General features: G+C 64.9%; 50 protein-coding genes, 1 other RNA gene and 1 pseudogene (1 of these 52 running past the window's edge). 27 read left to right on the top strand and 25 right to left on the bottom strand.

Annotated features, from left to right (window positions below):
• Positions 1-56 precede the first annotated feature (56 nt).
• Both FAS41_RS10170 and FAS41_RS10165 read right to left on the bottom strand, forming a co-directional pair.
• A complete protein-coding gene (locus FAS41_RS10170; protein WP_138521805.1) occupies positions 57-1,376 on the bottom strand; it encodes a heavy metal sensor histidine kinase in 1,320 nt (439 codons plus the stop codon).
• On the bottom strand, positions 1,373-2,053 hold the full coding sequence (locus tag FAS41_RS10165; protein ID WP_138521803.1) for a heavy metal response regulator transcription factor: 681 nt from the start codon (positions 2,051-2,053) through the stop codon (positions 1,373-1,375). The genes FAS41_RS10170 and FAS41_RS10165 overlap by 4 nt, the downstream gene beginning before the upstream one ends.
• A 126-nt stretch (positions 2,054-2,179) precedes the next feature.
• On the opposite strand from FAS41_RS10165, the gene FAS41_RS31320 reads away from it, so the two are divergent.
• The 5 genes from FAS41_RS31320 to queF all read left to right on the top strand — a co-directional run bounded on the left by FAS41_RS31320 (position 2,180) and on the right by queF (position 6,505).
• A complete protein-coding gene (locus FAS41_RS31320) occupies positions 2,180-2,311 on the top strand; it encodes a co-regulatory protein PtrA N-terminal domain-containing protein (RefSeq protein WP_017517502.1) in 132 nt (43 codons plus the stop codon).
• Positions 2,312-2,483: 172 nt separating this feature from the next.
• Positions 2,484-3,035, top strand: a complete 552-nt coding sequence (gene copI / locus FAS41_RS10160) for a copper-resistant cuproprotein CopI (RefSeq protein WP_138521801.1) — start codon at positions 2,484-2,486, stop codon at positions 3,033-3,035.
• Positions 3,036-3,049: 14 nt separating this feature from the next.
• Entirely contained in the window at positions 3,050-4,741 is a 1,692-nt protein-coding gene (locus tag FAS41_RS10155) for a copper resistance system multicopper oxidase (RefSeq protein ID WP_138521799.1), read from the top strand.
• 9 nt (positions 4,742-4,750) lie between these two features.
• Complete coding sequence (locus tag FAS41_RS10150; protein ID WP_138521797.1) at positions 4,751-5,458, top strand: copper resistance protein B; 708 nt, start codon at positions 4,751-4,753, stop codon at positions 5,456-5,458.
• A gap of 216 nt (positions 5,459-5,674) precedes the next feature.
• Positions 5,675-6,505, top strand: coding sequence for an NADPH-dependent 7-cyano-7-deazaguanine reductase QueF (gene queF, locus FAS41_RS10145; protein ID WP_138521795.1), 831 nt, complete (start codon positions 5,675-5,677; stop codon positions 6,503-6,505).
• Between the two features lie 71 nt (positions 6,506-6,576).
• Here the strand turns inward: queF and FAS41_RS10140 are convergent, their stop codons facing one another.
• The 3 genes from FAS41_RS10140 to pcrP all read right to left on the bottom strand — a co-directional run bounded on the left by FAS41_RS10140 (position 6,577) and on the right by pcrP (position 8,240).
• Positions 6,577-6,840 (bottom strand): DUF4404 family protein, encoded by a 264-nt coding sequence (locus FAS41_RS10140; protein WP_138521793.1) that lies wholly within the window; start codon positions 6,838-6,840, stop codon positions 6,577-6,579.
• A gap of 78 nt (positions 6,841-6,918) precedes the next feature.
• Complete coding sequence (locus FAS41_RS10135) at positions 6,919-7,500, bottom strand: phosphonate degradation HD-domain oxygenase (RefSeq protein ID WP_138521791.1); 582 nt, start codon at positions 7,498-7,500, stop codon at positions 6,919-6,921.
• Positions 7,497-8,240 carry an HAD superfamily inactivated hydrolase PcrP gene (gene pcrP, locus FAS41_RS10130; protein WP_138521789.1) on the bottom strand — a complete coding sequence of 248 codons (744 nt, stop codon included), beginning with the start codon at positions 8,238-8,240 and terminating at the stop codon, positions 7,497-7,499. Before pcrP ends, FAS41_RS10135 begins: the two co-directional genes overlap by 4 nt.
• A 111-nt stretch (positions 8,241-8,351) precedes the next feature.
• On the opposite strand from pcrP, the gene FAS41_RS10125 reads away from it, so the two are divergent.
• The 4 genes from FAS41_RS10125 (at position 8,352) to rssC (ending at position 11,787) form a co-directional block, all read left to right on the top strand.
• The gene (locus tag FAS41_RS10125) at positions 8,352-9,068 is read left to right on the top strand and encodes a UTRA domain-containing protein (protein ID WP_138521787.1); all 717 of its coding nucleotides are present in this window, start codon (positions 8,352-8,354) and stop codon (positions 9,066-9,068) included.
• A 169-nt stretch (positions 9,069-9,237) separates the two neighbouring features.
• Positions 9,238-9,942 carry an MlaA family lipoprotein gene (locus FAS41_RS10120; RefSeq protein WP_138521785.1) on the top strand — a complete coding sequence of 235 codons (705 nt, stop codon included), beginning with the start codon at positions 9,238-9,240 and terminating at the stop codon, positions 9,940-9,942.
• A 181-nt stretch (positions 9,943-10,123) separates the two neighbouring features.
• Entirely contained in the window at positions 10,124-11,308 is a 1,185-nt protein-coding gene (gene rssB / locus FAS41_RS10115; protein WP_045209020.1) for a two-component system response regulator RssB, read from the top strand.
• Positions 11,305-11,787, top strand: coding sequence for an anti-sigma factor antagonist RssC (gene rssC / locus FAS41_RS10110; RefSeq protein ID WP_138521783.1), 483 nt, complete (start codon positions 11,305-11,307; stop codon positions 11,785-11,787). The genes rssB and rssC overlap by 4 nt, the downstream gene beginning before the upstream one ends.
• Before the next feature lie 65 nt (positions 11,788-11,852).
• Here rssC and tal read toward each other — a convergent pair whose 3' ends face one another.
• Both tal and dusA read right to left on the bottom strand, forming a co-directional pair.
• The gene (tal, locus tag FAS41_RS10105) at positions 11,853-12,773 is read right to left on the bottom strand and encodes a transaldolase (RefSeq protein WP_138521781.1); all 921 of its coding nucleotides are present in this window, start codon (positions 12,771-12,773) and stop codon (positions 11,853-11,855) included.
• A 62-nt stretch (positions 12,774-12,835) separates the two neighbouring features.
• On the bottom strand, positions 12,836-13,852 hold the full coding sequence (gene dusA, locus FAS41_RS10100; RefSeq protein WP_138521779.1) for a tRNA dihydrouridine(20/20a) synthase DusA: 1,017 nt from the start codon (positions 13,850-13,852) through the stop codon (positions 12,836-12,838).
• A gap of 191 nt (positions 13,853-14,043) precedes the next feature.
• Here dusA and FAS41_RS10095 point away from each other — a divergent pair, with 191 nt between their 5' ends.
• Together FAS41_RS10095 and FAS41_RS10090 are read left to right on the top strand one after the other, a co-directional pair.
• Positions 14,044-14,385: a hypothetical protein gene (locus FAS41_RS10095; RefSeq protein ID WP_138521777.1), complete on the top strand. Its 342-nt coding sequence runs from the start codon at positions 14,044-14,046 to the stop codon at positions 14,383-14,385.
• A gap of 64 nt (positions 14,386-14,449) precedes the next feature.
• Positions 14,450-16,093: a methyl-accepting chemotaxis protein gene (locus FAS41_RS10090; protein ID WP_425049011.1), complete on the top strand. Its 1,644-nt coding sequence runs from the start codon at positions 14,450-14,452 to the stop codon at positions 16,091-16,093.
• Positions 16,094-16,199: 106 nt separating this feature from the next.
• Here FAS41_RS10090 and FAS41_RS10085 read toward each other — a convergent pair whose 3' ends face one another.
• The 5 genes from FAS41_RS10085 to puuE all read right to left on the bottom strand — a co-directional run bounded on the left by FAS41_RS10085 (position 16,200) and on the right by puuE (position 21,405).
• A complete protein-coding gene (locus tag FAS41_RS10085; RefSeq protein ID WP_138521773.1) occupies positions 16,200-17,546 on the bottom strand; it encodes a nucleobase:cation symporter-2 family protein in 1,347 nt (448 codons plus the stop codon).
• Positions 17,547-17,987: 441 nt separating this feature from the next.
• Entirely contained in the window at positions 17,988-19,328 is a 1,341-nt protein-coding gene (locus FAS41_RS10075) for a urate hydroxylase PuuD (RefSeq protein WP_138521771.1), read from the bottom strand.
• Between the two features lie 53 nt (positions 19,329-19,381).
• The gene (locus FAS41_RS10070; protein WP_138521768.1) at positions 19,382-19,888 is read right to left on the bottom strand and encodes an ureidoglycolate lyase; all 507 of its coding nucleotides are present in this window, start codon (positions 19,886-19,888) and stop codon (positions 19,382-19,384) included.
• A gap of 69 nt (positions 19,889-19,957) precedes the next feature.
• Positions 19,958-20,473: a 2-oxo-4-hydroxy-4-carboxy-5-ureidoimidazoline decarboxylase gene (gene uraD / locus FAS41_RS10065; RefSeq protein ID WP_015477806.1), complete on the bottom strand. Its 516-nt coding sequence runs from the start codon at positions 20,471-20,473 to the stop codon at positions 19,958-19,960.
• On the bottom strand, positions 20,470-21,405 hold the full coding sequence (gene puuE, locus FAS41_RS10060; protein ID WP_138521765.1) for an allantoinase PuuE: 936 nt from the start codon (positions 21,403-21,405) through the stop codon (positions 20,470-20,472). The genes uraD and puuE overlap by 4 nt, the downstream gene beginning before the upstream one ends.
• 410 nt (positions 21,406-21,815) lie before the next feature.
• Between puuE and uraH the strand changes: the two genes are divergently transcribed.
• The 3 genes and pseudogenes from uraH to FAS41_RS10050 all read left to right on the top strand — a co-directional run bounded on the left by uraH (position 21,816) and on the right by FAS41_RS10050 (position 24,117).
• Entirely contained in the window at positions 21,816-22,169 is a 354-nt protein-coding gene (gene uraH, locus FAS41_RS10055; RefSeq protein WP_045209039.1) for a hydroxyisourate hydrolase, read from the top strand.
• A gap of 151 nt (positions 22,170-22,320) precedes the next feature.
• Positions 22,321-22,941 (top strand): annotated as a pseudogene (locus FAS41_RS31370) (response regulator); the annotation flags it as partial.
• The gene (locus tag FAS41_RS10050) at positions 22,939-24,117 is read left to right on the top strand and encodes a PAS domain-containing sensor histidine kinase (protein ID WP_246084858.1); all 1,179 of its coding nucleotides are present in this window, start codon (positions 22,939-22,941) and stop codon (positions 24,115-24,117) included. The pseudogene FAS41_RS31370 and the gene FAS41_RS10050, both read left to right, overlap by 3 nt.
• Positions 24,118-24,224: 107 nt before the next feature.
• Here FAS41_RS10050 and FAS41_RS10045 read toward each other — a convergent pair whose 3' ends face one another.
• A complete protein-coding gene (locus FAS41_RS10045; RefSeq protein ID WP_138521760.1) occupies positions 24,225-25,571 on the bottom strand; it encodes an NCS2 family permease in 1,347 nt (448 codons plus the stop codon).
• 395 nt (positions 25,572-25,966) lie between these two features.
• Between FAS41_RS10045 and FAS41_RS10040 the strand changes: the two genes are divergently transcribed.
• Entirely contained in the window at positions 25,967-26,743 is a 777-nt protein-coding gene (locus tag FAS41_RS10040; protein WP_017517526.1) for a GntR family transcriptional regulator, read from the top strand.
• 167 nt (positions 26,744-26,910) lie between these two features.
• Here FAS41_RS10040 and FAS41_RS10035 read toward each other — a convergent pair whose 3' ends face one another.
• From FAS41_RS10035 to FAS41_RS10020, 4 genes are all read right to left on the bottom strand, one after another.
• On the bottom strand, positions 26,911-28,365 hold the full coding sequence (locus tag FAS41_RS10035) for an efflux transporter outer membrane subunit (protein WP_138521758.1): 1,455 nt from the start codon (positions 28,363-28,365) through the stop codon (positions 26,911-26,913).
• Positions 28,362-29,429, bottom strand: a complete 1,068-nt coding sequence (locus FAS41_RS10030; RefSeq protein ID WP_138521756.1) for an HlyD family secretion protein — start codon at positions 29,427-29,429, stop codon at positions 28,362-28,364. Before FAS41_RS10030 ends, FAS41_RS10035 begins: the two co-directional genes overlap by 4 nt.
• Before the next feature lie 26 nt (positions 29,430-29,455).
• On the bottom strand, positions 29,456-31,039 hold the full coding sequence (locus FAS41_RS10025; RefSeq protein WP_138521754.1) for an MFS transporter: 1,584 nt from the start codon (positions 31,037-31,039) through the stop codon (positions 29,456-29,458).
• Between the two features lie 163 nt (positions 31,040-31,202).
• The gene (locus FAS41_RS10020) at positions 31,203-32,126 is read right to left on the bottom strand and encodes a LysR family transcriptional regulator (RefSeq protein WP_138521752.1); all 924 of its coding nucleotides are present in this window, start codon (positions 32,124-32,126) and stop codon (positions 31,203-31,205) included.
• A gap of 165 nt (positions 32,127-32,291) precedes the next feature.
• Here FAS41_RS10020 and FAS41_RS10015 point away from each other — a divergent pair, with 165 nt between their 5' ends.
• Positions 32,292-32,714, top strand: coding sequence for a universal stress protein (locus FAS41_RS10015; protein ID WP_138521751.1), 423 nt, complete (start codon positions 32,292-32,294; stop codon positions 32,712-32,714).
• Positions 32,715-32,975: 261 nt separating this feature from the next.
• On the opposite strand, the gene guaD is transcribed toward FAS41_RS10015, so the two are convergent.
• From guaD to FAS41_RS09990, 5 genes are all read right to left on the bottom strand, one after another.
• Positions 32,976-34,280: a guanine deaminase gene (gene guaD, locus FAS41_RS10010; protein ID WP_138521749.1), complete on the bottom strand. Its 1,305-nt coding sequence runs from the start codon at positions 34,278-34,280 to the stop codon at positions 32,976-32,978.
• Between the two features lie 162 nt (positions 34,281-34,442).
• Positions 34,443-35,294 (bottom strand): xanthine dehydrogenase accessory protein XdhC, encoded by an 852-nt coding sequence (gene xdhC / locus FAS41_RS10005; RefSeq protein ID WP_138521747.1) that lies wholly within the window; start codon positions 35,292-35,294, stop codon positions 34,443-34,445.
• 208 nt (positions 35,295-35,502) lie between these two features.
• Entirely contained in the window at positions 35,503-37,893 is a 2,391-nt protein-coding gene (gene xdhB, locus FAS41_RS10000; RefSeq protein WP_138521745.1) for a xanthine dehydrogenase molybdopterin binding subunit, read from the bottom strand.
• Positions 37,886-39,349, bottom strand: coding sequence for a xanthine dehydrogenase small subunit (xdhA, locus tag FAS41_RS09995; protein WP_138521743.1), 1,464 nt, complete (start codon positions 39,347-39,349; stop codon positions 37,886-37,888). The genes xdhB and xdhA overlap by 8 nt, the downstream gene beginning before the upstream one ends.
• Positions 39,350-39,720: 371 nt before the next feature.
• Positions 39,721-40,857 carry an alkane 1-monooxygenase gene (locus tag FAS41_RS09990; protein WP_138521741.1) on the bottom strand — a complete coding sequence of 379 codons (1,137 nt, stop codon included), beginning with the start codon at positions 40,855-40,857 and terminating at the stop codon, positions 39,721-39,723.
• 183 nt (positions 40,858-41,040) lie between these two features.
• Between FAS41_RS09990 and FAS41_RS09985 the strand changes: the two genes are divergently transcribed.
• The 6 genes from FAS41_RS09985 to FAS41_RS09960 all read left to right on the top strand — a co-directional run bounded on the left by FAS41_RS09985 (position 41,041) and on the right by FAS41_RS09960 (position 49,669).
• Complete coding sequence (locus FAS41_RS09985) at positions 41,041-41,700, top strand: GntR family transcriptional regulator (protein WP_138521739.1); 660 nt, start codon at positions 41,041-41,043, stop codon at positions 41,698-41,700.
• A 35-nt stretch (positions 41,701-41,735) separates the two neighbouring features.
• On the top strand, positions 41,736-45,224 hold the full coding sequence (gene smc, locus FAS41_RS09980; protein ID WP_138521737.1) for a chromosome segregation protein SMC: 3,489 nt from the start codon (positions 41,736-41,738) through the stop codon (positions 45,222-45,224).
• A gap of 299 nt (positions 45,225-45,523) precedes the next feature.
• Complete coding sequence (gene zipA / locus FAS41_RS09975; protein ID WP_138521735.1) at positions 45,524-46,414, top strand: cell division protein ZipA; 891 nt, start codon at positions 45,524-45,526, stop codon at positions 46,412-46,414.
• Between the two features lie 87 nt (positions 46,415-46,501).
• Positions 46,502-48,889 carry an NAD-dependent DNA ligase LigA gene (gene ligA / locus FAS41_RS09970; RefSeq protein WP_138521733.1) on the top strand — a complete coding sequence of 796 codons (2,388 nt, stop codon included), beginning with the start codon at positions 46,502-46,504 and terminating at the stop codon, positions 48,887-48,889.
• Positions 48,890-48,942: 53 nt separating this feature from the next.
• The gene (locus FAS41_RS09965) at positions 48,943-49,221 is read left to right on the top strand and encodes an HU family DNA-binding protein (protein ID WP_138521731.1); all 279 of its coding nucleotides are present in this window, start codon (positions 48,943-48,945) and stop codon (positions 49,219-49,221) included.
• A gap of 70 nt (positions 49,222-49,291) precedes the next feature.
• Positions 49,292-49,669 (top strand): hypothetical protein, encoded by a 378-nt coding sequence (locus FAS41_RS09960; RefSeq protein ID WP_138521729.1) that lies wholly within the window; start codon positions 49,292-49,294, stop codon positions 49,667-49,669.
• 6 nt (positions 49,670-49,675) lie between these two features.
• Here the strand turns inward: FAS41_RS09960 and FAS41_RS09955 are convergent, their stop codons facing one another.
• Positions 49,676-50,035, bottom strand: a complete 360-nt coding sequence (locus FAS41_RS09955) for a type 1 fimbrial protein (protein ID WP_138521727.1) — start codon at positions 50,033-50,035, stop codon at positions 49,676-49,678.
• A gap of 218 nt (positions 50,036-50,253) precedes the next feature.
• Here FAS41_RS09955 and ffs point away from each other — a divergent pair.
• An RNA gene (ffs, locus tag FAS41_RS09950) (signal recognition particle sRNA small type) lies at positions 50,254-50,350 on the top strand.
• 61 nt (positions 50,351-50,411) lie between these two features.
• Here ffs and FAS41_RS09945 read toward each other — a convergent pair.
• Entirely contained in the window at positions 50,412-51,134 is a 723-nt protein-coding gene (locus FAS41_RS09945; protein WP_138521725.1) for a substrate-binding periplasmic protein, read from the bottom strand.
• 152 nt (positions 51,135-51,286) lie between these two features.
• Between FAS41_RS09945 and dnaX the strand changes: the two genes are divergently transcribed.
• The 3 genes from dnaX (at position 51,287) to recR (ending at position 54,545) form a co-directional block, all read left to right on the top strand.
• Positions 51,287-53,449, top strand: coding sequence for a DNA polymerase III subunit gamma/tau (dnaX, locus tag FAS41_RS09940; RefSeq protein WP_138521723.1), 2,163 nt, complete (start codon positions 51,287-51,289; stop codon positions 53,447-53,449).
• 37 nt (positions 53,450-53,486) lie between these two features.
• Positions 53,487-53,813 (top strand): YbaB/EbfC family nucleoid-associated protein, encoded by a 327-nt coding sequence (locus tag FAS41_RS09935; RefSeq protein ID WP_045209089.1) that lies wholly within the window; start codon positions 53,487-53,489, stop codon positions 53,811-53,813.
• Between the two features lie 132 nt (positions 53,814-53,945).
• Positions 53,946-54,545 carry a recombination mediator RecR gene (gene recR / locus FAS41_RS09930; protein ID WP_138521721.1) on the top strand — a complete coding sequence of 200 codons (600 nt, stop codon included), beginning with the start codon at positions 53,946-53,948 and terminating at the stop codon, positions 54,543-54,545.
• Between the two features lie 60 nt (positions 54,546-54,605).
• On the opposite strand, the gene FAS41_RS09925 is transcribed toward recR, so the two are convergent.
• Positions 54,606-55,049 carry a rhodanese-like domain-containing protein gene (locus FAS41_RS09925; protein ID WP_138521719.1) on the bottom strand — a complete coding sequence of 148 codons (444 nt, stop codon included), beginning with the start codon at positions 55,047-55,049 and terminating at the stop codon, positions 54,606-54,608.
• Positions 55,050-55,142: 93 nt separating this feature from the next.
• Between FAS41_RS09925 and ftrA the strand changes: the two genes are divergently transcribed.
• Positions 55,143-56,076, top strand: the 5' portion of a protein-coding gene (gene ftrA, locus FAS41_RS09920) for a transcriptional regulator FtrA (RefSeq protein ID WP_138521717.1). 35 nt of this gene lie beyond the right edge of the window; only the first 934 of its 969 coding nucleotides appear in the window; its start codon is at positions 55,143-55,145; its stop codon lies off the right edge, out of view.

The following is a 56,076-nucleotide window of genomic DNA, read 5'->3' as shown; positions in this document are numbered from 1 at the left end:
CGATGGTGCTGCCGGTGAGTCCGTTCGCGAGCAGGGACTGGGCGTCCCCCTCGCTCCTACACGTTCGGCAGTTCGATGACGAATCGCGTCCACCCCTGCGCCGACTCGCAGCGAATCTCGCCACCATGGGCGCGAACGATGGAGCGGCAGATCGCCAACCCCAGCCCGGCATGTTCACCCTGGCCTTCGCGGCGGGCCGGGTCGGCGCGGTAGAAACGGTCGAACAGGCGCGGCAGGCGGTCGGCAGGAATCTCCCGCCCCGGGTTCTCCACGCTCAGGCGGCCCGGCTCCAGGCGCACGCGAATTTGCCCACCGTCCGCAGTGAAGCGCAGGGCGTTGTCCAGCAGGTTGGCCAGCACCCGGCGCAGCAAGGCGCGATCGCCATGCACCGACAGCTCGCCATCGCGGTCCAGGCGAATGGACTTTTCCTCGGCCAGCGGCCCGTAGAATTCCAGCAGCTCGTCCACCTCGCCGGCCAGCGCCAGGAGCTGGCTGCTGGGCGTGAGCAGGCCATGGTCGGCCTTGGCCAGGAACAGCATGTCGTTGACCATCGCGGTGAGCCGCTCCAACTCCTCCAGGTTGCCGTGCAGCGCCTCGCGGTAGTCCTCCAGTCCGCGCGGGCGCGACAGCACCACCTGGGTCTGGGTCAGCAGTCCGGTGAGTGGCGTGCGCAGCTCGTGGGCGATGTCGGCGGAGAAGGCCGACAGGCGCTGGAAGGCCTCTTCCAGGCGCGCCAGCATGGCGTTCAGCTCGCCGGCCAGGCCACGCAGCTCCTGCGGCATCTGTCCGGCGTCCAGGCGGGTGGTCAGCGAGTGCGCGCTGACCTGCGCCGCCACCTCGCTCATGCGCCGCAACGGCCGCAGGCTGGCCCGGGCGGCCCAGGCGCCGAGCAGGGCAGTGGCCAGGGCGGAGAAGCCCATGGTCAGCCAGATAAGCCGCTGCATGCGTTGCAGGAAGTGCTGGTGGTGAGTGATATCGAGGATCAGGGTGAGCTGCGGACCATCGGGTCGGTCGGCCTTCAGGGGCGCTTGCAGTTCGCGGTAGGCAGGGGGCTCGTCGCTGGCCATGTTCATTGTCGGCAATTGCCAGAACCAGCGTTGCCCATCGGGGCCTTGCAGTCGCAGGCCGAGGTCGGGGTGGCGTTCCAGTTCGCGGCGCAGTTCGGCGGTGTGCGGCGCCAGTTGCTCGGCGCTGCTGACTTCGCTGAGCACGTCGCGAAAGATCGCCAGCTTGCCGCTCAACAGCTGCTGGTCCAGTTCGATGAAGTGTGCCTCGCTGGCGCGGCTGAACACGATGCCTGCCAGCAGCGACACGGCGGCGGTGCAGGCGGCGAACAGCAGGCTCAGGCGCAGGCCCAGGGAGAGGCGCGCGCTCATGCTTCGCGCTCTTCCAGCACGTAGCCCATACCACGCACGGTGTGGATCAGACGCTGCGGGAAGTCATCGTCGACCTTGGCGCGCAGACGGCGGATGGCGACTTCGATGACGTTGGTGTCGCTGTCGAAATTCATGTCCCACACCTGGGAGGCGATCAGTGACTTGGGCAGTACTTCGCCGCTGCGGCGCAGCAGCAGTTCCAGCAGGGCGAATTCCTTGGCGGTCAGGTCGATGCGTTTGCCGGCGCGTTGCACACGACGGCGCAACAGGTCCAGTTCGAGGTCCGCGAGTTGCAGGGTGGTTTCCTGCAGTTGCTGGCCGCCACGACGCAGCAGGGTACGTACACGGGCCAGCAGTTCGACGAAGGCGAAGGGCTTCACCAGGTAGTCGTCGGCGCCTAGCTCCAGGCCGCGTACGCGGTCTTCCACGGCATCGCGGGCAGTGAGGAACAGCACTGGAACGGCGCTGCCGGTCTGGCGCAGCGCCTGGAGGATCTGCCAGCCGTCGCGGCCGGGCAGCATCACGTCGAGGATCAGCAGATCGTGCTCGCCGGTCAGGGCCAGTTGCAGGCCCTCGTCGCCGTCGGCAGTCAGGTCGACGGCAAAGCCTGCCTCGCTCAGCCCCTGCTGCAGGTACTGGCCGATGCGCGGTTCGTCTTCGACGATGAGGAGTTTCATCCGGGTATCCATTCAGGCGCTCGGGGCGCGGCTGTCATCAGGGTAATGGGGCGGTCAGCGAACTGACAGCGTCCGCGTTGCACACTGGCAGTGAGTTCATTGTTCAGCGTCTTCGAGGAGCCCGCCATGCACCTGATCATCTCCACGCTGTTTGCCGTGCTGTTCTTCCCCGTCACGCCAGCCCTGGCTGACGGGGGAGGGGATATCACCTTCCAGCGCATGCAGGAACAGGCCGCCACGGTGCGCCAGGCCTGCTGAAACTGCTTCATCGTGCTGCCCCTTGCCCGCCCTTCGGCGGGCTTTTTTTCGCCCTCTTTATACCCCGTGTCGAGCGGGCGGGCGCCAAGCTGACAGAGTTGTAATCTTCCCGACAGGTAACCCTCAGCCGTCGACAGCGACCATGGCCAGCATTCCAGAAAGGAGATTCGCCATGTCCCTGCGCCATCTGCTCCAAGCTTCCGTCATCGGTCTTGCCGCCGCCATCAGCCTGCCGGCCCTGGCCGATGCCGGTCACGCCTATGACTTCGGCAAGCCGGCCAAGGCTGCCCAGGCCACACGCACCGTGGAGGTCAAGCTGGGCGAGATGTTCTTCGAGCCGGAGAGCATCGACGTGAAGCCGGGCGAAACCGTGCGTTTCGTCATCCACAACACGGGCAGTCTGTTGCATGAGTTCAACCTGGGCAGTGCCGCCATGCACGCCGGTCACCAGAAGGAAATGCAGCAGATGATGGACTCCGGGATGCTCACCCCCACCGGTATGCAGCACGACATGAGCAAGATGGACCACAGCAAGATGGGCCATGGCGATAAGCCGATGGGGCAGATGATGAAGCACGATGACCCCAACAGCGTGCTGGTGGAGCCGGGCAAGACCGCCGAGTTGACCTGGACTTTCAGCAAGGCCACCAGCCTGGAGTTCGCCTGCAACATTCCGGGGCACTACCAGGCCGGCATGGTCGGCAAACTGACCGTCAAGCCCTGAGCGGGAGCGCCGAGATGATCCGCGCAAGGGAATGGGCCCTGGGGGCGTTGCTGCTGGCACCGTTGGCGGTGCAGGCGGGCGTGTATGACCTGACGATTGGCGAGGGCGAGCTGAAACTGTCCGACGGCGCCCGCAAGGCGCTGACGGTGAATGGCCGCACGCCCGCGCCGGAGCTGCGCTTCAAGGAGGACGAGGACGTCGAGCTGCGCGTCACCAACACCCTCGACCGTGACACCTCGCTGCACTGGCACGGGCTGATCCTGCCCTATACCCAGGATGGTGTGCCGGGTATCAGCTTCCCCGGCATCAAGCCCGGCGAGACCTTCACCTACCGCTTCACCGTGAAGCAGTCCGGCACCTACTGGTACCACGCCCACAGCGACTTCCAGGAGATCGAGGGGCTCTACGGCCCGCTGGTGATCGAGCCGAAGGCGCGCGAACCGTACCGCTACGATCGCGAGTACACCCTGCTGCTGGCCGACTGGCACGACACCCGGCCGGAAACCGTGTTCGCCAACCTGAAGAAGCAGAGCGACTACTACAACCGCAACCAGCGCACGCTGGGCGACTTCATCGCCGACTCCAGCGCCAATGGCTTCATGGCAACCCTGCGCGACCGCCTGGACTGGGGCGGCATGCGCATGACGCCGACGGACATCGCCGACATTGCCGGCTTCCGTTTCCTGGTCAACGGCCAGGACAGCGAGCAGAACTGGACCGGCCTGTTCAAGCCTGGCGAGCGCGTGCGCCTGCGCATCATCAACGGCTCGGGCATGAGCTATTTCGACCTGCGCATTCCCGGCCTGAAAATGACCGTGGTGCAGGCTGACGGCAACGACGTGCAGCCGGTGACAGTCGACGAGTTGCGCATCGCCGTGGCCGAGACCTACGACGTGATCGTCCAGCCGCAGGAAGACCGCGCCTACACCTTCTTCGCCGAAGCCATGGACCGCAGCGGCTACGCCCGCGCCACCCTGACACCCCGCAAAGGCATGGTGGCCGAGGTGCCGGCGCTGCGCGAACGGCCGCTGCTGACCATGGCCGACATGGGCATGAGCCATGAAGGCATGGACCACAGTGGCATGGCGATGGATGGGCAGGGCGATGACGTGAAAGCGTCGGGCATGGCCGGGATGGATCATTCGACCATGCAGGGCATGGACCACTCGCAGATGGCCGGCATGGATCACTCGGACATGGGTGCTGCCGCGCCGAAGTCCGACTACGCACCGGGCAGCGGGCTGACGCCGCAACCGGCCGCGCCGGGCAATCGCCTGCTGGTCTACGCGGACCTCAAGGCCATGCGCCCCTACGCCGACTACCGCGCGCCGGATCGCATCATCGAGTTCCGCCTGACCGGCAACATGGAGCGCTACTTCTGGTCCATCGACGGCAAGAAGTACTCCGAGGCCGAGCCGATCCGCCTGACCTACGGCGAGCGGGTGCGCATCCGCTTCGTCAACGACACCATGATGACCCACCCCATGCACCTGCACGGTATGTGGATGCAGCTGGACAAGGGCAACGGCCGCTTCAACCCGCTCAAGCACGTGGTCAGCGTGGCGCCGGGCAGCACCCTGGACGTCGACGTGCCCGCCGATGCACTGGGCGAATGGGCCTTCCACTGCCACCTGATCTACCACATGGCCGCCGGCATGATGCGCAAGGTCATCGTCGAGCCGGCTCCCGCCAGCGCCAGCCTCTGAGGAACCGCCATGAAACGCATAGCAACGGTGGCCTGCGCGGCGACCCTGGGCCTGGCCTTGCCCGCTGAAAGTGCCGAGATGGACGACATGCCCATGGGCTCGCTGCTGATCCAGCGCCTGGAAAGCCGTTTCCATGGCAACGACCAGGCCCTGGGCTGGGAAGCCCAGGGCTGGTACGGCACCGACTACCAGAAACTGCGCCTGAAGCTGGAAGGCGAGCGCGCCGCCGGCGGCCCGACTACCGACAACGAGGTGCAACTGCTCTATCAGCGCATGGCCGCAGACTTCTGGGACTGGCAGGTGGGCGTGCGCCATGACGACCAACCGGGGCCGTCGCGCACCTATGCCGTTCTCGGTCTCCAGGGGCTGGCACCGCAGTGGTTCGAGGTGGACGCCAACCTGTTCCTCAGCGAGCGCGGCGACCCATCCCTGCGCCTGGAAACCGAATACGAGCTGCTGCTGACCCAGCGGCTGATCCTCGAACCCTCGCTGGAATACAACCTGGCGCTGGCCGATGACCGGGATCTTGGCGTGGGTGCCGGTGGCAGCGAGTTGGAGGCGGGCTTGCGGCTGCGCTACGAAGTGCGCCGGGAGTTTGCGCCGTACTTCGGCTACGTCTGGAGCAAGACCTATGGCCGCAGCGGCGATATCGCCCGTGCCGAGGGTGAGGATGACGAGCAAGGTTATTGGGTCGCAGGCGTGCGAATGTGGTTCTGACTGGCCCGACGTAGGATGGCGTGGAGCGAAGCGATACCCATCGATTCGGTGCGCACGCAGCATGGGTATCGCTCCGCTCCACCCATCCTACAAAGGCGCATGCTGGATACGTCGGAATATCCGGCTCGTCCGCCGGAGGCTGAAAGGGCCGGCGGATTTGTATACACTCGCCGCCTCGCGTTACCACCCGCATCGCCGATCCAGCAGGTCTTCCCCATGCAGCATCCCGCCGAACACTCGCCCCTGGGCAAATCCAGCGAATATGTCTCCACCTACGCGCCGGAGCTGCTGTTCCCGATCTCCCGCACCACCAAGTGGGCAGAGCTGGGCCTGACCGCGGAAACCCTGCCGTACCAGGGCGTCGACCTGTGGAACTGCTACGAGCTGTCCTGGCTGACTTCCTCGGGCAAGCCGGTGGTGGCCATCGGCGAATTCGCGATTCCGGCGCAGTCGCCGAACATCATCGAGTCCAAGTCCTTCAAGCTCTACCTCAACTCGCTGAACCAGACCGCCTTCGACAATGCCGAAGCCGTGCGTGCGGTGATGGAGCGTGACCTGTCCGCCGCCGCTGGTGCGCCGGTGAGCGTGCGCGTGCGCGGTCTGGACGAGGTGGCGGGCGAAGGCGTGGCCGTCATCGAGGGTACCTGCGTCGACGACCTGGACGTCGAGGTGGAGAGCTACGACGATCCGCGCCCGGAACTGCTGCGCTGCGACGACACCCGTCGCGTCGACGAAGTGCTCTACAGCCACCTGCTCAAATCCAACTGCCCGGTCACCGGCCAGCCGGATTGGGGCACCCTGGTCGTGGAATACACGGGGCCGGCGCTGGATGCAGCGAGCCTGCTGGCCTACGTCGTATCCTTCCGCCAGCACCAGGACTTCCACGAGCAGTGCGTCGAGCGCATCTACCTCGACCTGCAACGCCTGCTGCAGCCGACCCGCCTGACTGTCTATGCACGCTACGTGCGCCGTGGTGGGCTGGACATCAACCCCTACCGCAGCAGCGAAGCGGTGCAGCCGGACAATCGCCGGCTGGTGCGCCAGTAAGGCTCACTGCGTCAGTAAAGCGCAGATACAAAAAACCCGGCCAAGGCCGGGTTTTTTCATGACAGGCAGGTCTAGATGCCCATGTTGGCGAGGCTCTGCACAATGGAGCGGAGCGTCCCGGCCAGCGTCGGGTGGCTCGCCTCGAAGCGCTCCACGGCCAGGTTGACGTTGTCCATCAGGGTCTCGTCGGCCAGCGCCTCCTCGTTGGCCAGCTGCATCTCGATGTCCTTGATCAGGGCCTGCAGCGATTCGCGCTCTTCCGCGTTCAGCGGCGGCTGGCGCTCCAGCTGCTCGCGCAGGGCCTGGAGTTCTTCCTGGAGGCGTTGTGTCGGCATGGTGGTGTCCTTCTGCGGTACGTACCCAAAGATGGACCTCGCCCGGCAGGGAAAAGGTCCATCGCCATGCCTTTGAGCTTAACTCGCCGCGCGCACCCTTGCCTGATGCCGATCAATTCGCAGGAGACGTTCGAGCAGCGGGAAGAAGTGCTCCAGCTCCGGCGTGCGCATCGCCGGGTCCTTGCCCAGGTCGTCCAGCCGGCGCAGGGTCAGCGCGTCCTGGGAGAAGGGGGCGTTGAGGAAGGCGCTGGCGCCGCGCTCGTCGAACGGCCCGCCCTGCAGCGCCAGGCTCTGCCGCGAGGCCCAGGAAAGTCCCGCGTGGTAGGCGGGATCGACCGCGCAGAGGTAACGCTTGGCGGCCACGTGCAGGCGGATCGGCTGCCAGACGGCTTCGGGCAGCAGCTCGCGCAGCAGGTTGGCGCCGAACTCTTCGTGGCGCTGGTCGTGTTCCTCGATCAGCGTCGGGTCTTCATACAGGTGGCCGATGTCGTGGAGCAGGGCGGCGATCACCAGGCTGTCGGAACAACCGGCGCGCTCGGCCAGGGTGGCGCACTGCAATGCGTGCTCGCCTTGGCTGACGGCCTCGCCGTAAGGTTCGGCGCCGTGGCTGGCGAAGCGTTCGGCCAGCTCGTCGAGGAAGCGGTGGCGTTCGTGCTTCATGGTTTTTCTCCTTTCAGGCGGCGGCCGGCGATGTCCTGCAGGCAGGAGTCCAGCTCGCCCAGGTGATCGATGACCGAGTGCACGCCCAGGCGATACAAACCCAGAGTGGCCTGGGCGCGCAGGCGGTCGCGGTCGAGGTTGCCCAGGGCGTCCCAGTCTCCCGGTGCGTGACCGCACAGGGGGCCGCTGGCGGCCAGGCCGATGGTCCAAAGGCCGGCGTTGAGGCCCGCCTGGAGCAGGCGCGGCTGGCCGCTGACCAGCACGCAGCCGTCCAGATGTGGGCTGTCCAACTGCATCAGTGCCTGCCAGCAGGAGTCCGGCGCAGGCCATTGGCGGCCAGCAATCTCGAGGCCGGTCGCCAGGTGATCGTCCAGGGCCCCGGCCAGGTGCTGCGCGGCGGCGTTGGGCAGCTCATCGAGCCAGGCGCAGGGTACGCCGCGCTGGTGCAGCGTCTGCAGGGCGTCCAGGGCCCCTGGAGTGGCCTCGGCGTGGGCCTGGGCAGCATCGTTCAGGGCGGACTGGAAGCGGCTGCGCTCCTGGGTATCGGCACGGCGGCCCAGGGCAAGGTCCAGGGCATCCTGCGGGGGCAGGGTGAGGGCATTGGTCAGGCGTTCCGGTGGACAATCGGGGCAGGTACGTTGCAGGGCTACCGGCAGCGTCCTTGCGCCGAAATCCACCAGGTCGCCCGACAGTCCGAACAGCAGGGTAGTGAAACGCGGAAGGTCGGCAGTCGCAGGCATGGTGGGCTTTTCTGATAATTGGTCTAGGCCAGACTAGCGGGCCAATGTGACGGTCCGATGAAGTCCTCCGCATGCCGTTATAATCGCCGCGCCTTTTTGCGGAAGACGCCCATGCCGGTCGAACCCATGCCCCATTACCTGCGCATTCGCGACCAGCTGGCGCAGGACATCGCCAACACCTCCCTGAGCCAGCGACTGCCTGCCGAACGCGAGCTGGCCGAGCGCTTCTGCTGCACCCGCGTGACCCTGCGCGAAGCGTTGCAGCAGCTGGAGACCGAAGGCTTGCTGTACCGCGAGAACCGCCGCGGCTGGTTCGTCTCGCCACCGCGCATCCGCTACAACCCGACGCGCACCACCGGCTTCATGGATTACGTGGAGGCTCAGGGGCGCGTCCCGCGTACTGAGGTCCTGGCTGCTGAACGCCGCGCCGCTGGGCCGGCACTCGGACGCCGCATGGGGCTGGATGAAGAGGCCGAGGTCTTCCACATCCTGCGCCGACGCTGGGTCGATGAGCGGCCGGTGATGCTCGAGGAAATCACCCTGGATGCCAGCTGGTGCCCAGGTCTGCTCGACCACGGGCTGGATACCTCGCTCACCCGTGTATTGCGTGAGGCGCTAGGGCTGAGCCTGTCGCGCTCCGAGCTGGCTATGCATTCCACGGCGCTGGTGGCGGCGCGAGCGACTCCACTGCAACTGACGCCGGGCTCGCCTGGGCTGTATGTGGAACGCGCCAGCTATGTCGAGGACGGCCGGCTGGTGGAGTGGGACCAGGAGTTCTGGCGCTCCGATGCGCTGGAAATTGTCATCGACGCACGGTATCCCGACTGAAGTGGCACTATGCTTTCAACTGGAAGCCAGCGAAACGGCAGTGCGTGACTCCGAATCGAAATCCTGCGAGATCGTTCCGGGTCTGCAAATCCGTTGCGCCTCTATATAATCTGCCCGCATAGCGGGGCCGCCATGGCTGGCCCGATAGACATTCACTGGAGAACTCCCGATGCGCCCACTAGGCGTCCAATGGACGAAACGCTGCTTCAGCCTGCTCGCCGCCGCTGGCCTTGCCACCCTCCCTTTCGTGGCCCAGGCCGCCAGCGAAGATGATCCGTGGGAAAGCATCAACCGCCCGATCTTCACCTTCAACGACACCCTCGACACCTACGCGCTCAAACCGCTGGCCCAGGGTTACCAGTACGTCACCCCGAACGTCGTACAGGACGGCGTGCACAATTTCTTCGGCAACATCGGTGACGTGAAGAACCTGGTCAACGACCTGCTGCAGCTGAAATTCCGCGACGCTGGCGTCGACACCAGCCGCCTGCTGTTCAACACCACCTTCGGCCTGGCGGGCTTCATCGACGTGGCCACCCACATGGGGCTGCGCCGCAACGACGAAGACTTTGGCCAGACCCTCGGCCATTACGGCGTGGGCAGCGGCCCCTACGTGATGCTGCCGCTGCTGGGCCCGAGCACCCTGCGCGATGCACCTTCGCTGATCCCGGACGCCTACACCGGCCCGTATCCCTATATCGATAATGTATCGGTGCGTAACAGCCTGCGCGGTGTCAACGTGGTCGATACCCGCGCCGACCTGCTCAAGTCCGAGAAGCTGATCAGCGGCGACAAGTACACCTTCATCCGCAATGCCTACCTGCAGAACCGCGAGTTCAAGGTCAAGGATGGCGAGGTCGAAGACGACTTCTGATCCTCCTTGGCGGCAGACCTTTCCTGTCCTCCAGCCCGCGCCAATCGTGGCGCGGGCGGTGCCTGCTTGAACCCTTGAGCGGATGGGAGTAGTGTCTGCGCCTTGTCGCGACCGACCCGCGCCGCTGTTCCCTAGAATGAGCGCCAAACCACAACCCCGGCGCCGTTTGCCTGGATGACCCATGCACAAAGCCAGTGCCTCGCTGCTGATTATCGATGACGACGACGTCGTCCGCGAAAGCCTCGCCGCCTACCTGGAAGACAGCGGATTCAAGGTCACACAGGCCACCAACGGCCTGGAAGGCCTGAAAGTCTTCGAGCACGAACTCCCCGACCTGGTGATCTGCGATCTGCGCATGCCGCAGATGGACGGCCTCGAGCTGATCCGTCGGGTCAGCGAGATGGCGGTGGAAACCCCGGTGATCGTGCTGTCCGGCGCCGGCGTCATGAGCGACGCCGTCGAAGCGCTGCGCCTGGGCGCCGCCGACTACCTGATCAAGCCGCTGGAAGACCTCGCCGTCCTGGAACACTCGGTACGCCGTGCCCTGGATCGCGCCTTCCTGCGCTCGGAAAACCGCCGCTACCGCGAGAAGCTGGAAACCGCCAACCGCGAGCTGCAGGCCAGCCTCAACCTGCTCCAGGAAGATCAGAACGCCGGTCGCCAGGTACAGATGAACATGCTGCCGGAGACGCCGTGGGAGTCCGAAGGCCTGGCCTTCTCCCACCAGATCATCCCGTCGCTGTACCTGTCGGGTGACTTCGTCGACTACTTCCGCGTGGATGCTCGCCGCATCGGCTTCTACCTGGCCGACGTCTCCGGCCACGGCGCTTCGTCGGCGTTCGTCACCGTGCTGTTGAAGTTCATGACCACGCGGCTGCTGTACGAATCCAAGCGCAACGACATGTTGCCGGAATTCAAGCCGTCGGACGTTCTCGGCCACATCAACCGTGGGCTGATCAACTGCAACCTGGGCAAGCACGTGACCATGCTCGGTGGCGTGATCGACCTGGATACCGATCGTCTGACCTACAGCATCGGCGGTCACCTGCCTTTGCCTGTGCTTTATGTCGACGGCGAAGCCCGTTACCTGGAAGGCCGTGGCCTGCCGGTGGGGCTGTTCGACGAAGCGACTTACGAGGATCATGTCCTCGATCTTCCCAAGTCCTTCAGCCTTTCCCTGTTCTCGGACGGAATTCTCGACGTCCTTCCGGGAGCTACGCTGAAGGAAAAGGAGACGGCCCTGCCCGAGCAGGTCGTCGCCGCCGGCGGAACCCTGGACGGCCTGCGTCAAGTCTTCGGACTGGCCAAGTTGTCCGAGATGCCGGATGATATTGCCTTGCTGGTGTTGAGCAGGAACCTTGCATGAGTACCGGTAAAATCCAGTTCGCCGAGCAGGATGGCTCATTTGTCCTGAAGTTTGTGGGCGAAGTCCGACTGACCCTGTGTTCGGCGCTGGATGCCACCATTGAAAAAATCTTCGCCGCGTTGAATTTCTCGGCGATCATCATCGATCTCACGGAAACCCAGAGCATCGACAGCACCACGCTGGGCCTCCTGGCGAAGTTGTCGATTCTCTCGCGGCAGAAGGTCGGCCTGTTGCCCACGCTGGTTACCACTAACGCGGACATCACCCGGCTGCTGCAGTCGATGGGCTTCGACCAGGTGTTCAACATTGTTGATCGCCCGGTTCCGTGTTCGGATTGCCTGACCGATCTGCCTCCCCAGGACCAGTCCGAGGAGGTGGTGCGCGGCAAGGTGCTCGAAGCCCACCGTATCCTGATGGGCCTGAACGAGACCAACCGCGAGGCCTTCCACGATCTGGTGAGCGCGCTAGAGCGCCACTGATTCGATGAGCCCCAATGCAAACCGGCGCCCTGGGGCGCCGGTTTGCTTTTGCTCGTCCTCAGCTTTCAGCGGTCGGCGAGCAGCGCCTCGAGCTTCTCCTGGTCGCGGGCGAACAGGCGGATGCCCTCGGCCAGCTTCTCGGTGCCCATGGCGTCTTCATTCATCTGCCAGCGGAAGGCGCTCTCGTCCAACACCTGGCGCGCCTCGCCGCCACCGGGTTGCAGTGCGCGCGGCAGCTCGCCCTGGGCGTCGGCCAGCTGTTGCAGCAGGTCCGGGCTGATGGTCAGTCGATCGCAGCCGGCGAGCTGTTCGATCTGGCCGAGGTTGCGGAAGCTGGCGCCCATCACCACGGTCTCGTAGCCGTTTGCCTTGTAGTAGCGGTAGATGCGCGAAACGGACTGCACTCCCGGATCTTCCGCGCCCGTGTAATCGCGGTTGTTGGCCTTCTTGTACCAGTCGTAGATGCGCCCGACGAAGGGTGAGATCAGGAACACGCCAGCGTCGGCGCAGGCCGCAGCCTGGGCGAAGGAAAACAGCAGGGTCAGGTTGGTCTGGATGCCTTCGCGCTCCAGTTGCTCGGCGGCGCGGATGCCTTCCCAGGTGGAAGCGATCTTGATCAGCACGCGGTCGCGGCCGATGCCCTGCTGGTCGTACAGCTCGATCAGGCGGTGCGCGCGCTGCAGCGTCGCTTCGGTATCGAAGGACAGACGGGCGTCCACTTCGGTGGAGATGCGCCCCGGAATAACGCCCAGGATGTCCTTGCCCACGGCGACGGCGAAGCGGTCGCAGGCGAGACCGGCGTCGCCCTGCGCACCTTCGGTGGCGCGGGCCAGATGCTCGGTATAGCGCGGCAGTGCGGCGGCCTTCAGTAGCAGCGAGGGATTGGTGGTGGCATCCACCGGCTTCAGGCGGGCAATGGCGTCGAAATCGCCGGTATCGGCGACAACCGTGGTGTACTGCTTGAGTTGTTCCAGCTTGGAGGTCATGGCGCGTCTTCCGTAGAGAGTGCATCGACCTTACCCGAGGCCGATGCGCCACTCAACGGGACTCAGTGACCGGCGAGAAGTTCTCCGGCCTGATCGAGCAGTGCGAGGGAATCCTTGGTCTTGTGAACGTCCACCGAGAGCAGCTGGCGAAAGCGTCGTGCCCCCGGGAATCCCTGGGCCAGGCCCAGGACATGGCGGGTCACGTGGTGCATCGCGCCGCCCTCGGCGATGTGTCGCTCGATGTACGGGCGCATCCGCGCCAGGGCTTCGGCGCGGGTGATGGCCGGTTCCTGCGAACCATACAATGCGGCATCGACCTGGGCCAGCAGGTAGGGATTGTGGTACGCCTCGCGGCCGAGCATCACGCCGTCGAACACCTGCAGGTGCTCACGGCATTCTTCCAGGGTCTTGATGCCGCCGTTGAGGATGATTTCCAGCTCCGAGAAGTCGCGCTTGAGCTGCGCGGCAATGTCGTAGCGCAGCGGCGGGATCTCGCGGTTTTCCTTGGGCGACAGGCCTTCGAGGATGGCGATACGTGCATGCACGGTGAAGCTGCGGCAGCCGGCGTCGCGGACCTGGCCGACGAAGTCGCAGAGCTCTTCGTAGCTGTCGCGGCCGTTGATGCCGATGCGGTGCTTGACCGTCACCGGGATCGATACCGCGTCACGCATGGCCTTCACGCAATCCGCCACCAGTGCCGGATGGCCCATCAGGCAAGCGCCGATCATGTTGTTCTGCACACGGTCGCTGGGGCAACCGACATTCAGGTTCACTTCGTCGTAGCCAGCTGCTTCGGCCAGCTTTGCCGCCGCCGCCAGGTCGGCGGGGTTGCTTCCGCCCAGTTGCAGCGCCAGCGGGTGCTCGCATTCGTCGTGGCGTAAGAAGCGCACAGCGTCGCCGTGCAGCACGGCACCGGTAGTGACCATCTCCGTATAGAGCAGCGCGTGGCTGGAGAGCTGGCGCAGGAAGTACCGACAGTGGCGGTCAGTCCAATCCATCATCGGCGCCACGGAGAAGCGGCGGGAGGGCTCGGGGCGGGCGGTGGCGGTCGGTGCTGCAGTGGTCGCGGCTGTGCTCATGGTGACTGAATATCTGGCTTCGCAAGGGGCGCGAAATCGCTCGCGCTGACGGAAAGGGCGGTGATTTTACCGGGGTTGCCGGCGCAGCGCACGGAAACCGGCAGGCGGTCGAGGTCGGGATTGACCTGATAGGGCGGTCAGCACGAGCTGAGCTGCTACCCTCTGGATTCCTGACAGAAGGATCTCACTCGATGAAACCCCTAATGTTGACGCTGCCGCTGATCCTGCTGGCCGCCTGTTCCTCGCCGGGCAAACTGAAGGAGGAGGCGCCGGCATTGCGGCTGGAGAGCGGCAAGTCGCCCTCGGTCTACATGACCTGCCTGCTGCCGAAATGGCGGGCAATACGTCCCGCGTCGGCGGTGAAGGAAATCCGCTTTGGCTACCGGCTGCTGGTGCCGGCCGCCTCGGACGATACCACCGAGGGACTGCTGGAGGTGACGGCAGCGGACAGGGGCAGTGATGTGGTGCTCTACCGCCGCAGCGCACCGAGCCCGGACGATCCGATTACACAGGCGGCGCGCAGTTGCCTTTAGCGACTCAAGCAGCGCCTCGTCTACCACTAAGGAACGATAGCCGCCCGGTGCAGCAGGCGGCCTAATGGCTCTGACAAGAATAATCGGGCTCCCCGGCAGCGCGCCCGCGTTGCGCAGCGGCAGGGCCCGCCAGAAGAGAGCTGCCGCCATGGATATCGCGCGTCCGCGTATCGTCCTCATCCTTACCCTGCAGACTTGCGGCCTGGTGCTGCTGTTCATCGCCCAGGCGCTGGGCGGCTGGTCATTGTCGTTGTGCCTGCTGCTGACTGCCTTGCTGCTTTGGGGGCCGTGGTTCATCCCCGAGCGTGCTGTGTCGGCCGGAGCGCTGGCGGTACTGCCGGATGTCGCCGAGCTGACCCGCGAGCTGTCACAGGGCACCAGCCGCAATGCGCTGTCCGCCGCCGGGGTGTCCTTCTCGGTACAGCGTCTGGTGGAAAAGCTGGAGTCCCAGGTGGTGGCCGCTGAGCAGATCGTCGGCAGCGCCGAGGTGATGATCCACACCGAGCGCGCCACATCGAACCTGGCCCGTCAGGCGAAGGAGGCGGCGACCCTGGCTCGTGCAGGTAGCGACGCCGGGCGCAGCGAGTTGCAGACCGCCATCGATTGCATGCGCCAGTTGAGCCAGCGCGCCAGCGCCAGCCGTGCGCTGATCGAGACGCTCAGCGCGCGCAGCGAGGACATCCAGCGTGTCACCCAGGTGATCCAGTCCATCGCCAGCCAGACCAACCTGCTGGCCCTCAACGCAGCCATCGAGGCGGCGCGGGCGGGCGAGCACGGCCGTGGCTTCGCCGTGGTCGCGGAGGAAGTGCGCGGCCTGGCCGGGCGCACTGCCGAGGCCACTGACGAAGTGGGGCAGATGATCGAGGATATCCAGCGCCAGACAGGGGAGGTGGTGGAGCAGATCCGCCAGCTTACGGACGATCTGGGCCTGGGCGTCAACCAGGTAGAGAGCACCGGCCGTCAGTTGCAGGATATCGCCGGGCTGGCCGCGACCGTGGAGACCCAGATCACCGAGATCGCCGAGGGTGCGGAGATCAACCGCAACCAACTGGACAGCCTGTTCGCTGCCGTCGAGCAGGTGCGCGGCGATTTGCGCGTCAGCGATGAGCAAACGCACCGACTGGCGGATGCAGCGGTCCAGCTGGAAACCCAGGCGGAAATGATCAGCGAGCGCCTGGCCGAGGTCGCGCTGGACGATTACCACCAGCGCATCTATGACCTGGCCCGTGCTGGTGCGCAGGCTATTGGTGCTCGTTTCGAGACGGATATCGACACCGGGCGCATCGGCCAGGACGACCTGTTCGACCGCGATTACCAGCCGCTGCCCGGCACCCGCCCACAGAAGTTCCGCACGCGTTTCGACCGCTATACCGACGAGGTGCTGCCGCGCATCCAGGAAGACCTGCTGCAACGCCACGAAGGGCTGGTGTTCGCCATCGCCTGTACCGCCGAGGGTTATGTGCCGACGCACAACCAGGCGTTCAGCCATCCGCCGAGCGGCGACCTGCAGGTGGACATGCTCAAGAGCCGTAGCAAGCGGCTGTTCAACGACCGCACCGGCGTGCGCTGTGGCAGCCACAATCAGCCAATGCTGCTGCAGACCTACTGCCGTGATACCGGCGAGTTGATGCACGATCTTTCGGTGCCGATCTATGTGCGTGGACGCCAGTGGGGTGGACTGCGCCTGGGCTACCGTCCGGAAGTCTGAGCCCCAGGGGCTGGCCCGCTCCTGCTAAGAGCCGCAGGCGAAAAAAAGCCGCGAAGGAGTATACGCGGCTGGGTGCGGGCGTCCGGGAGACGCCCGCGAAAGGGTTTCAGTGATGCCCGCAGAGGGCGTCGCGGCCTTGTTCGCCAAGGATGTTGAAGAGGATGTTCAGCACCACGGCCCAGATCGCGGTCATCGCGATGCCACTGTGGGTGATCGGCTCCATCCACTGGGGCAGGGCGGCGAAGAAGTCCGGGCGCACCACCGGCACCATCCCCATGCCAATGCTCACCGCCACCAGCAGCTGGTTGCGGCGGTCGACGATGTCCGCTTCGTGGAGGATGCGGATACCGCTGGCGGCGACCATGCCGAACATGGCGATACCAGCTCCGCCCAGCACCGCTGGCGGAATCGAGGCGACCAGGAAGGCGGCCTTGGGCAGCAGCGACAGGGCAATCAGGAATAGCGCGGCGGCGGCGGTGACGTAGCGGCTGCGCACGCCGGTCATCTGCACCAGGCCGATGTTCTGGGCGAACGAGGAATGGGTGAAGGTGTTCATGAAGCCGGCGATGAACGATGCGCCGGCATCGCACAGCAAGCCGCGGCGCAGGCGGTTGGGGCAGATTTCGGTCTCGGTGATCTTACCCAGGGCGAGGAACATGCCGGTGGACTCGACGAAGATGATCACCACCACCAGGCACATGGACAGGACCGGGGCGAGATGGAACTCCGGCGTGCCGAAGTGCAGCGGGGTGACCACGTCGAACCACGGGCGCTGCTCGATGCCGTCCAGACTGACCATGCCCATGCTGGCGCCGATGATGTAGCCCAGCAGCATGCCGATCAGCACCGAGACGTTGACCCAGAAACCTTTCAGGAAACGGTTGATCAGCAGGATCACCGCCAGCACGAAGGACGACAGGGCGAGGTATTCGATGGCGCCGAAGTTGGCGGCCGCCTTGCCGCCGCCGGCCCAGTTGATCGCCACCGGGAACAGGCACATGCCGATCGAGGTGATTACGGTGCCGGTCACCAGAGGCGGGAAGAAGCGCACGATGCGGCTCATGAACGGTGCGATGAGCATGCCGAAGAAGCCCGCGGCGATGGTGGCGCCGAAGATGCCAGTCATGCCGACGCCGGGCATGCCGGCCATGGCGACCATGCTGCCCACGGCGGCGAAGCTGGCGCCCATCATCACCGGCATGCGGATGCCCACCGGGCCGATGCCGAGCGATTGCACCAGCGTGGCGATGCCGGCGACCAGCAGGTCGGCGTTGATCAGGAAGGCGATTTCTTCACGGGATAGACCGGCGGCCTGGCCGACGATCAGGGGGACGGCGACGGCGCCGCCATACATCAGTAGAACGTGCTGGAAGCCGACCAGCAGCAGCTGCAGCAAGGGCAAACGCTGGTCGACGGGCGAGCCGGTATGGGAGCGCTCAGTTACCACGGACATGCAACACCTCGGTTTTTATTGTTGTCAGTCGCTGGTTGCCGGACGGGCACGACAACCGGGAAGTACTGGCCGATCTCACCCCCGGGGCCGAGCGGGTGAAGCGGTGCGGGACTTTATAAACGCGATGTGTATTACGTTCAATCGATTTTTGTATACAACTCGCCGGTCACGTTCTGTCTCCATAGTTCTGCATAGCTCTAGGCCGCATGTTTCCTGGCTTCAGCAATTCTGTAGCCATTGGTCGAGTGGACTACATTTTTTGTTTCAGAGGGCGCTTTTCGTAGGAGCGAGCTTGCTCGCGAATGGACGCGCTCCCTGTCGCTCCGGTGCGTCGGGAGGTTCTGTTCGCGAGCAAGCTCGCTCCTACAGGGGCGGTCGGGCATTTCGAGGGCATAAAAAAACCGCACCCGAGGGTGCGGTTTCTCTGGCCGTGCCGCAGGCTCAATTAACCTGGGCGCCCTTGGAGATCCAGTCTCCAACGAGCTTGCGCTCCTCCGGGGTCATCTGGGTGATGTTGCCCAGCGGCATCACCTGCGAAGCCACGGCCTGCGCCTGGATGCGCGGGGCGAGTTGCTGGATCTGCTGCGGGGTGTCGAACATCACGCCAGCCGGCGCGGTGCTGAACAGGTTGCTGGTCGGTTTGGCCGAGTGGCACACGGCGCAGCGTTCCTGGATGACGTGGTGGACCTTGTCGAAGCCTTCGGTCGAACCCGCGCCGGTGGACGCCTGGGCCGGAGCGGCCTGAGCCTGCTGGGCAGCGGCGGCCTTGGCGGCTTCCTCGTCCTTGGCGCGTTCGGCCGGGGTCTTGCCGCCGATGGCAGTTTCCGGCAGCGGCTGGTAGTCGACCTTCGGCGCCTGCGCGGTGCTGGAGGAGGTGTCGCTGCTCGGCCAGTTCGGGCCGGTGACGAAGGCCAGGGCAATCATGCCGACGGCGCCGGCGGGCAGGGCCCAGGCCATGCCGTTGCCTTCGTGGCGGGTGTTGAAGTAGTGACGCACGATCACTGCCAGCGCCGCGATGCAGGTCAGGATCAGCCAGTTGTAGTGGCTGCCGTAGGTGCTCGGGAAGTGGTTGCTGATCATGATGAACAGCACCGGCAGGGTGAAGTAGTTGTTGTGGCGCGAGCGCAGCAGGCCCTTGGCCGGCAGCACCGGGTCGGGCTCGCGGCCTTCTTCGATGGCCTTAACCAGGGCGCGCTGGGCCGGCATGATCACACGGAACACGTTGCCCACCATGATGGTGCCGATGATGGCGCCGACGTGCAGGTAAGCACCGCGACCGCTGAACACCTGGCTGAGCAGATAGGCGGCGAGGACCAGCAGGCCGAACAGGATGGCGCCGAGCAGGGCGGGTTTCTTGCCCAGCGGGGAGTCGCACAGGGTGCTGTAGACGAACCAGCCGGCGATCAGCGAGCCGATGCCGATAGCCACGGCGGCGGCCGGAGCCAGGTCGCTGCCCGGAGCGATCAGGTACAGCGTCGGGTTCAGGTAGAACACGATGGTCAGCAGGCAGACACCCGACATCCAGGTGGAGTAGGCCTCCCATTTGAACCAGTGCAGGTTGTCCGGCATTTTCGGCGGGGCGAGCTTGTACTTCTCCAGGTGGTAGATGCCGCCACCGTGGATCGCCCAGAGGTCACCGGAAAGTCCCTCGCGCGGGTTGGCGCGGTTGAGGTTGTTTTCCAGCCAGACGAAGTAGAACGAGGCGCCGATCCACGCGATACCCACGATCATGTGGATCCAGCGGACCAGCAGGTTCAGCCATTCGATGAGATGTGCTTCCACAGTTTTTTACCTCTTGCCCGGGTGCCGCCGTCGCGGCAGGCGGGCCTCTCTTATTAGTTCGCTTGGGGGTCGAGGAGGAGCTGTTCGTCCTCGGTGAAGAAATGCTCGTCGCAGTTGTTGCCAGAACCGCTGCGATCGACCACCAGGAAGTCATCCCGCTTTTCGATCGTCAGCACCGGGTGGTGCCAGACGCCGCGGTGGTAATTGACGCCCTGCTTGCCGTTGGACAGGAAAGCGCGGGCGAGGCCCGATACAGGTACATCGCCAAGGGGCGCGACCACGATCAGAAATGGATTGCCGAGCAGCGGAATGAACGCCTGGCTGCCCTGCGGGTGACGTTCCAGCATGCGGATGCGCAACGGCATCTCCAGGGACTCGGCGCTGAAGATGCTGATGATTGCCTTGTCATCGGGCTGCGCCGTTTCGACGGTGGCGAGCTTGTGATAACGGCGGGTGGAGCCGTTGTTGATCATGAAGAAGTCACTGCCTTCGGTTTCGATGACATCACCGAACGGTGCGAAGGCTTCCTTGGTCAACGGCTCGATCTTCAGGGTACGCATGGCTGGTCTTCTTATTTCGTTGTTCGCATGGGCCCCTTCCAGTGGGAAAGGGAGTGAAGGTCCGCTCGCTCAGAGTTGCTGCAGGCGGAACATCGCGATCTTGTTGATCTCCGCCAGGGCGGTCTGGAATTCCTGCTCCGGCGTGTTGTGGATGCGCTCTTCGAACGCAGCCAGGATCTGGTGGCGGTTGCTGCCCTTCACCGCCTTGATGAAGGGGAAGCCGAACTTGGCCTTGTACGCGTCGTTGAGTTCGGTGAAGCGGGCGAACTCTTCGGCAGTGCAATCCTGGATGCCGGCGCCGGCCTGTTCGGCGGTGCTGGAAGCGGTCAGCTCACCACGGATCGCGGCCTTGCCAGCGAGGTCCGGGTGCGCGTTGATCAAGGCCAGTTGGGCTTCGTGGCTGGCGGACAGGAGGATGTCGGCCATGCGCTGCTGCAGCAGTTCGATGTCGTTGAGGCTGTCGTCGACGCCCAGGTCATACGCTTTCTCGGCAACCCACGGCGAATGCTCGTAGATGTCGGCAAAGGTGGCGACGAAGGCGGCGCGGTCGAGGCTGGCCGGGGTCAGGGTCTGGAAGCGGCTCATGCCAGGTTCTCCTGCGCTTTGAACGGGTGGTTCTCGTGCCAGTGCTTGGCGATGTCGACGCGGCGGGTGATCCACACCTTCTCGTGACCCTTAACGTACTGGATGAAACGCTCCAGCGAGGCCATGCGCGCCGGACGGCCCAGCAAGCGGCAGTGCATGCCGATGGAGAGCATCTTCGGTGCGCCCTCGGCACCCTCGGCATAGAGCACGTCGAAGGCGTCTTTCAGGTATTCGAAGAAGTCGTCGCCCTTGTTGAAGCCCTGCACCTGGGTGAAGCGCATGTCGTTGGTGTCCAGGGTGTAAGGGATCACCAGGTGCGGCTTCTCGGCAGTGCTCGCCGGGTCCCAGTAGGGCAGGTCGTCGTCGTAGGTGTCGGAGTCATAGAGGAAGTTGCCGTCCTCACGCACGATGCGGCGGGTGTTCGGGCCCAGGCGTCCGGTGTACCAGCCTTGCGGGCGCTGGCCGGTCAGTTCGGTGAGGATGCGCACGGCTTCGAACATGTGCTCGCGCTCCTGCTCCGGGTCCATGTACTGGTAGTCGATCCAGCGGTAGCCGTGGCTGCAGATCTCATGGCCGTCTGCGACCATCTGGCGAATCGCTTCCGGATGGCGCTGGGCGGCCATGGCGACGGCGAATACGGTCAGCGGCAGGTCGTACTTCCGGAACAGCTTGAGCAGGCGCCACACGCCGGCACGGCTGCCGTACTCGTACAGCGATTCCATGCACATGTTGCGCTCGCCCTTGAGCGGCTGGGCGGCCACCATTTCGGACAGGAAAGCTTCGGATTCGGCATCACCATGCAGGATGTTGCGCTCGCCGCCTTCCTCATAGTTGAGGACGAAGGACAGGGCGATGCGCGCATCGTTCGGCCAGTGCGGATGGGGGATGTTGTTGCCGTAACCGATCAGGTCGCGTGGGTAGTCAGCGCTCACTGCAGTGTTCCTTCTTGTGGTTGGCGGTCGGCGCCGGGTCGGTGGACTGTGCGCTGCCGTTGATGGGTGCATTGTATACAAAATGTTGAGCGGTCTGTAAATACAATCTGCGCAACGGTCGTTTCATTCCGTTCGTCAGCATTCGGAGGGACCAGAATGCATGGCGTGATCTGTTCCGGCGCGGGCTGCGCTGGCTTTGCGAGTGGTTTTCGGTCTCGGGGCCGGACGGTGCAGCAGAGGGTTTTTGCCGGGTTGAATTACTTTTTTGTATACAATCAAATGTGCGGATGGGTATATTCGCTTCACCCAAACACCCTGGCGAGCTGCTCCACTGGCGGCTCGCTCATTCGCATCAACAAGACAGAGGAGGAAGGTGTCGGCCGGCTCCGCCGCAGGACACCGATAAGCCCATGGGACGCCTGACCACTCACGTACTGGATTCCGCCCACGGCTGCCCTGGCCACGGCATCAAGATCGAGCTGTACCGCGTCGAAGGCCAGCAGCTGGAACTGATCACCACCCGCGTGACCAACGACGATGGCCGCTGCGACGAGCCGCTGCTGCAGGGTGAGGACTTCCGCGCCGGCGTCTACCAGTTGCTGTTCAATGCCGGCGACTACTACCGCGCCCGTGGCGTCGAGCTGCCCCAGCCGGCGTTCCTCGACCAGGTCGTGCTGCGCTTCGGTATCGCCTCGGAAAGCGACCACTACCATGTGCCGCTGCTGATTTCTCCCTACAGCTATTCGACCTATCGCGGTAGCTAGTCCCCGCCCGTAGGTCTTCCCCCCGGACTCTTCGTGGAGTCTTCCTCAGCCCGCCCACACTGCGGGCTTTTTTTTGCCTGGGATTTCTTCGGGCAGCAGGCTCGGCGGGGCTGGTCTAGAACTATCTGGAACCACCTTGTCCGAGAGCCCCATGAGTAGAATTCTGATCGTCGAAGAACAACCGGTAACGCGGCACGCCTTGCGCCTGATGATGGAGGCCGATCGTCATGAAGTCGTCGGGGAGGCGGATAACGGCCCTGACGCCCTGCACCAGGTGCGGCAGTGCAAACCTGACCTGATGATTCTCGAATTGTCGATTCCGCGCCTGGGTGGGTTGGAAGTCCTGCAGCGACTGGTGGCACAGGAGTCGCCGGTGAAGGTGCTGGTGCTTACATCGCAGGATTCCGAGTACTTCGCCGGACGTTGCCTGACCGCCGGCGCCGCCGGATTCGTCAGCAAGCAGGAGGATCCGCAGGCCGTGCGCGAGGCGGTGCGTGCGATTGCCCAGGGCCACAGCTATTTCCCCAGTCACGCCCTGGGCAGCGTCAGTGCAGCCGAGGAGGCGGGGCATGGTGATCTGCTCAAGGGCCTGTCGGTACGTGAGTTGAGCGTTCTGCAGCTGCTGGCGCGGGGCATGAGCAATATCGCGATCGCCGATCAGCTCTCGATCAGCGACAAGACCGTCAGCACCTACAAGGTGCGCCTGATGCAGAAGCTGCATGCCAAGTCGCTGGTGGAGCTGATCGACATCGGGCGCCGGCACGGCCTGGTGGAAGGTGGTGCACCGGAGCAGTCGGAGTCTGCCGAGGTACTGTTGACCCAGGAGCAGCAGCGCGAACTGGAATCCTTGCGCCATGTGATTGGTTCGCTGCCTTTTCCGACGACGATTCGTGGAACGGATGCTCGCGTGCAGTTCTGCAATCAGGCTGTACTGGATATCCTCGGGCTACCCCAGGAGGCGGTCGTGGGGAAGCGGATAGGCGAACTCGGCGTATTCGCGGATTCCGGGGAAGAAGAGCTGATTCGTAAAAGCCTGATTGATTCCATCGGCAGCGGCGAGCCTTATGACGCTGACGTCGAAATCCATACGGTGAATGGGCGCAGGGTCTATCACCACTGGGGACGGCCCTATCGGGACGTGGATGGAAACCTGCTCGGGGCGGTCTGCGGCGCGATCAATATCACCGACCAGGACGACCTGGTACGGGCCCTGCGCAACGCCAATGCGCGCATCGAAACGATCAGTCGCGGAAAAACCCAGTTCCTGGCCGGTATGGGGGGACAGATGCAGGGGCCCCTGCAGAATATCGTCGCGATGATCGATCTGGCCTTGAACCAGGAGGATCCCCAGCGTCGCCGTGAACCGCTGAACGTGGCGCGCTCCGTGGCGCAGAACCTGCTGCATATTCTCGATGACCTGAACCTGCTGAGCCGCGCCAAGACAGGCAGACTTCCCCTGGCCGAGGAGCCGGTCGACTTGCGCGCGCTGGTGGAGCGCCAGGTGTCCATGGTGCGGGAGGCAGCCGCGGCCAAGGGGCTGAAGCTGGACGTGGATCTTGACCTGGCGCTGGAGCCGAACGTCTGGGGCGACCCGCTGCGTTTGCGGCAGATCCTGCAGAACCTCCTGGATAACGCGCTGAAGTTCACCGACAACGGTTCGATACGCGTGCGGTTGTGCGCACGGGGGTGCGGCAAAGGGTTAGTCGAGGTTCAGGTGGATGTCATCGACAGCGGCTTCGGCATAGGCGAAGCCGAGTTGGCGACGCTGTTCGAACCTTTCGCGTTCAGTCTGGACGGGGAGCGCATCGAGAGTGGCGGTACCGGTCTGGGATTGGCACTGTGCCGCAGTCTGGTGGAGTTGATGGACGGCGAGATAGGTGCGGTCAGCCGACTGGGTGTCGGCACCGAGATCAGTTTCAAGGTCTTGCTGGCGAGCGCTGCGACTTGATGTGACTGATCCGCTCGTGAAAGGCGCTTTTCGCCGGATGACGTTGACCGCGAAAAGGAAAAGGCCCCGGCAATCGCCGGGGCCATTTTTTGCGCGCTTCGCCGTGATCAGAGGAAGATGAATTTCGCCACGAAGATCGCGCACAGTGCATACAGGCTGATGGTCACGTCCTTGTGGCGGCCGGTGAAGACCTTCATCGCCACGTAGGTGACGAAGCCCAGGGCGATACCGTCGGCGACCGAGAAGGTCAGCGGCATCATGATCACGGTGACAATGGCCGGGATGGTTTCGGTGTGCTCATTCCAGTCGATGTGGGCCATGCCGCCCATCATCAGCATGGCGACGTAGATCAGCGCACCGGCGGTGGCGTAGGCGGGGATCATGCCGGCCAGCGGGGCAAAGAACATTGCGGCGACGAACAGCAAGCCCACCACTACGGCGGTCAGGCCGGTGCGGCCACCGGCGGCAACACCCGCGGCACTTTCCACATAGCTGGTTACCGGCGGAACGCCCAGCACCGCGCCGAAAGCGCTGGAGGTGCTGTCGGCCTTCATCGCCTTCGACAGGTTCTCGATGCGGCCGTCTTCACGGACCAGGTGAGCACGTTGCGCGACGCCCATCAGGGTGCCGGCGGTGTCGAACATGTGTACGAAGAGGAAGGCCAGGATGACGCTGATCATGGTCACGTTGAACGCGCCGGAAATATCCATCGCCAGGAAGGTCGGCGCCAGGCTCGGTGGCATGGAGAACACGCCGCCAAACTGCACGATACCCAGGGCGATGCCGGCCACGGTGACAGTGAGGATGCTGATCAGGATACCGCCGAACACGCGGCGGTATTCCAGCACCGCGATCATCAGGAAGCAGATCGCGGCCAGCAGCGGGCCGGGGCTGGTCAGGTCACCCAGGTGGACCAGGGTGGCGGGGCTGGCGACGACGATACCAGCGGTCTTCAGGCCGATCAGCCCGAGGAACAGGCCGACGCCGGCGCCCATGGCGAAGCGCAGGCTGACCGGGATGCTGTTGAGCAGCCATTCGCGGATGCGCGAGAAGGTCAGGATCATGAAGGCGATGCCGGAGATGAACACCGCGCCCAGCGCGATCTCCCAGCTGTAGTTCATGGTCTTGACCACGGTGTAGGTGAAGAAGGCGTTGAGGCCCATGCCCGGCGCCAGGCCGACCGGCCAGTTGGCGTACAGGCCCATCAGGAAGCAGCCGAGCGCTGCGGCAAGGCAGGTCGCGACGAAGGCGGCACCATGGTCGATACCGGCGTCGGCCATGATGTTGGGGTTGACGAAGATGATGTACGCCATGGTGATGAAGGTCGTGAGACCCGCGGCGAGTTCGGTCTTCACGGTGGTGCCATGCTGGCTGAGCTTGAACAGGCGTTCGAGCAGGCCGGTGGCGGGGGGACTGGATGCAAAGGCTTGTTGTTCTTGTTTGGTGCTTTCCACAGCGGTACTCCTCAACGCTCTTGTTGTTGGTCCCTTGCCGTCGGCTGGTTCACCTGCGTCCCTTGCGCTAACGGAAAGAGTTGTGAGGGTGTGAATGTTGACCTTTGGGTCAGGAAGTCACGCCGCGATTATGCAGTTGTGTACAAAAAGTTCAAATAATGTTTAGTGTCTTGCTGAAAGATTTTTACAAGCAAAGCGTCGGAATGGTCGCACGCTGACCTTCGCCAAGCTCCTGCGCCGTGCGGCCTCGGGGTTGATGGCGAGTCGCTCGCGACGGCTGCACGATAGTGGCCACTTTGTGTACACTGTGCCCCATGCCTGGCCCGCGGCCAGCTTCACTCATGCCCCCACGGATTTCGCGCCGGTTCAACCCGGCTGAGCAGGGTTCGACTCCGATGACCGACCAGTTGCAACAGATCAGGAAGCAGCCGCGCAATGGCAAGGCGCGCAGCGGCACTCAGGACGAGATCGTCTACGCGCACATCTTCGACGCCATCCTCGAACAACGCCTGGCGCCCGGCACCAAGCTGAGCGAAGAGGCCCTCGGTGAAATCTTCGGTGTCAGTCGCACCATCATCCGTCGCGCCCTGTCGCGCCTGGCCCACGAACAGGTAGTCCTGCTGCGCCCCAACCGTGGCGCCGTGGTCGCCAGCCCGAGCATCGACGAAGCCCGGCAGATTCTCTTCGCCCGCCGCACTGTCGAGCGCGCGATCACCGAGCTGGCCGTGGACAACGCCAGCAGCGATACCCTCGCCGAACTGCGCGACATGGTGAAACAGGAGCAATCCAGCTTCGCTCGCGGTGACCGTGGCGCCGGCATCCGCCTTTCCGGCGAGTTCCACCTGAAGCTTGCCGAAATGGCGAAGAATGCCCCGCTGGTGGTGTTCCAGCGCAGCCTGGTATCGCAGACTTCGCTGATCATCGCCCAGTACGAAAGCGGTGGTCGTTCGCACTGTTCGTTCGACGAGCACAACGAGATCCTCGACGCCATCGAGAAGGGCGACAAGGAAAAGGCTGTGACCCTGATGATGCACCACATGGCGCACATCGACGACAAGCTGAACCTGGATGTGGATGGTGCCTCGGGTGACCTGCACGCGGTGTTCTCGCACCTGCTGGCCGGCAAGAAGAAGCCGCGCCGCAGCAAGGCCGACGCCGACTCGGCGGCCTGATCGCCGAGCCAGAAAAAAGCCCCGCATCTGCGGGGCTTTTTCATTTCTGCCTGGGTCGCTTTTCGTAATCGTCCTGACACTGCGCGCTTTTCGTAGGAGCGAGCTTGCTCGCGAATGCATTGCACCTTTAGGTGCCGGCGTGATGCGGTTCGCGAGCAAGCTCGCTCCTACAAGTTCTGCGCGCGCTCTTCGGCCTGCTGCCAGCCACCACCCAGGGACTTGTAGAGCAGCACCAGTGTGGTCGCCACGGCCTCGCGGCTGCGCACCTGCTGTTCCTCGGTAGCCAGCAGTTCGCGCTGGGCACTGAGCACGTTGAGGAAGTCTACGGCGCCGGCCTTGTACTGTTCGCGGGCGTTGGCGAGAGCGGTTCGGCCGTGTTCGGCGGCGGTGTCGAGGCTGGCCAGGCGGCGCTGGTCGGCAGCGTAGTCGGTGAGTGCATCGTCCACCTCGCGCCAGGCGTTGAGCACGGTACGGCGGTAGGCGATGGCCGATTCCTGTTGCTGCGCTTCGCGCAGGGCGAGCATGCCTTTCAGGCGGCCGCCCTCGAAGATCGGCAGCGACAGGCTCGGGCCGATACCGAAGGTACGGCTGTTCCAGTCGCCAAAGTTGGACAGTTGCAGGGCCTGGAAGCCGAAGCTGCCGTTGAGGCTGATGCGCGGATAGAAGTCCGCCTTGGCAACGCCAATGCTGGCGGTAGCGGCGTGCAGGGTAGCCTCGGCACGGCGGATATCCGGACGACGCTGGGCCAGCTCCGAAGGCAGTCCGACCGGCACGCCACGGGGCGGCTGCGGCACGGGTTTGGCCTGGGCGAGTTCGGTCTGCAGCGCGCCGGGAGCCTCGCCGAGCAGATAGCCCAGGGCGTTGATCAGCCGTGCCTGGCGCTTCTGGCTGTCGGGCAGACGCGCTTCGATACTGGCGACCTGGGTCAGGGCTTCGGCCACGTCCAGTTCGGTGGCGACGCCATCGGCGCGACGCAGGCGGGTCAGCTCCAGGCTGCGATGGGCGATCTCCAGATTGCTGCGAATGATGGCTTCCAGGTCCTGCTCGGCGCGCAGCTGCAGGTAGTTGCGCGCGGTTTCGGCGAGCACCGACACGAGCACGTCCCGGCGGCTTTCTTCGGTGGCCTGGACGTTCGCATCGGCAGCCTCCAGTTCGCGGCGCACACGGCCCCAGAAATCCAGTTCCCAGGACAGGTCGAAGCCGCCGTCGAGCTGGTTGAAGCTGTCCTTGCCGGATTTGCCCGACGGGTCGTTCAGGCCCACTTCGCTGTTGCGCTTGCGCTGGTAGCCCAGGTCCGCGCCGACGTTGGGCACGGCATCGCCGCCCAGCGCCTGGCGGATAGCCCGGCTCTGCTGCAGGCGCGCATCGGCTTCGCGCAGGTCCAGGTTGGCGGCGGCCACGCGGCGCTGAACGTCATCCAGCTGTGGGTCGCCGAGCAGCGTCCACCATTGCGCTTCCATGGGAGCGTTGAGCGCCTGGCTCGGTGCATCCCCGCGTTGGGCGGACCAGTTCACCGCGTCGGCGTCATCAGGACGCTTGAAGTCCGGACCTACGCTGCAGGCGCCGAGCGCGAGCAGGGCAAGGCCAGCCAGGACGAACGGGGGCGTGCGGGCGACGATCATTGCACGGCCACCTTCTGCTCGTTGCTGGCGTGCGTGCCGGTGTCGATCCGCGCGATCACCGACATGCCCACGCGCAGTTTTTCGCGCAGCGGCTGGTCGGCGTCGAGGACGATCTTCACCGGGATGCGCTGGACGATCTTGGTGAAGTTGCCGGTGGCGTTGTCCGGGGCGATGGGCGCGAAGCTCAGGCCGGTGGCCGGGGCGATGCTGTCGACGTGGCCGCGCAGTTTCTCGCCGGGGAAGGTGTCGATGCTGATCTCTACGGCCTGGCCAGGTTGTACTTCGGTCAGCTGGGTTTCCTGGAAGTTGCCAACCACGTAGGCGTTCTGCAGCGGTACTACCGCAAGCAGCGCATTGCCCGGCGTGGTGTAGGCACCGACACGCACGGCGCGGCGGCCGACCATGCCGTCGAAGGGGGCGCGGATCTCGGTGTACGACAGGTTCAGTTGCGCCTGCTGCAGCTGCGCCTGCCCCCGCTTCAGTGCGCCCAGGGCCTCGGCCTGCTGGGCCAGCAGCACGTCGAGCTGCTTGCGCGCGGCCAGCGCGGCGGCCTTGTCCTTGTCCAGGACGGCCTTCGCCGAGTCGACGCGCGAGCGCGCCTGCTGGGCATTCTGCAACGTGCCGGCGCCCTGGGTGGCGAGGTGCTGGTAGCGGTTCAGTTCCTGCGCGGCAAAGGTCAGCGCAGCCTGGTCGGCCTGCACCTGGGCGGCGCTCTGGGCAATCACCGCCTGCTGGCGTTCGAGGTCGGCGGCAACATGGTGGTGACGCGCCTCGGCGGCCAGCACGTCGGCTTCGGCGGCGTCCAGCGCGGCGCGGTAGTCGCGGGCATCGATGCGCGCCAGGACCTGCCCGGCCTTCACCGACTGGTTGTCTTCCACCAGCACTTCCTCGATGAAGCCGGCGACCTTCGGCGCCACCAGCGTGAAGTCGGCATGGATGTAGGCGTCATCGGTGCTTTGCTCGCGGGCGGGGCTCAGCAGGCGCAGCAGCAGGTAGACGACAAGGGCGAGCAGCAGCACGGCAACCAGGGCCAGACTGCCGCGACGGGAGCTTAATTTCGACATGGGCAGACCTTTCAATCAGCGGGAATTCAGTTAGCAGGAACGACGGGGCGCGGCGGATAGACCCGCAGCGGCATCAGGGGAGTCAGGACGAGCAGGGCGGCAGCCAGCCAGGACATAGCCAGCAGCGTGTCGGAGGCAGCGAGCACGCCGGCCTGGCCGCGCACCTGGCTGGCCAGGCGGCCGATGTTCTCGGCGCCGCCCAGTTGCTCCAGGCGCAGGTCCAGGGCTTGCGAGGCGCTGCCCAGATGATCGACCAGGCGGTTGGAGTGGTAGTGCTCGCGCCAGGTCATCAGGATCGACACCACGGCGCTGCCGAGCACCGCCGAGAAGCCGCGCACGCTGTTGAACCACGCCGAGGCGAACGGCCCTTCGATGGGCGCGACGACGCTGGTGGCGGACATCAGCAGCGGCACGATGGCCATCGGCTGGCCAATGATCTGCAACGCCAGCAGCCAGTAGAAGTTCTCCCGCGTCCACTCGCTGGTGAGCTGGCTCATGCCGAAAGCGGACAGGCCGCACAGGCTGATGCCGATGGCCAGCACCCAGCGGCAGTCGACCCGCGGGATGTTGCACAGCGCGGCCACCAGGGGCAGCGAAATGAGCTGCGGCAGCGCCACCAGCAGCGCCATGGGCGCCGATTGCAACGGGCGATAACCGTGGGCCGAGGCGAGGTAGGACGCCGGTACGCCGGAGCATGCGCCGAGTACCACCAGCACGCCCGCCAGGGTGATCAGTGCGTGGGTGAAGTTGCGCCGCTTGAGGATGTCCAGGCGGTAGAAGGGCAGCGGGTGTGTCCATTCGTTGATGAAGAACGCCACCAGCAGCCCGGCGCCGCCGACCACCAGCAGGGTGACCAGATCGGATTCGAACCAGTCCAGGCGTTCGCCCTGCAGCAGGCCCATCACCAGCATCAGGATGCCCGGCAGGCCGAGGGCGAGGCCCAGGGTGTCGAACTGGCGCAGACGCTCCAGGCGCAGCGGGTCCTGCGGGATACCCCAGGCGACAGCAGCCAGCGCTACGGCGCAGAGCGGGATGACCTGCCAGAACACCCACTGCCAGCCGACGAACTCGGTCCATAGCGCGGCCAGCGGCATGCCCAGGTTGGGCGCGAAGGTGGCCGTCAGCGCGTAGGCGCCCAGGCCGTAGAGCTTGATCCCCGGTGGCAGGAAGCGCAGCGCCACGGTCATCAGCATGGGTGGCATGCAGCCACCGGCGAAACCCTGCAGCAGGCGCAGCAGGTAGAGCGTCTCGACGTTAGGCGCGAACGGACAGAGCAGCGCAAGCAGGGCGAACACGGCAATGGCGCCGAGGGTGAAGCGGCGCAGCGAAACGGTGACCGAGAACCAGGGGGCGAAGGCCATGGCGGCGACCTGCGCCGCCGAGTACAGGGCGATCAGCCAGGTGCCTTCGTCGTGGCCGATGGACAGCGCGCCGCGCACATCGGTCATGGCCAGGTCGGTGACCTTCTCGTTGAGGCCGGCGCTGAGGGAGGCGATCAGTACGCCGAGCATGCCGACCACGATGCGCAGGCCGAACGGCTGCGCAACGGGTTTGGCGGTTGCTTCGGACGGTTGTGGTGCGGTGGCGGAAATCGGGGCGAGCGCGGTCATGGCCGGCCTCCATGGGGATGGCCGATGCCGCCGCCGCTGGGCGGTACGGTGCAAGGCATAGGAATCAACTCGGGTATTTGCGACCGAGTCTAGGGAAGGGCATGAGTTGTGGAAATTGAAATGATTGCAGCTAATCAGTGTGTCTGGCGCACTGATTGTGTGGTCAGCTCAGCAGGCCAGAACTTTCCCGCAACTCGATGCACACGCGCTTCACCGTCTGTCGCAGCCAGCTGTGCGCTGGGTCGTTGTCGAAGCGCGGGTGCCAGGCCTGGAGGATCACCACGGATTTCAGCGGCAGCGGGATGTCGAACTGGCGCAGGGCGAAGCCCAGGCGATCCAGGCGCCACAGCGAATGCTCGGCAATGGGCAGTACGAGGTCAGACTCCAGCAGGGCGAAGATCGAGGAATGGAAGGTCGGTGCGGTCAGGCGGATTTCCCGACGCAGGCCCAGGTTCGCCAGTTCCTCGTCGATCGGGCCGAGCGCGCGACCGCGTCGGGAAACGCTGATCTGCGGAAAGGCGGCGAAGCGCTCGGCAGTGATTTCGTCGTCGAAGATTGGATGGTCGCGCCGTGCCAGGCCGACGAAGCTGGTGGTGAACAGGGTCTGTGTGCGGATTTCCGGCTCCAGTGTCGAGGTGGCGCCGATGTACAGGTCGATGCGGTTCTGCCGCAGGGCTTCGTCGTCGAAGTCGGCTTCCGGGGCAATACGCAAGCTGCAGCGGGGCGCTTCATCTTTCATCACCGCTAGCATGCGCGAGGCGAACCCGCCGACCAGCACGTTGTTGGAGCGCAGCACGAAGCAGCGTTCGAGCTGGTCCATGCGCAGGTTTTCCTTGGCATTGAACAGACGCATGGCGTGTTCGACCAGGTCGCTGACTTCTTCGCGCAATTGCAGGGCGCGAGGTGTCGGCACCAGGTTACGCCCGGCGCGGACCATGATCGGGTCGCCCACCGCTTCGCGAATGCGCGACAGGGTGCGGCTCATGGCGGGTGCACTGAGGTGCATGCGTCGCGCGGCACCGACCACGCTGCCTTCTTCGAGCAGGATGTTGAGGGCGACCAGCAGATTGAGATCGGGCAGGGCCATGGCGACTCCGAAGACAGTGGGGCAGTGCTATTCATGTTCCATTGCGAAGGGCTCGCTGGGCAAGCGTGCGTTTCATGCAATGGTTCATTACGTTTGGCGTGCCTTTACGGTCCGGCGCGCGCCCCGAAGAATGACGGCGGATTTTGTTTCACGAAGGAGAAAGGCATGTTCAAACGGATTCTGCTGGCCATCGACGGTGCGGCGCAGTCGGCGCGCATCGTTGCCACGGCGGGAGAGCTGGCGCGTGATCACGGCGCCGAGGTGCATGTGGTCTGCGTCGTGGATCGCGCTTTCGCGATGCCGCGGGAGGATGCGCTGGAGTACCCGCCGGCGGAGCAGGAGCAACACGAGGCCCAGGCGCTGGTGGATGATGCCGTGATGCAGTTGCAACCCTGCGTTGCGTCGGGTGCCGTGGTGGCGGGCGATCCGGCGCGGGCGATCCTGCGGGAGTCAGAGCGGCTGGCGTGCGATCTGATTGTGATCGGTCACCGGCACCTGGGGCGTATCGAGCGGTTGCTGGACCCGTCGGTGGGGCAGCGGGTGATCGAGCGGGCTCCGTGTCCGGTGCTGGTCGAGGTGCGGGAGTAGGCGTCCTCATGCCCCGAATGGGTGTCGTGCGGTTCGCGAGCAAGCTCGCTCCTACAAGGGCAGCACCGGAGCAAACCTGTAGGAGCGAGCTTGCTCGCGAACCCTGGGTGGCACCGTTGCGTTGCCGAGAATCGATTGCGGACGGACTTCGCTCCTGCGCACGCCGGGGAACCTGGTGCAGCGCCGCGCATCGTGGAAAGAAAAGCGGCCCCGGCGCCGGGTTGGTCCTGAGCGAGGCCCCGGCGCCGAAGCCGTAAGGGGTCAGCCGCGGCGATGCACGTTGCGACCGTGCGCGAAGGTTTCCTTCACGGTACGGTCGTCGCCGAGGATGACCAGTGCGAAGAGTTTCTCCTCCAGGGTTTTCGCCTGCTGCAGGCGGTAGTCCAGCAGCGGGGTGGCCTTGTAGTCGAGGACCACGAAGTCGGCCTCGTTGCCCTGGGCGAAGCTGCCGACCTTGTCCTGCAGCTCCAGCGCGCAGGCGCCGCCGAGGGTGGCCAGGTACAGCGATTTGAACGGGTCGAGCTTCTTGCCTTGCAGCTGCATGACCTTGTAGGCCTCGTTCAGCGATTGCAGCTGGGAGAAGCTGGTGCCGGCGCCGACGTCAGTGCCCAGGCCGACCTTGACCTTGTGCTTTTCCAGCTTGTTCAGGTCGAACAGGCCGCTGCCCAGGAACAGGTTGGAGGTCGGGCAGAAGGCCACGGCCGAGCCGGTTTCCGACAGGCGCTGGCACTCGCCGTCGCACAGGTGCACGCCGTGGGCGAATACCGAGCGCGGGCCGAGCAGGCCGTGGTGGTCATAGACGTCCAGGTAGCCCTTGCGCTCCGGGAACAGCTCCTTGACCCACTCGATTTCCTTGAGGTTCTCCGAGAGGTGCGTGTGCATATACACGCCCGGATGCTCCTTGAGCAGACGGCCGGCAGCGTCGAGCTGTTCAGGCGTGCTGGTCGGGGCGAAGCGCGGGGTCACCGCATAGAGCAGGCGGCCCTTGCCGTGCCAACGCTCGATCAGCGCCTTGCTGTCGGTGTAGCTGCTTTCGGCGGTGTCGGTCAGGTAGTCCGGTGCGTTGCGGTCCATCATCACCTTGCCGGCGATCAGGCGCAGGTCGAGCTTCTGCGCCGCGCCGAACAGCGCGTCCACCGACTGCGGGTGCACGGTGCCGAACACCAGCGCAGTGGTGGTGCCGGCGCGCAGCAGCTCCTTGAGGAAGATGCCGGCGACATCGGCGGCGTGGGCCGGGTCGGCGAACTGCTTCTCGGTGGGGAAGGTGTAGGTATTCAGCCAGTCCAGCAGCTGCTCGCCGTAGGAGGCGATCATGCCGGTCTGCGGGTAGTGGATATGGGTGTCGATGAAGCCGGGGGTGATCAGCGCGTCGCGGTACTCGACCACTTCCACGCCGCCCAGTTGCGGCAGCAGCTCGGCGGCGTGGCCGAGGCGGGCGACCTTGCCGTCTTCCACCAGCAGGATGCCGTCTTCGAAGTACTGATACGAGGCTTCGATGCCGACTTCGGCGGGGTCGGCGATGCTGTGCAGGATGCTGGCGCGGTAGGCTTTGGCTTGAGTGCTCATCGATCTCTCGCAAATCGGAATTGACGCGTCGTTGGACGCTTTTCGATGGGTATCGCTGGCGCTCGCGGAGCGCCGCCCGACCCATCCTACGAAATTTGTCCGGCGCTCCGTAGGATGGGTGGAGCGAAGCGATACCCATCACGAAGCCCGGAATGTTGGAAATCAGGCCCCGCTTTCGGCAGTGCGTGCGCGGCGGCTTGTGGGTAACAGTTTGGCCACGGTGTTCTCGCCCTTGCTGGCCTCCTGACCGAAGGTGGCGTTGTAGGTGGCAATCACTTCGCCGGCGATGGACACGGCGATCTCCACCGGCAGCTTGCCTTTCACCTCGCTGATGCCCATGGGGCAGCGCATGCGCTGCACAGTGTCGGCGGCGAAACCACGGTCGCGCAGGCGGTGTTCGAACTTGGCGCGCTTGGTGTCCGAGCCGATCAGGCCGAAGTAGGTGAAGTCATTGCGCTCGAGGATCTTCGCCGTCAGCTCCAGGTCCAGCGCGTGGTTATGGGTCATGACGATGAAGTAGCTGCCGGCGGGCATCTCGTCGATCTCATCGATCACATCCTCGTTGATCGCGCGGGTGACGCCCTCGGGGATGTAATCGGGAAACTCGGCTTCCCGCGAGTCGATCCAGCGCACCTTGCACGGCAGGCTGGCGAGCAACGGCACCAGCGCGCGGCCGACGTGGCCGGCGCCGAACACGGCGATGTGCGCCTGGGGCTGGCCCATGGGTTCGAACAGCAGCACGGTGGCGCCGCCGCAGCACTGGCCGAGGCTGGCACCGAGGCTGAAGCGCTCAAGCTTCGGCTCGCGCTCGCGGTTCTGCAGCATCTCGCGGGCGATGGCCATGGCCTTGAATTCGAGGTGGCCACCGCCGATGGTGTCGTAGAGCTTGTCGGCGCTGACGACCATCTTCGAACCGGCGTTACGCGGAGTGGAGCCGCGTTCTTCGATGATGGTCACCAGCACGCTGGCTTCGGCGCGCTGTTGCAGGTCGGCGAGGGCACTGATCCAGTTCATCGTTTCGAACCTCGATGGTGGGCTCTATTTGTAGGAGCGAGCTTGCTCGCGAACGAGTTCCCCGGCAGCTCTATGGCTGGGCGGTTCGCGAGCAAGGACTAGGCGTCCCCCTCGCTCCTACAATTGGGAGTTAGGGTGGGGCGCCGCTGGCGGGGTGGAGGACGGAAGTGGGGACGTCTCTCCCTGCCAGCGGTGCCCCATGGTCACATCACGCCGGCTCGACCTGAGCCGGTGCCTTTTCGGCCTGGGCGGCCTTCAGCTTGCGCATTTGCTCCACGCCCCAGAGCACGCGCTCGGGAGTGGCGGGGGCGTCGATCTGCGGCTGGGCGCGGTAGTCGGCCAGGCTGGCCACGGCGTCCTTGATCGCGCAGAACACCGAGATACCCAGCATGAACGGCGGCTCGCCGACGGCCTTGGAGTGGAACACCGTCTGTTCCGGATTCTTGCGGTTTTCCACCAGCTTCACCCGCAGGTCGATGGGCATGTCGGCGATGGCCGGGATCTTGTAGCTCGCCGGGCCGTTGGTCATCAGCTTGCCCTTGGCGTTCCACACCAGCTCTTCCATGGTCAGCCAGCCCATGCCCTGGACGAAGCCGCCTTCGACCTGGCCGATGTCGATGGCGGGGTTCAGCGAGGCGCCGACGTCGTGGAGGATGTCGCTGCGCAGCATCTTGTACTCGCCGGTGAGGGTGTCGACGATCACCTCCGAGCAGGACACGCCGTAGGCGAAGTAATAGAACGGCCGGCCGCGTGCCTGGCTGCGGTCGTAGTAGATCTTCGGCGTGCGGTAGAAACCGGTGGAGGAGAGCGATACCTGGCCGAAGTAGGCCTGCTGGATCAGTTCCTCGAACGGCAGGATGAGATCACGCACGCGTACCTGGTTGTTGCGGAACTCGACGTCGTCCTCGGTGACCTTCCAGTGCCTGGCGGCGAACTCCACCAGGCGCTGCTTGATGATCTCGGCGGCATTCTGCGCGGCCTTGCCGTTCAGGTCGGCGCCCGACGAGGCGGCGGTCGGCGAGGTGTTGGGCACCTTGTCGGTGTTGGTGGCGGTGATCTGCACGCGGTCGATGTCGACCTGGAAGACCTCGGCCACCACCTGGGCGACCTTGGTGTTCAGGCCCTGGCCCATCTCGGTGCCACCGTGGTTCAGGTGGATGCTGCCGTCGGTGTAGATGTGGATGAGCGCGCCGGCCTGGTTGAGGAAGGTGGCGGTGAAGCTGATGCCGAATTTCACCGGGGTCAGCGACAGGCCTTTCTTCAGTACCGGGCTGTTGGCGTTGAAGGCGCGGATTTCGGCGCGGCGCTTGGCGTACTCAGCGCTGGCTTCCAGCTCCTCGGTCATCTCCTCCAGCAGGTTGTGTTCCACCTGCTGGTAGTAATGGGTGACGTTGCGCTCATCCTTGCCGTAGTAGTTGCGCTTGCGCACGTCCAGCGGGTCCTTGCCCAGGTGGCGCGCGACCGCGTCCATGATCTCCTCGATGGCGACCATGCCCTGCGGGCCGCCGAAGCCGCGGTAGGCGGTGTTCGACGCGGTGTTGGTCTTGCAGCGGTGACCGTTCACCGTGGCGTTGCCGAGGAAGTAGGCGTTGTCGGAGTGGAACATCGCGCGGTCGACGATGGAGCCGGAGAGGTCCGGCGAGTAGCCGCAGTTGCCGGCCAGCTCGATGTTGATGCCGTGCAGCAGGCCGTCGTCCTCGAAGCCCACGTCGTACTCGACGTAGAAGGGGTGGCGCTTGCCGGTCATCTGCATGTCTTCGACGCGCGGCAGGCGCATCTTCGCCGGGCGCCCGGTGAGGCGTGCGACGACGGCGCACAGGCAGGCAGGCGCAGCGGCCTGGGTTTCCTTGCCGCCGAAGCCGCCGCCCATGCGGCGCATGTCGATGACCACCTTGTTGAAGGAGATGCCCAGCACTTCGGCCACCAGCTTCTGTACTTCGGTGGGGTTCTGGGTGGAGGTGTAGACGATCACGCCGCCGTCTTCGGTGGGCATCACCGAGGAAATCTGCGTCTCCAGGTAGAAGTGTTCCTGGCCGCCGATGTGCAGGGTGCCCTGGATGCGGTTCGGCGCAGTGGCCAGCTTGGCCTCGGAATCGCCGATCTTGTGCTGGTGGCTGTCCAGCACGAAGTGCTTCTTGCGCAGTGCTTCGACGACGTCGAGTACCGGCTCCAGGTCTTCATACTCGATGATCGCGGCCATGGCCGCCTTGCGTGCGGTTTCCAGGCTGTCGGCGGCGACGGCGATGACCATCTGTCCGACGTACTCGACCTTGCCGTCCGCCAGCAGTGGGTCGCCGGCGACCACCGGGCCGATGTCCAGCTGGCCGGGCACGTCATCCTTGGTGATGGCGATCGCCACGCCGGGGAACTGGTAGCAGGGGCTGACGTCCAGCCTGGTGATGCGCGCGTGGGCGCGGTCGCTCATGCGGGCGTAGACGTGCAACTGGTTGGGGAATTCCAGGCGGTCGTCGATGTACTGCGCTTCGCCGCTGACGTGCTTGGGCGCGCTCTCGTGCTTGACGCTGCGGCCAACGCCGGTGGTGAGGTCGGCGCGGAACAGTGCGGTGAGTTCTTCCTGGCTTTTCTGCGGCTTATGCATAGTGGGTTACCCGGGTTACGGCCTGAGGGGCTTCCAGCTCCAGGAAGCACTTGCGCAGCAGGTTCTGCGCGGTGAGCAGGCGGTATTCCTTGCTCGCACGGAAGTCGGTGAGCGGTGCGAAGTCTTCGATCAGGGCAAGCGCTGCACGTTCGAAGGTGGCGCTGTTGAAGGTCTGGCCGAGTAGCGCGGCTTCGCAGGCCTTGGCGCGCTTCGGAATCGCGGCCATGCCGCCGAAGCCGGTGCGTACGGCGGAAATCTTGCAGTTCTCCACGGTGACGCTGAACGCGGCGCAGACGGCGGAAATGTCATCGTCCAGGCGCTTGGAGACCTTGTAGGCGCGGAACGCCTGATTGGCCTGCGGACGCGGGATGATCACCTGCTCGATGAACTCGCCTTCCTGGCGCGCGGTGACCTTGTAGTCGATGAAGTACTCGTCGATCGGCAACTCACGGCGTTCGCTGCCCTTGCGCAGCACCAGGCGCGCACCCAGGGCGATCAGCAGCGGCGGCGAGTCGCCGATGGGAGAGGCATTGCCGATGTTGCCGCCCAGGGTGCCCTGGTTGCGGATCTGCAGCGAGGCGAAGCGGTGCAGCAGCTCGCCGAAGTCCGAATAGTCGCGGGACAGCGCTTCGTAGCAGTCGGTCAGCGGGGTCGCGGCGCCGATCTCGATGCGGTCGTCGAAGACCTCGACGCGCTTCATTTCCTCGACATGGCCGACGTAGATCATCACCGGCAGTTCGCGGTGGAACTGGGTGACTTCCAGGGCCAGGTCGGTGCCGCCGGCCAGCAGGCGCGCCTGCGGGTTGGCGGTGTAGATATCAGCGAGGTCAGCGATGGTCAGCGGCAGCAGGCAGCGCTTGTCGCCGCTGTTGAGTTCGGCGGTCTCGCGTGGGGCGATGGCCTTGAGCTGGGCGATGATCTCGGGCTGCGCGACGTCGAACTGGTCGGGCTGCTTCTGGCAGCAGGATTGCTCGGCGGCGTCGAGGATCGGGCGGTAGCCGGTGCAGCGGCAGAGGTTGCCGGCCAGCGCTTCATGGGCCTCGGCCTTGCGCTCTTCGGTGGTCTCGCCGGCGGTGTTCTTCTGCAGGGCGAACAGCGACATGACGAAGCCAGGGGTGCAGAAGCCGCACTGCGAGCCGTGGCAGTCGACCATGGCCTGCTGCACGCCGTGCAGTTCGCCACGGTGCTTCAAGTCATCGACGCTGATCAGTTGTTTTCCGTGCAGCGAGGAGACGAAGGTGAGGCAGGAGTTGAGAGTGCGGTAGCGGATGCGCTCGGCGCCTTCTTCCCCGACCAGCTCGCCGACGACCACCGTGCAGGCGCCGCAGTCACCGGAGGCGCAACCCTCCTTGGTGCCGGTCTTGCCCAGGGTCTGGCGCAGGTAGTTGAGCACGGTGAGATTGGGATCGAGGCGGTCTTCGACGCGCAGCTCGCGATTGAGCAGGAACCTGATCAAGGCTTGCCTCCAGGCTGATTCTTGTTTTTGGTAGGGCACTGGAGGCGAATTTATGGAAAGCTGACTTTTGAGTCAATAAAATTTCTGTCCGAATGGTCAGAAAATTTTTCCGCAGGTGATAGACGGCGCGAGCGGGACTGTTTTTTGTAGGAACGAGCTTGCTCGTGAACTACCGATATGGCCGGTCTGCACCGTGCTAGCCCGGTAGGATGGGTGGAGCCTAAGCGATACCCATGCTGTCTTCACGCGGGAGTGATGGGTATCGTTGCGCTCCATGCCATCCTGCGAAGAGCGGCCCGGTGCCGGACAGCAGAAAGAAAAAAGGCGGCAAGCCGGGGTAGGGCTTGCCGCCAAGGCGTGGAACTCTTCGATCAGGCCTGCTGGGTAGCGCTCAGCTGGTATTCCTCGCCGGCGTAGTAGGCGCGTACGCGGCGGTCCATCACCACGCGCCAGAGTGGTGGGAATAGCGCCAGGACGATCATTCCGGCGTAGCCGTTGGGCAACTGCGGGCTCTCATCGAAGTGGCGCAGCACCTGATAGCGGCGCTTGGCATTGGCGTGGTGGTCGGAATGGCGCTGCAGGTGGAAGAGGAACAGGTTGGTCAGCAGGAAGTTGCTGTTCCAGGAGTGCTCGTGGGTGGTTCGCTCGTAGCGCCCTGTGTCCAGGCGGCGACGGTGCAGTCCGTAGTGCTCCACGTAGTTGACGATTTCCAGCAGGGTGAAGGCCATCACCGACTGGCCGATGAAGTACAGCGCGCCGATCCAGCCGAAGGCGACGCTGAAGCCGACCAGGAACAGCGCACTGATCACGTACCACCAGATCAGCTCGTTGCGCCAGTGCAGCGCCGGCAGGCCCTTGCGCTTGAGGCGCTCGCTCTCCAGCTTCCAGGCGTTGAGGAAGTTGTGCTTGTAGGCGTGGGGCAGGAAGGCGTAGAGACTCTGGCCGTAGCGCGAGGACGAGGCGTCCTCCGGCGTTGAGACATGCACGTGGTGGCCGCGTACGTGTTCTACCTTGAAGCCTGCGTAGCACACCGCTGCCAGCAGCAGGCCGCCGGCGTTCTGCTCCAGTTGCGGGTCCTTGTGGATCAGCTCGTGGGAGACGGTGATGCCGATGGCGCCCATGACGGTGCCCACGGAAAGGATCCAGCCGAGCTGGCCAACCCAGTTCCAGGCGTCATAGGTGGCCAGCACCCAGCCGCCGTAGACCAGCATGCCCAGCAACAGCGGCACGGTCAGCAGGCTGAGGAAGCGGTAGTAGCCCTCGCGCTCCATGGGCGGGACTTCCTCCACCTCGTCGGGGTTGGCCGGGTCGCGGCCGACCACGAAGTCCAGCAGCGGGATCACCCCGAACACCACGGTGATGACCAGCCAGGCCCAGGCGTTGGGATAATCGCTACCGAACGACCACCAGTAGCTGACGGGAATGCCGAAGACCGGGACCAGCCAGATCCAGTAGCCGGCTTTCTTGAGACGCAACATCCAGGCAGGGGAAAGGAACAAAGCGAACATGGACGACTCCCGATACGTCTCTTGTGTAGGATTGTCAGACAATCCTGCGCCTGTTCCTCCCGATGGATGCACCAACCTTTGTTCTGTCGTCCCTCCTGGGCGGGGGATGGCGGGGTAACACCCTGTGTTACACTTCGCGTCCGCAGTAGCCCCTCGAAAGCGCCCCGATTCTTAAGGACAACCATGACGTTCAAGGCCCCGGACAGCCTGGCTGAGCAGATCGCGCATCATCTTGCCGAACGCATCATCCGGGGCGAACTCAAGGAGCGCGAGCGCATCCAGGAACAGAAGGTCACCCAGACCCTCAACGTCAGCCGCGGCTCGGTCCGCGAGGCGCTGCTGATCCTCGAGCGCCGCCACCTGGTGGTGATCCTGCCGCGCCGGGGGGCGCAGGTGTCCGAGCTGTCCGCAGCGCACGTGGAAAGCCTCTACTCGCTGGTGATGGAGCTGTACATCATGCTCGCCAGCAGCGTGGCGCGGACCTGGCGCGAAGAAGCTGACCTGGCACCCTTCATGGCGATACAGCGGCGCCTGCTGGACGAGCTCGAGCGCGGCGACATCAATGCCTTCGTCGAATCCAGCTTCGACATCATGCGCGCTGCCTTCCCGTTCGCCGCCAATCCCTACCTGCAGGAAACCGTGGAAAATCTCCTGCCGGCCATCAGTCGCACCTATCATCTGGCCCTGGAGCGCCGCAAAGGCGAGATGAGTCAGTTCATCGGCAGCTTCGAAAACCTGCTGCGCGCGGTGGTGGGCCGCGATGAGGCGGGTATCCGCGAGGTCCTGCTCGACTACGGTCGGCACAACAGCCAGCTGGTTCTGGCTGCACTGGCAGAACGATAAGCTCTCAATAAGAGACGGACGGGGGAAGAGGGCTCATGCGGCTCAAGTGCATCAAGCTGGCAGGCTTCAAGTCCTTCGTCGACCCGACGACGGTCAATTTCCCGAGCAACATGGCGGCCGTCGTCGGCCCCAACGGTTGCGGAAAGTCCAACATCATCGACGCCGTTCGTTGGGTGATGGGTGAGAGTTCGGCGAAGAACCTCCGTGGCGAGTCGATGACCGACGTCATCTTCAATGGCTCCAACACGCGCAAGCCGGTGACCCAGGCATCCATCGAACTGGTGTTCGACAACTCCGACCAGACCCTGCTCGGCGAATACGCCAGCTATGCCGAGATTTCCATCCGCCGCCGCGTGACCCGCGACGGCCAGAACACCTATTTTCTCAACGGCACCAAGTGCCGGCGCCGTGATATCACCGACATCTTCCTCGGCACCGGCCTTGGGCCGCGCAGCTACTCGATCATCGAACAGGGCATGATCTCCAAGCTGATCGAAGCCAAGCCCGAGGATTTGCGCAACTTCATCGAGGAAGCCGCCGGCATCTCCAAGTACAAGGAGCGCCGCCGCGAGACCGAGAACCGCATCCGCCGCACCCAGGAAAACCTTGCGCGCCTGACCGACCTGCGCGAAGAACTGGAGCGCCAGCTGGAGCGCCTGCACCGCCAGGCCCAGTCGGCGGAGAAATACCAGGAATTCAAGGCCGAGGAGCGCACCCTCAAGGCACAGCTCGGCGCCTTGCGCTGGCGCGACCTGAACGAGCAGGTCGGGCAGAAGGAAAAGGTGATCGGCGACCAGGAAGTGGCCTTCGAGGCGTTGGTGGCCGAGCAGCGTAGCGCCGACGCCAGCATCGAGCGCCTGCGCGACGGCCACCATGAGCTGTCGGAAACCTTCAACCAGGTGCAGGGTCGTTTCTATTCCGTGGGGGGCGACATCGCCCGCGTCGAGCAGAGCATCCAGCATGGCCAGCAGCGCCTGCGCCAGTTGCAGGACGACCTGCGCGAGGCCGAGAAGACCCGCCAGGAAACCGAGTCCCACCTGGGCCACGACCGCACCCTGCTCGCCACCCTGGGCGAGGAGCTGGAGCGTCTCGCCCCGGAACAGGAAATCAGCGCCGCTGCCGCCGAGGAGGCTACCGTCGGGCTGGAAGACGCCGAGCAGCGCATGCACGACTGGCAACAGCGCTGGGATGCCTTCAACCAGCAGAGCGCCGAACCGCGTCGCGAGGCGGAAGTTCAGCAGTCGCGCATCCAGCACCTGGAGCAGAGCCTGGAGCGCCAGGGCGAGCGTCAGCGCCGCCTGAGCGACGAGCGCACGCAACTGGCCGCCGATCCGGAAGACGCCGCGATCCTCGAGCTGGGCGAGCAGGTCGCCGCCATCGAATTGCTGCTGGAGGAGTCGCAGATCGAAGAGCAGGAGCTGGCCGAGCGCCTGGAGCGCGTGCGCCAGTCCCTGCAGGAAAGCACCGCCGCGCAGCACCAGGCGCAGGGCGAGCTACAGCGTCTGAATGGCCGCATTGCCTCGCTGGAGGCGCTGCAGCAGGCCGCGCTCGATCCGGGCGACGGCACCGCGCAATGGCTGCGCCAGCAAGGGCTGGAACAGCGGCCGCGCCTCGCTGAAGGCCTGCGCGTACAGGCGGGCTGGGAACTGGCGGTGGAAACCGTGCTCGGTGCCGACCTGCACGGCGTGCTGCTGGACGACGTGAAAGGGCTGCCATTCGACGCGTTGGAGAAAGGCGAACTGCGCCTGCTCGACCTGGCTGCTGGTGCCGTTTCGCGGCCTGGCAGCCTGCTGGGCAAGGTCGAGACGAATGTCGACCTGAGCTACTGGCTGGGTCGCGTGCGCCCGGTCGAAACCCTGGAGCAGGCGCTGGCCCAGCGAGCTTCGCTAGGTGATGGCGAAAGCCTGATAAGCCGCGACGGCTACTGGGTGGGCCGGAACTTCCTGCGCGTGCGCCGTGGTGAGTCCGCCGATGGCGGTGTGCTGGCGCGTGGCCAGGAGCTGGAGCGCCTTTACGCCGAGCGCGAAACGCTGGAGCAGCGCCTCGCCGAGATCGACGAACAACTGGCGCGCCTGCGTGACGAGCAGCGTCAGGCTGAGGAAGGTCGTGATCAGGTGCGTCGCCGCCTGCAGGACGAAGGTCGCCGCCAGGGTGAGCTGAAGGCGCAGCTGTCCGCGCAGCAGGCCAAGGTCGAGCAGCTGACTCTGCGCCGTCGACGTCTGGACGAAGAGCTGGCAGAGCTGGCCGAACAGCATGCCGTCGAGCAGGAGCAGCTGGGCGAAGCGCGCCTGAGCCTGCAGGAAGCGCTGGACGCCATGGCCGTGGACACCGAGCGTCGCGAATCGCTGCTCGCCGAGCGCGACGGCATGCGCGAGAAGCTCGACCGCATTCGCCAGGAGTCCCGCCAGCACAAGGACCACGCCCATCAGTTGGCTGTGCGCGTGGGCTCCCTGCGCGCCCAGCACGAATCCACCCGCCAAGCGCTGGAGCGCCTGGACAGCCAGGCCGTGCGACTGGTCGAGCGTTGCGAGCAGCTCAACCTCAATCTGGAGGAGGGCGCCGCGCCGCTGGAAGAACTGCGCATGCGCCTGGAAGAGTTGCTTGACCGGCGCATGGCGGTGGAGGACGAACTCAAGCACGCGCGTCTGGCGCTGGAAGATGCCGACCGCCAACTGCGCGACGCCGAGAAGCGCCGCACCCAGGCCGAGCAGCAGTCGCAGCTGTTGCGCGGCCAACTGGAGCAGCAGCGCATGGAATGGCAGGCCCTGAGCGTGCGACGCAAGTCACTGCAGGAACAGCTCCATGAGGATGGCTATGACCTGCACGGCGTGCTGGGCACCTTGCCCGTTGACGCTGCCGAGAAGGTCTGGGAAACCCGCCTGGAAGAACTGGCCGCGCGCATCGGTCGCCTGGGGCCGATCAACCTCGCGGCCATCGAGGAATACCAGCAGCAATCCGAGCGTAAACGCTACCTGGATGACCAGAACGACGACCTGGTGGAGGCGCTGGATACCCTGGAAAACGTCATCCGCAAGATCGACAAGGAAACCCGCAACCGCTTCAAGGAAACCTTCGACCAGATCAATGCTGGCCTTCAGGCATTGTTCCCCAAGGTTTTCGGCGGCGGTCACGCCTATCTGGAACTTACCGGCGAGGATCTACTCGATACCGGGGTGGCGATCATGGCGAGGCCGCCGGGCAAGAAGAACAGCACCATCCATCTTCTGTCCGGTGGCGAGAAGGCCCTGACCGCTCTGGCGCTGGTGTTTGCGATCTTCCAGCTGAACCCGGCACCGTTCTGCATGCTCGACGAAGTCGACGCGCCGCTGGACGATGCCAACGTCGGCCGTTATGCGCGGCTGGTGAAGGAGATGTCGGAGAAAGTGCAGTTCATCTATATCACCCACAACAAGATCGCCATGGAGATGGCCGATCAATTGATGGGCGTGACCATGCACGAACCGGGATGTTCGCGTCTGGTGGCGGTGGATGTGGAAGAGGCTGTTGCGCTCGCTGAAGCGTGATCGTCCAAGCGAACTTGAGCTATGCTGGCAAGATGCTTTGTTTCAAGCCTAAGGCATTGATTTGATTGGGGTAGGATTCGGCTGAGGCACTCAAGCGGCAGCCGCTATGAAAAGTTGCAAAGAGTGCGGCGGAGTGTCGCCTCAGACAGTGTAAAGTTATGTGAGAGCGTGTTAGCTTAACGCCCACTTTTGTATCGCGTGGAAAACATCAGTCAGAACATGAAGTTGGCTCCACGTTTTCAAGGGATAGGATGTCCTTTTCTTCATCATCATTTTTTGTTCAGGGGCTACGGGATTAGATGGATATCGGTCTGCGCGAATGGCTGATCGTCATTGGGCTCATCGTCATCGCCGGCATTCTGTTCGACGGTTGGCGTCGCATGCGGGGTGGCAAGGGCAAGTTGCGTTTCAAACTGGATCGCCAGTTTGCCAACCAGCCCGATGACGGGGACGAAACCAACCCGGAATTGCTCGGGCCTTCCCGGGTAGTCGACCATCGCGAGCCGGAGCTCGACGAGGAAGACCTGCCCAAGGTCAGTGCCAAGGAGTCCCGTGGCAAGCGCCGCGGCGAGCCGCGCCAGGGCGACCTGAACCTGGACGACCCGGCGCCGAACCTGCTCGGCCCATTGGACGAAGAGGATTTCCCCAATCCGCTGGACGACGTGCCGGCAGAGAAGGACAAGGCGAAGAAGGACCGCAAGAAGGACAAGGAGCGCGCTGCTCCCGCCGCTGCGGCTCCGTCGGCGCCACAGGCACCGGTTGATGAAGTGCTGATCATCAACGTCATCAGCCGCGACGAGAACGGCTTCAAGGGCCCGGCGCTGCTGCAGAACATCCTCGAAAGCGGCCTGCGCTATGGCGAGATGGACATCTTCCACCGCCATGAAAGCATGGCCGGCAACGGTGAAGTGCTGTTCTCCATGGCCAACGCGGTCAAGCCGGGTACCTTCGATCTGGACAACATCGACCAGTTCAGCACCCGCGCAGTGAGCTTCTTCCTCGGCCTGCCGGGCCCGCGCCATCCCAAGCAGGCGTTCGACGTGATGATCGCCGCCGCCCGCAAGCTGGCCCAGGAGCTCAATGGCGAGCTGAAGGACGAGCAGCGCAGCGTGATGACCGCACAGACCATCGAGCACTACCGTCAGCGCATCATCGATTTCGAGCGACGCGCCCTGACCCAGAAGCGCTAAGCTTTCCGCACGCTGCAAATGAAGCCCCAAGCGACCCTTGGGGCTTTGCACTTCTAGCCGCAACCTATTGCCGCCCGAGATTCCCGCATGACCGATTCCCAGATCGCTGCCGAACGCATTGCCCAGCTGCGCAGCGAGCTCGACGACCACAACTACCGCTACTACGTGCTCGACGAGCCGAGCGTGCCGGATGCCGAGTACGACCGCCTGTTCCGCGAGCTGAAGGCGCTGGAAGCCGAGCATCCCGAACTGATCACTCCCGAATCGCCGACCCAGCGGGTCGGCGGTGCGGCTGCCTCCGCATTCGGCGAAGTGCGTCACGAAGTGCCGATGCTCAGCCTGGGCAACGCCTTCGAAGAGCAGGACCTCAACGATTTCGACCGCCGAGTGCGTGAGGGGCTGGCGGACCAGTTGCCGGCATCGGACCTGTTCGGTGGCGGCGCGGAGGTGGAGTACAGCTGCGAGCCCAAGCTTGATGGTCTGGCGGTCAGCCTGCTGTACGAGAACGGCGTGCTGACCCGTGGCGCTACGCGCGGCGACGGCACCACCGGAGAGGACATCAGTGTCAACGTACGCACCATCCGCAATGTGCCGCTGCGCCTGAAGGGCGAGGGCTGGCCGGCGGTGCTGGAAGTGCGCGGCGAGGTCTTCATGTCCAAGGCTGGCTTCGAGGCGCTTAACGAGCGGCAGATGGAAGCCGGCGGCAAGACCTTCGCCAACCCGCGCAATGCCGCGGCCGGCAGCCTGCGCCAGCTGGATTCGAAGATCACCGCCAGCCGCCCGCTGGAGTTCTGCTGCTACGGTTTCGGCCGTGTCGAGGGTGGTGCGCTGCCCGGCACTCAGGTCGATATCCTCGAAGCCCTCAAGGGCTGGGGCATCCCGATCAGCCGCGAGCTGAAGCTGGCCAAGGGCGTCGAAGGTTGTCGCGCTTATTACGAAGACATCGGTGCCCGCCGCGACAGCCTTGCCTACGAAATCGACGGCGTAGTGTTCAAGGTCAATCGCATCGACTTCCAGCGTGAGCTGGGCTTCCGTGCCCGCGAGCCGCGCTGGGCCATCGCTCACAAGTTCCCGGCTCGCGAAGAGTTGACCGAATTGCTGGACGTGGAATTCCAGGTCGGCCGCACCGGCGCGGTAACGCCCGTGGCGCGCCTCAAGCCGGTCCAGGTGGCTGGCGTAACGGTGTCCAACGCCACGCTGCACAACATGGACGAGGTCGCCCGCCTGGGCCTGATGATCGGCGATACCGTGATCATCCGCCGTGCCGGCGACGTGATTCCACAGGTCATGCAGGTCGTCACCGAGCGGCGCCCGGCGGATGCGCGTCCGGTGGCGATCCCCACCCAGTGCCCGGTCTGCGGCTCGCAAGTCGAGCGCACCCAGCTGGTCAAGCGAAGCAAGGGCAGGGAGTCGGTCAGCGAAGGTGCCATCTACCGCTGCGTCGGCCGGCTTTTCTGCCAGGCGCAGCTCAAGCAGGCGATCATCCACTTCGTCTCGCGCCGCGCCATGGACATCGACGGCCTGGGCGACAAGATCGTCGAGCAACTGGTGGACAAGGGGCTGGTGAAATCCCCGGCCGACCTCTACACCCTGACCTTCGAGCAAGTCATCGAGCTGGAGGGGTTCGCCGAAGTCTCCACGCGCAACCTGCTCGCCGCCATCGCGGAGAGTCGCAAGCCGGCGCTGGCGCGCTTCGTCTTCGCTCTGGGTATTCCGGATGTGGGTGAGGAAACCGCCAAGCTGCTGGCGCGCTCCCTGGGCTCCCTGGCGCGCATCCAGAAGGCGTTGCCGGAGGTGCTCACTTACCTGCCGGACGTTGGCGGCGAAGTGGCCTACGAGATCCACAACTTCTTCGATGACGAGCACAACCGCAGCGTGATCCAGCAATTGCTGGAGCGCGGTATCGAACTGCAGGACGAAGGTGGGGTGTCCGCCGAGTTCGCCGCTGTCGCGACGCTGGCGGGCTTCATTGACAAGCTGAACATCCCCTTCATCGCCGCCACGGGCGCCGAAAAGTTGGCTGATCGCACCGGCAGCCTCGACGCACTCATCACCCTCAGCCAGGACTGGCTGGACCTCAGCACCCTCAAGGGCGTGAACGAGAAGGCCAAGCAGTCGGTGCGCGAGTACTTCGCCGATGCTGCTCGTGTCGAGCGCGCCAAGGCCGTCGAAGCGCAGTTGGCGGAGTTCGGCATGCACTGGCGCAGCGAGCGCAAGGTCGTCGAAGGCCTGCCGTTGGCCGGCCAGACCTGGGTGCTCACCGGCACCCTGGAAGCCATGAGCCGCGACATCGCCAAGGAAAAACTGGAAAGCCTCGGCGCCAAGGTGGCCGGCTCCGTCTCCGCCAAGACCCACTGCGTCGTTGCCGGACCGGGAGCGGGTTCAAAGTTGGCCAAGGCCCAGGAACTTGGCGTCGCCGTGATGGACGAAGAGCAGCTGATCAAGCTGCTGGCCGATCACGGCATCGGCGCCTGACAAGCCTTTCTTCCGATCAAAGAATCAAGATCAACGCATCAAGGAGTTACTTTATGCCCATGACCAAGGACCAACTGGTTCGCGATATCGCCGAATCCCTCGACCTGACCCAAGCCGCCGTGCGCGGCGTGTTCGAGCAACTGGCGCAGATCGCCCAGGACGCCCTGGAGAATGACGGTGAGCTGACCCTGCCGGGTATCGGCAAGCTCAAGGTCACCGAACGCGCTGCCCGTACCGGCCGCAACCCGCAGACCGGCAAGACCATCGAGATCGCCGCGAAGAAGGCCGTGCGCCTGGTGCCTGCCAAGGCCCTGGTCGACAGCCTGAACTGATCGGCAGGCCTGTTCCGACCTGTGTGTTGCAAAGCAGGGCGGGGCGGGCCATCGGTTGACGGAGAGCAAGATGGACAAGGCAAGAAAGCAGCGCCTGCTCGGCGTCGGGGCACTGGTAGTGCTGTTCGGGGCTTACGTGGCCTGGACCGAGCGCCCGCAGATCGTCCTTCACTATGAAGGCGTGGGCGGGCCGGCGGTGAGCTACAGCTTCAAGGAAAACGGCGAGGAGAGTCTCGCGGGCGAAATCAAGCCAGGCGAAGCACGCGCCTTCCCGCTGCGTCTGCTGCGTTCGGGCGAGTACCGCGTGGCCTTCCAGTTCCACCAGGGGGCGGAGCGCTACTCCACCTTCAGTACCCGTCCGGGCTACAGCAAGATGGATCTGTTCATCGGGCCGAACCTGGAAGTCTCCACCCAGCCTCGGCCCGAAGGATTGCTCCAGGGACAGTGACGCCCGTTACAGGTACTCAGCCACCAGCACGAGGTGATGCGCGCCTGCCTCGTCCTTGGCGCGAATCATCCCGGCGACGTTGCCATTTGGCGCGCTGAGTATCTCCACGGCACGACCCTGGCTGTCGGTGAGGCGGTAATGCGCCGCTGGCTGATTGCCTCGGGGCTCGTTCAGTCGCAGGTCCACCGACTGTTCGCAGTGACTGGCCACTATCCGGCCGCTGGAGTTGCTGGCTTCGCTCACGCTGATCTGGCAGGTAGGCTCGACGACGGCGCCGCGAAAGGTGATGGTGCCGCTGCTGGCTGCCTGCAGCGGGCCGCAGAGGGCAATGGCAAGTAGCGCAGCAGAGCTCTCGATCATTCGCATTTGAACACTCCTTGCATGGAAGGCGCGCCTCGAACGGGCGGACTCATCCACTGCTTCGGCACGTGGCGAGGAAGCTTGAGTGGCCTGGTGGAAAAGCCCCTCAGGCTGCGATGCGGATCAAAGGAAAGAGCGTAAGTGCTTGAAGTGCTTGTAACTTGCGCTCAAGCCGCTACAATGGCGCGGCTCGCTGATCTGGCGAGCTCTCGCGATGGTGGCCCTGTCGGTCCCCCCGCAACGATTACTCGCTTACCTGGTCAGGTCCGGAAGGAAGCAGCCAAGGCGGGGACATTGTGTGCCGGGGTGTGGCTGGCGGGGCCGCCTCCATTTCGGGGTCAGTAAAAGTCGTGGCCCCCATCCTGTTGATGCATCCGCCGCCTCAGCGGTAGTGATCCAGGATCTGCTCAATCTTCCCCGACGCCTTGATTTTCGCCAGTACCGAGAGCACCTCGTCGGCACGGACTTCGGGCGCATCCAGCACCATGCACGACAGCGGCGTTTCCTCGATCACGCTGGCGATTCTCAGACGTTCCGCTTCGGGTAGTTCGCGGTTGAACCAGTTCAGCGCAAACTCGCTGCTGATCGCGTACTGATAGCGGCCGATGCGCAGCTTCTTCAGCACCAGCTCCTGGTTGCGCGCGTCGTCGCGGCTCAGCCAATGGCTGTCCAGCAGTGGCTGCAGGCGCGGGTAGTGATAGCCCAGCACAGTACCGACGGATTGGCTGGGCAGGGTTTCCAGCTTGTCGGCCGGGGCATCGCGGACGACCAGCAGGTCGCGCTGCACCATCAGCGGCGCGGTCCAGCGGTAGTCATTGAATTCATGCTCGATCCAGGTGCGCGAGACATAGCAGCGTACGTCCACTGAATGGCTGAGCAGTGCCTGTTCGATACGAGCACGGGGCACGATATGGAAGGCAGCGGGCCGGCCCAGTTCGCGCGCCGTTTCCTTGAACAGCTCGAACATGATGCCGCCGGTCAGTTCGCCGTTCTCGATCTGCGCCAGCGGCATTGCCCAGCTGTCGACCACCGCAAAGCGCAGGGGACGGTCGTCGGCCTGGGCGAGGGTGGCGGTCAGCAGCAGGGCGGTGGCGAGGAAGCGCATCAAGGCTCCGTTGATGGCAGAAGGACAACACAATGCCGTGTAGCCCGGCCCTTGCCAAGATGCGATAGCGACCGGTGCGGACATCGGGTGCAATTTACGGTCCGCTTCGCTAGGATTAGCGCACTTCTGCTTACCCGTCGCGATGGATTTCAATGAGTTATCAGGTTCTTGCTCGCAAATGGCGTCCGCGCTCGTTCCGCGAAATGGTCGGCCAGACCCATGTGCTCAAGGCCCTGATCAATGCGCTGGACAACCAGCGCCTGCACCACGCCTATCTGTTCACCGGTACCCGTGGCGTGGGCAAGACCACCATCGCGCGCATCCTCGCCAAGTGCCTGAACTGCGAGACCGGTGTCAGCTCGACTCCCTGCGGGCAGTGTTCGGTGTGCCGAGAGATCGATGAGGGGCGCTTCGTCGACCTCATCGAAGTGGACGCCGCCAGCCGCACCAAGGTCGAGGACACCCGCGAGCTGCTCGACAACGTGCAGTACTCGCCGACCCGCGGGCGCTACAAGGTCTACCTGATCGACGAAGTGCACATGCTCTCCAGCCACAGCTTCAACGCCCTGTTGAAGACCCTGGAGGAGCCGCCGCCCCACGTGAAATTCCTGCTGGCCACCACTGACCCGCAGAAACTTCCGGTGACCATTCTCTCGCGCTGCCTGCAGTTCTCGCTGAAGAACATGCCGCCGGAGCGCGTGGTAGAGCATCTCACCCACGTTCTGGACGCCGAGAACGTGCCGTTCGAGGACGATGCTCTGTGGCTGCTCGGCCGCGCCGCCGACGGTTCCATGCGTGATGCCATGAGCCTCACCGACCAGGCCATTGCCTTCGGCGAAGGCAAGGTGCTGGCCGCCGACGTGCGCGCCATGCTCGGTACCCTGGATCACGGGCAGGTCTACGGCGTGCTTCACGCACTGCTGGAAGGCGATGCACGCGCGCTGCTGGAAGCCGTCCGCCACCTGGCCGAGCAAGGCCCGGACTGGGGCGGCGTGCTGGCTGAAATGCTCAATGTGCTGCACCGTGTGGCCATCGCCCAGGCGCTGCCCGAGGCGGTGGACAACGGCCAGGGCGACCGCGACCGCGTGCTGGCATTGGCCCAGGCGCTGCCGGCCGAGGACGTACAGTTCTACTACCAGATGGGCCTGATCGGCCGCCGCGACCTGCCGTTGGCGCCCGATCCCCGTGGTGGTTTCGAGATGGTGCTGCTGCGCATGCTGGCGTTCCGCCCGGCCGATGCCGACGGCGCGCCCAGATCGCCACTAAAGGACCTGGGGATCAGCAAGGCCACGGCTGATTCCAACCCTAACCCAGTGGCCGGCGCCGCCGTTGCAGCGCCGGTTGCAGCCATTGCTCCGCCGCCTGTTACGCCCGCACCTGTAGCTCCGGTTGCCGAGGTTGCCCCGACCGTTGCCGCGCCGCAGCCTCAGGCGGCTCCGGCTCCGGCTCCGGCTCCGGCTCCGGTGGTGGAGACTGCGCCTGTTGCCGCTCCTGCCCCGGTCGTTGAAGCGGCTCCCGCGCCGGTTGAAGCGCAGCCGGAAGTGGTCGTCGCAGCAGAGCCTGTTGCTCTGGCCATCGAGCCGCAGTCGCCGGTTGCCGAAGCGCCTGTCGATCTGCCGTGGGACGAACCCTCCGCACCGGTTGCCGCCGCTCCCGCACCGCTCGAGCCTGCAGCACCTGCACCTGCACCTGCACCTGCACCTGCACCTGCGCCCGTAGCGGCAGAGCCAACTCCTGTGCCGGTGGCTGCTCCCGCACCCGTCGCGGCCGAAGCTCCGGCCGATGACGATGACCGCGACGAAGAGCCGCCACCCGCCGAGGACTACTACGAAGTCGACATGGAGTCCTACGGCTACCTCGAGAGCGAGGCGCCGCAGGAGCAGGCCGAACCGGAGCCCGAGCCCGCCGCCATGCCCGCGACCGGCCTTGCCGCCGAGTGGTTGGACCTGTTCCCGCGCCTGGGACTGGCCGGCCTGACCGCCAGCATCGGCGCCAACTGCACGCTGGTGGCGGTGGATGGCGACAACTGGCACCTGCACCTGGACCCGGGCCAGAGCGCGCTGTTCAACGCGACCCAGCAACGTCGCCTGAACGATGCGCTGAACCAGTTCCACGGGCGCACTCTGACGCTGCAGGTCACCCAGCAGAAGCCCGAGCAGGAAACCCCGGCCCAGGCCGCCGCGCGCAAGCGCGCCGAGCGTCAGCGCCAGGCCGAGGCGTCGATTGCTGCCGACCCGTATGTGCTACAGATGAAGCAACAGTTCGCCGCGGTGGTCCGCGACGGTACTATCGAACCCCTGGAGGCCAAGGCTTGAGCCTTGGCCGACGACTGAACGAATCGAGGAACTCGAGATGATGAAAGGTGGCATGGCCGGCCTGATGAAGCAGGCCCAGCAGATGCAGGAAAAGATGCAGAAGATGCAGGAAGAGCTGGCCAACGCCGAAGTGACCGGTCAATCCGGCGCCGGCCTGGTGAGCGTGGTGATGACCGGTCGCCACGACGTCAAGCGTGTCTCCCTGGATGACAGCCTGATGCAGGAAGACAAAGAAATCCTCGAAGACCTGATCGCCGCCGCGGTGAACGACGCCGTGCGCAAGATCGAGCAGAACAACCAGGACAAGATGTCCGGCATGACCGCCGGTATGCAACTCCCGCCCGGCTTCAAGATGCCTTTCTGATCCAGGCATCCTGCTGACCTGTAGGAGCGAGCTTGCTCGCGAACGCTCTTCTGGCCCTGGTGGCTGGGCGGGCTTCGCGGGCAGGCTCGCTCCTACAGTCGTTCTAACCCTCCCGAAACCCGAGACTGCTCCATGAGCTTCACGCCGCTGATCCGCCAACTGATCGATGCCCTGCGCACCCTGCCCGGAGTGGGACAGAAGAGTGCCCAGCGCATGGCGCTGCAGCTGCTGGAGCGCGACCGCAGCGGCGGTCTGCGTCTGGCCCAGGCGCTGACCCAGGCGATGGAGGGCGTCGGACATTGCAAGCAGTGCCGCACCCTGTCGGAAGACGAGTTCTGCCCGCAATGCACCGATCCGCGCCGCGATGACAGCCTGCTGTGCGTGGTGGAAGGCCCGCTGGACGTGTTCGCCGTCGAGCAGACCGGCTACCGCGGCCGCTACTTCGTGCTCAAGGGACACCTGTCGCCGCTGGACGGCCTCGGGCCGGAAGCCATCGGCATTCCCGAGCTGGAAGCGCGGATCAAGGCCGGCCATTTCAGCGAGATCATCTTGGCCACCAACCCCACGGTGGAGGGTGAGGCGACGGCCCACTACATCGCTCAGTTGCTCGGCGGCGGCGATCTGGTGCTGTCGCGCATCGCCCATGGCGTGCCGTTGGGCGGCGAGCTTGAACTGGTGGATGGCGGCACGCTGGCCCACGCCCTGGCGGGGCGTCGGCCTATCAGCAGCTGACAGGCCAACCAGAAGGATTCGAGCAAGGCCGGAGACATTCCGGCCTTGTTGTTTCTGCGATCAACAGGCGCAAAAAAGACCTATTCCGTCAGTCCGCAGCGCTTCACCCGTCGCACCGACCAGCACCAGCCCCTCATCCAGCCAGCCGGCCACTCCGCCAATCATTTCCTTCACCGGCAAACCCAGTGCCGCGAGCTTCGCAGCAGCACGGTGCACACCGTTGCAGTGCGGCCCGGCGCAGTAGACGACGAACAGGGTGCCCGGTAGGAACTGCGCCATACGCCGCGCGTCGATCTCCCGTGTCGGCAGGTTCAGCGCGCCGGGCACATGGCCGCGGGCGAAGGCGGCGGCGTTTCGCACATCGAGCAGGACGAAATCCTGTTCGCCGTGCTGCAGGGCGTCGTTCACATCCGAGCAGTCGGTCTCGAAGGCCAGGCGATGGCTGAAGTGGGCAAGGGCGTCGGCGGGCAGGGCGGCGGGGAACTGGCTGACGAGGCTGGGCATGCTGGGGCTCCTGTGGAAGACAGGGCTACTGTAAGGCGGGGCAAAAGCCGGCTACAGTGGCGGCCTGGACAGTGATCGGAAGTTTTCTGCCAAATGCCGCGCAATCCCCTGGAAGTCGCCGTTCTCGCCTACGACGGCCTGTGCACCTTCGAATTCGGCATCGCCGTGGAGATCTTCGGCCTGCCGCGCCCCGAGTTCGAATTCCCCTGGTACAGCCACCGGGTCGTTGCCGTGGACGACGGACCGATGCGGGCATTGGGTGGCATCCGCGTGCTGGCCGACGGTGGGGTGGAGTCACTCGACACGGCGGGCACCGTCATCGTGCCGGGCTGGCGTGACCGCGACGAGGCGCCGTCCGCAGAGCTGGTGCAGGCGTTGCGCAAGGCCCATGACGAAGGCGCACGGTTACTGTCGATCTGCTCCGGGGTCTTCGTCCTCGCCGCCACGGGATTACTGGATGGCCAGCGGGCGACCACGCACTGGCGCTACGCCGAGGAGCTGGCGACGCGCTTCCCGGCCATCGAAGTCGATGCCCAGGTGCTCTATGTGGATGTCGGGCAACTGATCACCTCTGCCGGCAGCGCAGCCGGCATCGATGCCTGCCTGCACCTGGTGGCGCGGGACTTCGGCGCGCAGGTGGCCAATACCGTGGCGCGGCGGCTGGTGATGTCGCCGCAGCGCGGCGGCGGTCAGGCGCAGTTCATCCCCGCACCGGTGGCGCAGGCGCCCAGGCATGACCTCGCGGGGCTGCTGGATTGGGCCCGGCAACGGCTGCACCGGTCGATCGCCGTCGGTGAGCTGGCGAGCCGCATGGCCATGAGCGAGCGCACCTTCCTGCGCCGTTTCAGCGAGGCGACGGGGATGACGCCCAAGGCCTGGTTGCAGCACGAGCGCATGCTGCGCGCCCGCGAATTGCTGGAAAGCAGCGCCGACAGTGTGGAGCGGATAGCCGAGCAATGCGGCTTCGGCACCGTGGAAAGCTTCCGCAATGCCTTCCGGGGTGCGGCGGGCGTGGCGCCTTCGGCGT

This window comes from Pseudomonas nicosulfuronedens (assembly GCF_005877905.1).
Lineage (GTDB): Bacteria > Pseudomonadota > Gammaproteobacteria > Pseudomonadales > Pseudomonadaceae > Pseudomonas > Pseudomonas nicosulfuronedens.
The sequence above is the reverse complement of the archived record's forward strand: the minus strand, read 5'-3'. Positions and strand labels throughout refer to the sequence as shown.

Coding starts and splice junctions, on each gene's coding strand:
- xdhB (WP_138521745.1), bottom strand. CDS start 37,893: ATGCATAAGCCGCAGAAAAGCCAGGAAGAACTCACCGCACTGTTCCGC.
- zipA (WP_138521735.1), top strand. CDS start 45,524: ATGGATATCGGTCTGCGCGAATGGCTGATCGTCATTGGGCTCATCGTC.
- FAS41_RS09960 (WP_138521729.1), top strand. CDS start 49,292: ATGGACAAGGCAAGAAAGCAGCGCCTGCTCGGCGTCGGGGCACTGGTA.
- copI (WP_138521801.1), top strand. CDS start 2,484: ATGTCCCTGCGCCATCTGCTCCAAGCTTCCGTCATCGGTCTTGCCGCC.
- FAS41_RS09965 (WP_138521731.1), top strand. CDS start 48,943: ATGCCCATGACCAAGGACCAACTGGTTCGCGATATCGCCGAATCCCTC.
- queF (WP_138521795.1), top strand. CDS start 5,675: ATGCAGCATCCCGCCGAACACTCGCCCCTGGGCAAATCCAGCGAATAT.
- FAS41_RS10170 (WP_138521805.1), bottom strand. CDS start 1,376: ATGAGCGCGCGCCTCTCCCTGGGCCTGCGCCTGAGCCTGCTGTTCGCC.
- uraH (WP_045209039.1), top strand. CDS start 21,816: ATGGGACGCCTGACCACTCACGTACTGGATTCCGCCCACGGCTGCCCT.
- FAS41_RS10025 (WP_138521754.1), bottom strand. CDS start 31,039: ATGACCGCGCTCGCCCCGATTTCCGCCACCGCACCACAACCGTCCGAA.
- FAS41_RS09945 (WP_138521725.1), bottom strand. CDS start 51,134: ATGCGCTTCCTCGCCACCGCCCTGCTGCTGACCGCCACCCTCGCCCAG.
- FAS41_RS10030 (WP_138521756.1), bottom strand. CDS start 29,429: ATGTCGAAATTAAGCTCCCGTCGCGGCAGTCTGGCCCTGGTTGCCGTG.
- ligA (WP_138521733.1), top strand. CDS start 46,502: ATGACCGATTCCCAGATCGCTGCCGAACGCATTGCCCAGCTGCGCAGC.
- smc (WP_138521737.1), top strand. CDS start 41,736: ATGCGGCTCAAGTGCATCAAGCTGGCAGGCTTCAAGTCCTTCGTCGAC.
- dusA (WP_138521779.1), bottom strand. CDS start 13,852: ATGAGCACAGCCGCGACCACTGCAGCACCGACCGCCACCGCCCGCCCC.
- FAS41_RS10140 (WP_138521793.1), bottom strand. CDS start 6,840: ATGCCGACACAACGCCTCCAGGAAGAACTCCAGGCCCTGCGCGAGCAG.
- FAS41_RS10015 (WP_138521751.1), top strand. CDS start 32,292: ATGTTCAAACGGATTCTGCTGGCCATCGACGGTGCGGCGCAGTCGGCG.
- rssB (WP_045209020.1), top strand. CDS start 10,124: ATGCACAAAGCCAGTGCCTCGCTGCTGATTATCGATGACGACGACGTC.
- uraD (WP_015477806.1), bottom strand. CDS start 20,473: ATGAGCCGCTTCCAGACCCTGACCCCGGCCAGCCTCGACCGCGCCGCC.
- FAS41_RS31320 (WP_017517502.1), top strand. CDS start 2,180: ATGCACCTGATCATCTCCACGCTGTTTGCCGTGCTGTTCTTCCCCGTC.
- FAS41_RS10155 (WP_138521799.1), top strand. CDS start 3,050: ATGATCCGCGCAAGGGAATGGGCCCTGGGGGCGTTGCTGCTGGCACCG.
- recR (WP_138521721.1), top strand. CDS start 53,946: ATGAGCTTCACGCCGCTGATCCGCCAACTGATCGATGCCCTGCGCACC.
- FAS41_RS10020 (WP_138521752.1), bottom strand. CDS start 32,126: ATGGCCCTGCCCGATCTCAATCTGCTGGTCGCCCTCAACATCCTGCTC.
- tal (WP_138521781.1), bottom strand. CDS start 12,773: ATGACCTCCAAGCTGGAACAACTCAAGCAGTACACCACGGTTGTCGCC.
- FAS41_RS09925 (WP_138521719.1), bottom strand. CDS start 55,049: ATGCCCAGCCTCGTCAGCCAGTTCCCCGCCGCCCTGCCCGCCGACGCC.
- FAS41_RS10095 (WP_138521777.1), top strand. CDS start 14,044: ATGAAACCCCTAATGTTGACGCTGCCGCTGATCCTGCTGGCCGCCTGT.
- FAS41_RS09990 (WP_138521741.1), bottom strand. CDS start 40,857: ATGTTCGCTTTGTTCCTTTCCCCTGCCTGGATGTTGCGTCTCAAGAAA.
- FAS41_RS10150 (WP_138521797.1), top strand. CDS start 4,751: ATGAAACGCATAGCAACGGTGGCCTGCGCGGCGACCCTGGGCCTGGCC.
- FAS41_RS09955 (WP_138521727.1), bottom strand. CDS start 50,035: ATGCGAATGATCGAGAGCTCTGCTGCGCTACTTGCCATTGCCCTCTGC.
- FAS41_RS10035 (WP_138521758.1), bottom strand. CDS start 28,365: ATGATCGTCGCCCGCACGCCCCCGTTCGTCCTGGCTGGCCTTGCCCTG.
- FAS41_RS10135 (WP_138521791.1), bottom strand. CDS start 7,500: ATGAAGCACGAACGCCACCGCTTCCTCGACGAGCTGGCCGAACGCTTC.
- pcrP (WP_138521789.1), bottom strand. CDS start 8,240: ATGCCTGCGACTGCCGACCTTCCGCGTTTCACTACCCTGCTGTTCGGA.
- FAS41_RS09985 (WP_138521739.1), top strand. CDS start 41,041: ATGACGTTCAAGGCCCCGGACAGCCTGGCTGAGCAGATCGCGCATCAT.
- guaD (WP_138521749.1), bottom strand. CDS start 34,280: ATGAGCACTCAAGCCAAAGCCTACCGCGCCAGCATCCTGCACAGCATC.
- FAS41_RS10090 (WP_425049011.1), top strand. CDS start 14,450: ATGGCTCTGACAAGAATAATCGGGCTCCCCGGCAGCGCGCCCGCGTTG.
- FAS41_RS10070 (WP_138521768.1), bottom strand. CDS start 19,888: ATGCGTACCCTGAAGATCGAGCCGTTGACCAAGGAAGCCTTCGCACCG.
- FAS41_RS10120 (WP_138521785.1), top strand. CDS start 9,238: ATGCGCCCACTAGGCGTCCAATGGACGAAACGCTGCTTCAGCCTGCTC.
- FAS41_RS10040 (WP_017517526.1), top strand. CDS start 25,967: ATGACCGACCAGTTGCAACAGATCAGGAAGCAGCCGCGCAATGGCAAG.
- FAS41_RS10085 (WP_138521773.1), bottom strand. CDS start 17,546: ATGTCCGTGGTAACTGAGCGCTCCCATACCGGCTCGCCCGTCGACCAG.
- FAS41_RS09935 (WP_045209089.1), top strand. CDS start 53,487: ATGATGAAAGGTGGCATGGCCGGCCTGATGAAGCAGGCCCAGCAGATG.
- FAS41_RS10165 (WP_138521803.1), bottom strand. CDS start 2,053: ATGAAACTCCTCATCGTCGAAGACGAACCGCGCATCGGCCAGTACCTG.
- rssC (WP_138521783.1), top strand. CDS start 11,305: ATGAGTACCGGTAAAATCCAGTTCGCCGAGCAGGATGGCTCATTTGTC.
- dnaX (WP_138521723.1), top strand. CDS start 51,287: ATGAGTTATCAGGTTCTTGCTCGCAAATGGCGTCCGCGCTCGTTCCGC.
- FAS41_RS10125 (WP_138521787.1), top strand. CDS start 8,352: ATGCCGGTCGAACCCATGCCCCATTACCTGCGCATTCGCGACCAGCTG.
- xdhC (WP_138521747.1), bottom strand. CDS start 35,294: ATGAACTGGATCAGTGCCCTCGCCGACCTGCAACAGCGCGCCGAAGCC.